Consider the following 57,671-nt stretch of genomic DNA (forward strand, 5'->3'; position numbering starts at 1 on the left):
TTTTTAAGGCATCACCACGGGTATTTCGTAGTGGTAAAGCATTGATAATGCCTGAATCTAAAATAGAAACTGCTTTATCATTGGGGGTCAGGAGTTTATCCAGCGGTGCTTCATGGGCTCGTCCCAACCAAACAACCAAACCTGCATCCTGAATGATTTTACGATGCATTGGGGTCAAACTTACATCATGTCCAGATTGATCGGCCAACAATAAGGTTGGTTTTTCAATGCCTTTCGTCACTTCCTGTGCAATCAAGTAAATCGGCTGTGTAGAGACAATCAAGTCTTGCGTCCAAGCAACACTACTAAACAGCGCAAACGCAAAAAAAGCCAAGAAACGGGACATGGGGAGCAATCACTAGAAATACAATTAGTGTTATAATATAACAAATCGACAAAAATACCTATGCCTAATCGAAACTCTCTGCGCTTCATGTTAAGATTTAATGTCGTTTTTCTTTTATAAATTTTGCACTTGAGGTTTGTTATGAGCGCTTGTTCTCACGAACACCACCATGCTTTACATGATGTGCATGGTCATCACAACGTTGAGACGCGTTTGGCTGAAGCAGAAGTCTTGTGCGCAACAACTGGTGCGCGCCTAACCCCCTTAAGAAAAGAAGTCTTGGCACTGATCCTGAATGCGACAGGCCCGATGGGTGCGTATGACTTGTTGGCTAAAATTAAAAGCAATGCCGACCGCCCTGCTGCCCCACCGACGGTGTACCGCACCTTAGACTTTTTATTAGAAAAAGGCCTCATTCACCGACTCACCTCAATTAATGCCTATATTCCGTGTTGTCATCCACGCGAAGGCCATCAAGCAGCTTTTCTCATTTGCACCGATTGCAAATCAGTGACAGAGGCCTCTGCTCAAGGATTATTACAACAACTCGATGCACTTTCCGCAGCCGATGGTTTTACGGCACAACATAGCATTATTGAAATTTCAGGAATTTGTCAGCAGTGTCGCCACAAATAAGCCTCGATCCTGTTCTGGTCGAACTCTCCCAAATTAGTGTTCGTATCGATGAACGCGACATTTTAAAGCATGTCGATTTTGTCTTACATGAACGGGAAATTGTGACCCTAATTGGTCCGAATGGTGCGGGGAAATCCACACTCATTAAAGTGCTATTGGGTATTGTTCACCCTAATGCTGGCGACATTAAAACAACAAAGCCACTCAAGTTTTCTTATGTGCCACAAAAATTTAATCCCTCACATAGCCTACCGCTTAGGGTAAAAGACCTCTTAGCTTTGGAAAAATGCGATCCTGCAATCAAGCAAGAAATTATCCACGATACGGGGATCAGCAAACTTGAAAACTCCAAAGTACAGCAGCTTTCAGGTGGAGAGCGTCAACGCGTTTTACTGGCTCGTGCGCTGTTACGTCAACCTGATATTTTGGTTCTCGATGAACCCATGCAAGGCTTAGACATTCAGTCTGAGGCTGAGTTGTACGACTATGTGCGCAGTTTACCCGCCAAATATGGTTGTGCTGTGCTCATGGTTTCACATGATTTGCAGTGGGTCATGCAAGGAACTCATCGTGTGGTGTGTTTGAATAAACACATTTGTTGTAGTGGCCTGCCTGAAAGTGTGCAACAACACCCTGAGTATCAAGCTATTTTTGGTACTAACCGCGTGTTCTATCAACATCATCATGATCACTGCGCACATGGTGATAGTGCAACGCCTTGTCAGCATGACGCTCGCCCACACATTCACCCTGAACCGGAAGCTTAACTCATGATGGAATGGTTACAACTGCTGTTGCCTGCATGGATTATGGGCACGCTTCTGGTCTTTTTAACTGCGCCACTAGGCTGTTTGATGCTATGGCGTCGCATGTCATTCTTTGCCGACACCATGGCACATGGCACGTTACTGGGTGTCGCGATTGCTGGAGCAATGGCGTTGCCCTTGTGGATGGGTGTGGCTTTTATTGCGGGCTTGTTGGTGGCGATCCTTTGGGTTTTGCATGATCCGCGTTTACCTAATGACGCATTACTCGCACTCTGTTCTGCAACCTTGCTCTGCTCGGGTCTGATGTTTATTCAACATATTCCAAGCTTAAGACCTGAATTACTCAGCTATTTATTTGGTGATTTACTCACGATCACTTGGACAGACCTGCCCGTTTTTGCGACCGTTATTGTTGTTGCACTCGCAGTGCTTTATAAAAGTTGGCAAGCTCAAATTCAGATCGCGATCGATCCTGATATGGCCGTCAGTGAAGGTGTCAGTGCGAAATGGCAACGTTTGATTTTTATGTTGCTACTGGCTTTATTTACCATTTTAGCACTTCGTGCAGTGGGTTCTTTACTGATGGGTGCCTTGCTTGTCATTCCAGCACTCACCGCTCGACTGCTTGCCCACTCTCCAAAACAAATGGTGATTTGGGCCTTTGTGATTGCGCAAATTGGGGTGACAGTTGGTTTATGGTCCAGTGCAGGGCTAAATACTTCTACAGGACTCAGCATTGTCTTAACCATGTCGATTCTGTTTGCGCTGATTTTTATCGCGCAGAAGTTTAAAAAGATCACTTAAAAAATTGGGCATGAATTAAAGCCATGAAATCGCATGGCTTTACTCGTAAACATTCAAATTATATAAAAAATGTAAACCCCAATACTGAGAAAATAATTATGTCTGATGAACAGTTAAAAAATAGTTTAAAAAATCGTTATATTTTTCAGGATAGCGATATATTTACACATGGAAGAGATTATTTTCAGATAGCTCAACTAGCATATAACTCAAAAGAATTTAAGCCGTATCCAATATTAATGCTATTAGCATTAGCTATAGAACATTTTTTTAAAAGCTTAGACACTGAAAATAAAACCCAAAGGTCTAACCACCCTAATAATGATGAACCTTTTTTAATATTACCCACCTATAGACAAATTCAAACCAATAATAAAAATGGGCATGACTTATACAGTTTATTCGATTATTTTTCAAAAAAAGATTCCGAACTATATCAATATATAAATAATCAATATTCAAATCAATTTGGTAGAGATCCAAGAACTCTTCTTGAGCGAAATCGAAAACTTTTCGAACATACTCGATATGCATATGAAAATGCAGAAAATCATAATCATCTTACCGATCTGCAAGAGTTATATAAATTAACTGAGTTTCTGTATCAAACTATAGAAGATTTATTTAAACAAAATTACTGATGCACTAAACTCAATAAACTTGCAGCACAGGCAAACAACACTGCAAAAGTACGATTTAGATATTTTTGCTGTCGCGGGGATTTTAAGAGTTTTAAAACTTTCGCTGCCAATCCCGTATATCCTGCCATCACAATCAAATCAATCGTAACCATCGTGACGGCCATCACCGCATATTGACTCCACTGCGGCTTAGACAAATCTAAAAATTGCGGTAAAACTGCCAATAAAAATACGATTGCTTTGGGATTGCTCATATTGATCAAAAAGCCATACATCACCAATTTAGAGCGTGATTTAGTCGGTTGTTCTTGTTGAATTTCAATCGATTGGATGGGTGCCATCCATTGTAAATAAGCCAAATACAATAAATAAGCCACACCAAACCACTTCACGGCCCAAAATGCCCAAGGCGTTGTGGCAAAGAGCACCCCTACCCCAGCCGCCACAATACCGATTTGTACCAACAAGGCGAGTTGTAAACCCAACGCATTCCAATAACCATGCCGAAAACCATAGTTAAGGCCACTCGACATTGACGCAATGGCCCCTGCCCCTGGAGAAATACTAATGATCCAACATGCGAGTACAAAGCCAAGCCAAATTTGAAATGACATAGTGGTATTGAGAAAAAATGACCTTTAGATTATATGATCTTTCATGCTTTTAGGGTTTATTATTCATTAATGAATTTATCACTTAAGGCTATGAAGCAGAAACTGCATAAGGCACAATAAGTACAGCCAATAGAAATAACAATTTTTTTAGGAGCCATGAATGACCGCCCAATCTGTAATTCTACCATTACCTTCAGATCATGCCCGTTTTATTGTTTTACGTTTAAAAGATTTAAGTATTGAAGAACTTAAAGAAAAATTAGAAGATTTATTTTCAACTCGTGATCGCCTTATTACCCAACATCCACATGCGCAAATTAAAACGGCTGTTGCTTTTGGCCCTGAACTTTGGGCACAACTTCATCCTACAGCGCCTGCAGGGTTTAAACAGCTAGAGCCCATTTATGGCTCTTTCAATATGCCTGTTTCACCTGCGGATGTTTTAATTCATATAGCGGCCCAACGTACCGATATTTGTTTTGCCCTTAGTCAATCGTTCTTTGAAGGTATCCAAGATAAAGTTGATGTTCTAGATGAACGAGTCTGTTTCCGCAATTTTGATGGTCGAGATTTGACTGGTTTTATTGATGGTACTGAAAACCCGCAGTTCCCCGATGATCGTGCTGCAACGACTTTATTAAGTGAAGATGCAGGAGTATTCGCAGATGGCTCTTTTATCTTTGCACAGCGCTATTGTCATGATTTGGAAAAGTGGAAAAAATTAAAAGTTGATGCTCAAGAGCAAGTCTTTGGAAGGACAAAACTTGAAAGTATTGAACTAGATGATGACGTTAAGCCTGAAAATTCTCACGTTGCACGTGTCGTGGTTGAAGATGATGAAGGCGAAGAAATGGAAATCCTACGTCACTCGCTTCCTTATGGCGATGGTAAAGGTGAGCAAGGTTTATTTTTTATTGCCTATACGAAAGATTTAAACATTATTGATGCGATGTTACTGCGAATGTTTGGCACCAGTGGTGATGGAATCCATGACCGTATGCTTCATTTTGTGACTCCTGTGGATGGTGCTTATTATTTTGCGCCGAGTGAGGAGCTGTTGGAAGAAGTTTTGGAAGGGTGATTTTTTAATGCTTAACTACAGTAATGGCCTACTGTAGTTAAGCTAATCTTTTACAATTCGGCTTTCCATACGCTATTTTTCACTAACTTCCCATCTTTAATATGTAATGCAATATTATATTGAGCAGCCCCACCACTACTTAATGAGTTGATTATGTATAAATCATTGTTTTTCTGATAAATCTGAAAATCAGCAAGTTCATTCTTACTACTGAGCCCATCTTTTGGAAAAAAATAGTTTTCCAATTGATCTGAATTAATAATGATTTTTTGCTCTTGGATCTTAACTACAATTCTGTTCAACTGAAGAAAGTTTACAGTAGGGAGGTCACCATCCGTACCATAAAAAGCCTTCCCTTTATACAAACTATATAACTCGCTCCCCTTTAGGCTTTTGGAATAATTTTTTGAATTCAAATCCGCATCCTTCGATGAGATCTCAACTGTATATAAAGAATTCCTATATAAAACAGTTTTAACATCATATTTTTTTAATTTTATTTTGTTATAACTATCAAATCTATTAATTCTATTATTATAAATATAACCATTCACACCAGACGATGAGTTAATAAAACAGAAATTATTCACAATATCATCCACACATGAAACTATTTCTCCATTCTTCTGTTTAGATATAACCTTAGAGCTCAAATCTGCCGATTCACGAACATTAACATAGCCGTCTTTATCTTGAATCAATCCAAAATCAGCATAAATACAAGTACTAATTGTCATTAAAAAAGGAAAAAAGATATAATTCATTTTATTTTTTCTCATTTAGGGTAAGTTCCTTTTTTATCGCGAATGTATTTAATTTTTATATTAGGATATTGACGCTGAAAGTTTATGATTTTTTCTGCCAAATTTTCAACATCCTTGTTCTGCGCACGAGTACAACCCATTGTAACGCGCCAGCCCTGCTTTTCAGCGTAAGGATCTTTTAAGCCAGAGCCTCCTCCATGAACCCAACGAGCCCTTGTATCAGTACTACGAATTTTTGTAGTTCCATATGCTGCCCCCAATTGACTTGTCCTAGTGCCACCGGAAATAATTGTATAAAATCCAGTGAACATCCCATCAGCGTTACTTTTAGCTTTACTAGACACTCTACTTCCTGATTTGAAGCTAAAAAGTTTGTTACCTAAATGATCATAGAAAACAGTATATCCTTCTTTGGGCTCTTCAAACGGGCCATAATCCATATCTTGAAATGTATAAATAACAGCCATCCCATCAGATATTTTCACTTTCACATCCTTTGTATTCCCATTCAATTGCGTTTTATTTTTATCAATTTTTGGAGGCTCTTTTACCTTTTGATTATTAACAGCTTCTTTTGCTACTGGAGTACTCAACTCAATCATATTATTAAATTGTTGAGCACTGTTACTAATACTACCGGTCGGCTTCGCTGTGTGATTCTTCGAAAACTCAAGAATATCTAAATTTAAATTACCTAAACCAATATTGTTAAAAATTTGGTTTAAAGCACTATTAGATGGTTTGTGCCTCAAGTATTTATTTATCTTTAGTTTCTTCCCAATTGCAATATTATTTATGTTACTTATCTTATTATCTTTTGCTATTTCCTCTATAGTAGTGCCGAATTTTTTAGCAATTCCTGCTAAGGTGTCACCCGATTTCACACTATAGCTTTCACTCACACCAAAAAATAGAATCTGACCAACCTTTATCTTGTTCTTATCTTGAATATTATTATCTTCTATAATTCTATTTACGGTTGTAGCATTAGATTTAGCAATTTTTTCTAGAGTATCCCCTTTTTTTACAACGTATCCTGCTGTAGAACTAGTCTGTATTAAATCTTTGTAATTATCAGGAAGTATAATAGTAATTATTTCATCACCAATTCTTGAGAGTATAGATTTAGTCTCTCCTTTTGAATTTGTTTTCCCAAAAATAACATTTATTTCCGTTTCATTACCCCTATCCATTGATAAATGTGAAGGCTTTTCATTACTCGAATTTTTAACAGTTGCCAAAATATAATTTTTATTCTCAACATCTGAACCATTATTATCCGTTAGTTTAATTTTGGTTTCTACCTTTTGCTTCAGTAGAGCTGTTAATACTACTAATTTCTGTTTGAAAATTCTTTCATACGCTCTAATTGCATCCTTCCTCCATTTGAAATTATATGCTCGCTGCTTACCACGATCATCATTATAATATCCTGGACCATCATGATGAAGCATATATATTAATTGCCAGTATTTCTCATCACTAGGCTTAAACCCCCAATTAATAGCCAGCTCTTTATTAAATAAAAATGCAACCAAAACACCATATGATCCGATCGTTGCATCAAAAACATTGTTTCCTCTCATATCAATGTCTACACCAATCAGCTCTTTAGCTCTTTTTCTAAATGCATTTGCTGTATCCTTTGTATATTGTGCAAGTCCTGCGGCACTGGTGGTTCCAGCCGCTGCATCTGGATTAAAACCAGATTCTGCTAAACAAATTAATAAAGTATAAGCCGTTTCCTTATAATCAAGGTTATACCTCGAACATAGCGAAATAATAATGTCGACTATATTAGATCTCTTGCGAAAGTCATTATTGCAAGTTTATCCGGTTTACGAGTGCAGCAATTAAGTTAATGCGTAAACCGAATCTTTTCCGTCTATTTCGATAGCGTTCACTTAATATTCTAAATGTTTTCAATTGACTATTAATGTGTTCGATCACAACTCGTATTTTTCCAATCATTTTATTGTACCTTTTCTCAACATCAAATAAGGGTAAATTCTTCTTTTTCTTTATTGGCATCAATAATTTAAAGCCATCTTGCTCTAATCCGTAGTACCCTAAATCGGTCATAACATATTCACAATGTTTGAATTTCTTAACCGTTTTTCTTGCCAATTTAATATCATGCTGACTGCCATTCGATATATCTAGCCCTATGATTTGTTTGCTGTTCGGATGATAGATCACTTGTGCTTTTAGCGTATGTTTCTTCTTTTTACCACTGTAGAACTTACTCTGATTTTTTTTTCGGACGTTCTATTGAACATTCTGTCGCATCAATAATGACCCAGTTAAAGTGTTCGTCTGCTGTGGTAATGCTTCGTTTTGGCAGAGTAAAACGTCTTGATTTCATCAATGCATCTTCAACCTTTTTAATGGTTCGATTCACATTACTTTCAGCGATATGGTAATTTGCCGCTAATTCCAGTTGAGTGCTGTAGTTCCGTAAGTAATTGAGAGTTAATAACAACTGATCCTCTATATCTAAAGTATGAGGACGACCTGATTTCTTTTTGAGTGATTCTGCTTTTTCTAAAACCTCTACCATTTCAGTAAAAACTTGTCGAGGTACGCCAACCAAGCGTTTGAATTCAGAATCTGAAAAACGATTTAATTTCTGATATCTCATGAAATTTATATTGAGGTGGTTTTTACTTTCGCAAGAGATCTATTCTTAAAGTTAGCCTCTTCAATATCACCATATATTCTAGAATTTCCTTTATTTTTTTTATTGGTTGGTATAGGAATGCTGATCAAAGAGTAATCTACAATTTGCTCATCTGTATAAGCATAACCTTTTTTTGGACGCAATATCTCATATATATTAGACATTATTCTTCCCCATAAACTGCATTAGCAGATATAACTTTTATTCTTTTTATTTTCATATTATCTATAATTCTTTTAGCGTCTTTTTTTGGAGTAATAACTCCATTTAAATTTAAAACAACTGGTTTTCTAAATTCATTAACCTCTTCAACAGTCATTGCATTGATGTTATTTGAGACACCTTGATTTAGGAGAAAAAAACTATTTCCTTCATGCTCTATACATGAAAAACTAATAGGGCTTAAATACCCTTCTTCTAAGATTATTTTTTCCTTATTATTCATTTTATCTATTATTGGTAAGTTAATTACAGTTTTTTCATCAATTAATAGTTTACTACTTCTACATTGTCTAACGATTCCTCCACTACCTCTATCAACAAGTCCCTCCTCAGAATCATAACAACTCGAAAGAATTTTAATTCTTTTCTTCCCACATTTTATTTCTTTTGATTCATATTTTTTATAATTTAAACTCCCCCCATCTGATAAATCAGAAGAGTTACACCCATAAACTACTATAGATATCAAGAAAATAACCAAAAAATTATTCTTCATTTATTTCACCATTATCTTCATCAATTAGCGGAGAATCTATATGATTAAGCTGTTCATACTCATACGTTGTTTGTGGTTGGAACCAAATGTCTTGGGTTACTTCTTCAATAATTTCCAAATTCAAACTTTCATCACTTGATGAGGAATATCCAGTTACTGTCATACCATTATCGTCTGTCGCTCCTAAAATTTGTTGTCCAGATGGTAAGGTTAATTTATATTTTTGTCCTTTTACTGGATTATTTTGCTGATCCCTAACAAGAAAATTTCCATAAAACATACTTGGTAATTCAGGAACCTCATAAGATACTTTTGCCCCACCCACAAAACTATGCTGACCCGCCTTACTTTCAAACTTTCCACCTGTTATCGTAAAAATCCCATCCCCATTAATTTTGAGCTGTGAACCACCAGCAGTCAGTACAATTTCCTTCGGACTGGTTATTTCTATTTTATCTTCAGTTGAAATCAGCTTAATCACCTTACGCGCAATCGCCTCTATCGCATCATCTTGCGCCTGTAATTCAACTTTTCCTTTTGCAGCAAATGCCTTTAGCCCTTTTTGTGCAGCAAATAAGCTCACCTTATCCTGCGCATGCGCAATAATATTCTTCTGGGCACTTAAGTTAATGGAACCCTGTGCACTTTCAGCGATGTCTTGAGTAGCCTGTAAAACAATATCTTCAGGCGTCGTTAAGGCAATGCCATTGGGGGAAGCCAACAGCATTAAAGCCTGACGAAAGATCTTCGCTTGAGCTTGTTGCTGGTCATCCTGAGCTTTTTCTAGGCCTTGAGTATAACCTTCCATAAAACCTTGCATGGAGCCCAATGCCTGCATGGGATTAACATTCAGTTTGCTGCCTTTATTAAAGCTTCCGCAAGCACTGGTTAGGTCAAAGTCTTTCATATCAACATTGGCAATCACTTTGCCTACATCTTTTAAAGCGGCGAATGGATCCGCATTCAATTTTTCTTTCACACCTTGCAACTGACTTTTCAAAACATCTGTGCCATGTTCTTCGAGGTTATCAATAAAGGCTTTTAAATTGTCTATTGAAGCCTCTGTATCCCTAAAATAGTCTTTAAACTCATTGATCAAATTGTCTGTGTCTTGACCAAATTTTTGAATATCCTCAATAAAACCACCACACGTTTTTAATGCCGAAATCGGATCCTGACTGACTGCAGTTTTAAATAAACCAACAGTTGCTTGGAGGGCTTGATTGGCCCCTTTTAGCTCTACAGACTGAATCAATTTAGGCAGACGATTGATCACATTCAGTGCATCAGTCTGTTGTTTAACAGCCAAAGTACTCAGCATGTGCATACTGTCATGACCTTGCTGCAAGATGGACTGGGCTTCGGATGCAGCCAAATGATCTGCGACCGCTTGATCCTGTGCATAGGTACTAATCAAGAGGCCTTTGCCTGCACGCATGGCTCCCCATTGATCCGTTCTTAGCTCAAACCCCTCACCACGCCCATCACTGTTCTCAGTTTCTTTTGGATGACTGAGGTTACCGAGATTAAGCTGACTCGCTCCATGACTGCTGTGTAGCTGCACACTAATTTGTCCTGTCGTATCATCAAAACGCAGTTGGTTAAAGCCTTGCCCTGCAACCTCTTGCGAACGGATCCCGCTGAGTTTCTTCGTCGCAGGCAATGTCCCCTTCACATCAAACATGGTTTGATGGCGCTCCGCTTCATGAATACGCCCTACGACAAAAGGTCGATCGACATCCCCCTCAAAGAAGTCGATGACCACAATTTCTCCGATACGCGGATGAAAACGTGCGCCATACCCCTCACCCGCCCATGGGGTCAATACATCGACCCATGCCGAGTCCGTGTCATTATCATTTGCACCCGCACCACCATCATGAGCATGGTCATCACTACGCGTAAACATGAAGCGAACTTTAATCCGCCCCCATGCATCCACATAAATTTCTTCCCCTTCAGGCCCGACGACTTTGGCGCGTAAAGGATAGGCTACTGGACGGTGTATCCACGCTTGATATTTAGGAACAATTTTGACCTCACGGCGTACGACAAAGAGTTCATTGGCTTGACGTTCCTCACTCAAACCTTGCCAGCGACTTTCTTTTAGTAATAAATTGATTTGCTGTAATAACTCTTTGGGTAAATTATTTTGGTTATAAAAGACTTTGCCTAAAATGAGAAATTCACGCTCTGCGGACACATGCTGGTCTATTTCAGGATGATCAATCATTTCAAACCAATAGCCGACTTGCGCATCTCGAACGCTACTTTTTGCTGTGAAATATTTGGCCTGAAGTTCGTGATATTGGTTCAGTTGTTGGTTGAGACGATCTAGTTGACTGCTATTGGCAAGCGTGACCTGATCTTGACCTTGTAAATCAGCCGTCCATGCTGGACTGACACACCAGACTTGTTCCAGACCCAAACTTTCATTGTCCTGTTGATCACTGTGCTGATGCGCACTCAATACAGCCTGACTCTGATCTTGAGCTAAATGTTGCGCTTGCCAACGCTGCGTCTGTACTGTGGTGGACTGTAAGTGACGTTCAGCAATAAAACTGGTGATGCTATCAAAAGGCTCGGTAGCATGGCTGCGGTGGAAACGAATCGTACGACGACCCAGTGCTGTAAAAGCTTGATTATCATCCATCAAACGAAGTTGCTGTGCCTGAATCGGTTCCGACGAACTGAGCACCATCGGAGCTTGTTCATCAATCAACCAATTAATCCCTTCACTCCGCCATAGTCGAGTGAGAAATTCAGCGTCGGTTTCATTAGACTGCATGACAAAGGGTCGTACATCATAATCACGGCTCAAACCCTCTAAGTTCAGGCTTAAGCTGGCTGCAAATAACGTGCTGTGACTTTGCCATTCGCTAAACAGAGTTTCAGTAATTTCACGAACACTTTTGCTCATAAACACACGACTGTTTCTGCGCTTATGCCACAGCGCTGTTGCATCTTCAATCGTCAGTTTATAAACAGTTAATGCGCCATCACTTTGCCCCTGACCGGCACTGGTAATCACCCCCGTCAGACGAGAAAGCTGTCCCACATCCGTGACCTGATCAACCGCGACTCGCCCACCAATGAACTGTTTTAAAGGCAAATAAGCGTTGGTCGATAGACATAGGATTTCAGCTTTTAGGCCCTGATTAATGCGATGTTCACCCTCAATCCGCTGAATAAACACCTGTGTGTTCAAAGCTGGATTAGAAAAATGAATATGCAAAGCACGTTTTTGTGAGCCGAATCCAAAGGATTCCAGCATTTTATAAATAGAATTGAACATGATCATTGTTAAGTTATTGGTTTTTATACTTGTGCGCGGAGTGTACAAAATGTCTTTTTTTTAATCTAGTAAAATAATGTTAATGAAGACGCAGCTCTCAAAAAATAAAAAGGAGCATCATGCTCCTTTTTATTCGATCTCATTTTAAGCTTTAGAAGGCGACACGTTTATAGTGACGATACTCTGGCTTCCAAAAGTTCTTCTCAATCGCGTGTTGCAATTGTTCATCACTAATAATCGGGGCTACACCTGCATCCATTGCTGCTTTGGCCACTTTGAAGGCTATCAGCTTAGAGACCTTCTGAATTTCATCAATCTCAGGCAATAAATCTGCTGTAGGATTCACGAGCATCGGTGAGCAATCTGCCAAAGCATTACTCGATGCAATTAACATGGAGTCAGTCACACGGGTTGCATTGGCCGCAATCACGCCCAGCCCAATGCCTGGGAAGATATACGAGTTGTTGCACTGCGAAATATTATAAATTTTGCCTTGATAGTTGACAGGAGCAAAAGGACTGCCCGTCGCAATCAAAGCCTTGCCGTCTGTCCAGTGAATAATATCTGCTGGCACTGCTTCAACACGCGACGTTGGATTAGACAGTGGCAGCACAATCGGACGATCACAGTTCGAAGCCAAAGTGCGAATCACTTCTTCAGTGAATAAACCCGGCTGACCCGATACGCCAATCAACACAGTAGGTTTGGCATTTTTCACAACATCGAGCAGTGAAATCACTTCTTCAGCATTGCCCCATTGCGCTATCACATTTGGCTTTTGCGCCAATTTACGTTGGAAATCGAGTAGATTCGGCTGATTTTCAGTGATTAAACCAAAACGATCGACCATATACACGCGTGCACGCGCTTCGGCATCAGTTAAACCTTCAACCTTCATCTGCGCAACAATTTGCTCAGCAATCCCACAGCCTGCTGAACCCGCACCTAAGAAGGCAACGGTTTGATCTTTGAGCTGTTTACCTGCTGCACGTGATGCAGCGATCAAACTACCCACAGAAACGGCTGCGGTACCTTGAATATCATCATTAAAACAACAGATTTCATCACGGTACTTATTCAATAACGGCATGGCATTATTTTGCGCAAAATCTTCAAATTGAATTAAGGCTTTCGGCCAACGACGCTTGATTGCAGCAATCACTTCATCAACAAAAGCATAGTACTCATCACCACTGATGCGTGGTTGATTCCAACCCATATAAATCGGGTCATTCAGTAACTGCTGATTATTGGTCCCGACATCGAGGGTAATTGGTAACGTATAAGCTGGGCTAATACCACCACACGCGGTATATAGCGACAACTTTCCAATGGGAATACCCATCCCGCCAATGCCTTGGTCTCCCAAGCCTAAAATACGCTCGCCGTCGGTAATCACAATGACTTTGACATTTTTCTTGTTAATGTTATGCAAGATGTCATCAATATGCGCACGGTCTGGATAAGAAATAAATGTGCCACGATGGCGGCGATAAATATCCGAGAAACGCTGACAAGCCTCACCCACCGTTGGGGTATAGATAATTGGCATCATCTCACTTAAATGGTTTTCAATGAGGTGATAGAACAAGGTTTCGTTGGTGTCTTGAATGTTACGCAAGTAAATGTGCTTATTGATCACATCATTAAAAGCACAGTACTGTTGATAAGAACGCTGACTTTGTTCTTCAATACTTTCTTCAACATGCGGAATTAAACCATGCAAGTTGAAGCGAGTGCGCTCTTCTTCCGTAAACGCCGATCCTTTATTTAACAGCGGCAACTCAAGTAAGGTATTGCCCGCATAAGGGATGTATAAGGGTTGTTTTGTCTTTAAATATTCTGTCGTCATTACCTATCTCGTTCTACATAGATTTAGATGAACCTATGGGGAGAATCTATGCATCTAATTCGGCTACTAGCTTAGCGCCATTTGCGCATCTTTTGATATTTATAAGCGTGATGCAATTATCAAAGCGATTTAGTCTGAAAATAAAAATCAGACCGACACAACGTAAAAATGACGTTTACGGCAGTCTTTCAATCAAATAGCGCATGGATAAAATTTGAACTTGAATAAAGCTCAAGCTAAGCTAACGCTTTTATTTCTTCTTTATATTAAAAATGATCATCAAAAAATTGATGTTGTTGAGCCTTACATGTCTTTACCTCACACAAATGACAGCATGCCAATCCATTTCTACGGCGCAAAATAAGGTGAGTGATAAAATTACAGGACTATTTGGTCATAACGAAAAACTGCCTGAAATCGATCCCAAAGGCATTGTCGATATCAGTAAAGCCACCATCGAGCAATATGAGCAACTCAGTGCAAATTTACCCTTGAACCAATGGGTCTATTTGGAGAATGAAAAACAAGGGATTTATCAGCTACAAAACAAATCGACCGAAGGCTTTGTGCTATCACTACGTCTGAATTGTAAAATCAGCAGTTATCCGCCTACGTTTGAGCTTCAAGATGCACAAGGCAAACGTATTTTATATGGCTATGATAAAGAAGCAGGACAGATTCAGTTTTTACTCGACAACAAAAACTACGGCAATCCCTTTGATCCATTTCAACGCCAAACCCTGAGTCGTTTTCAACAACAGCTTGCCAGTGCCAAAGTGATTAAGCTCTTTCATGCCAGCAAACTGTATCGTTTTCAAAACCAAAATGCGGAACTCCTAAGCAAACCTGTTTCATGCCGTGAAAATAACTAAAATGGAGGTTATTTGGGTGGGTTCAAATGTGACATATCGACAAATACACCAGTCAAACGGCGCACAATCGGCAGTACAATGAGCACTACAGGATAGGCCACCACCCAAGACATCATCCATGCGGACAGCCAAACCTGTAGGAAATTGTCCACCCAACCCAAATTGCGCCAAAGATTGATCATCGAAATAATGCCACTCATAAAAAATGAGATAAAAAACGGTAAAATAAACATTGCATATTTTGCTGGTAACTTGGGAATATTGCCAATGATCATCGGCCGCTGTTCAGACACGTTTTATCCTTAAAAGTATGCGTTTTGGTTCTCATCATACTGCGCTTTTCATGTTTATTGCAGCGCAATCGTTAGCAGTTTTTGAACATTTTTTATTCTAAAAAAATGGATTCACCTAAAGACGTGGAAATTTGCTATATTTAGCGTTTTTCTGCGACATTAAATTTTCGACTGAATATGAACACGGCAATCCAAGCAGCTCTCGAGCACGCAGTGCAAAACCTTCAAGCTGAAGGCGTCCTTCCAGCAGACTGGAATAACAGCAGTACTTTGACGCGTACCAAAGACCGAAGCCACGGGGATTTCGCGTCCAATATCGCGATGATTGCCTCTAAAGCTGCGGGGATGAAGCCACGTGATTTAGCCGAAAAAATTCTTGCTGCACTGCCTGAAGTAGCGGATATCAGCAAAGCAGAAATCGCAGGTCCTGGCTTTATTAACTTCTTCTTAAATGCCGACCAACGTTTTGCCGTGCTCGATCAAATTCAAGCGCAAGGCAAGCAATTTGGTCGCACTCAAGCCAATGCTGCGAAAAAAATCCAAGTAGAATTCGTTTCTGCCAACCCGACGTCGAGCTTACACGTTGGTCATGGTCGTGGCGCAGCGTACGGGATGACCGTTGCAACCCTGCTTGAAGCAACAGGTGCAACGGTAGACCGTGAATATTATGTGAATGATGCAGGCCGTCAAATGGACATCCTTGCAACATCCACCTATTTACGCTACCTCGAATTAACAGGTCAGGAACTGGTTTTCCCAAAAAATGCCTATCAAGGCGATTATGTTAAAGAAATCGCGCAAAGCATTATTGATGCTGATGGCGATGCCTACGTTCGCCCTGTAGCCGACGTCTATAAGGATGTCCCTGAAGATGTACAATATGCAGAAGAGCTCGATGCTGAAGGCAATAAAGTTGTCCTTTCAGGCGACAAAGAAAAACACATTGATGGTTTAATTGCCAATTCACAGCAACTCATTGGTGCTGGCTACCGTGTATTCCACCAAGCAGCACTCCATGCCATCTTAGATGACATTAAAGATGATTTAGGCGAGTTTGGCGTAACCTTTAACCAATGGTTCAGCGAAGCATCACTCACTGATAAAATTGATGAAGCGTTAGCCACTTTAGAACAACGTGGTTTCTTATACAAAAAAGACGGCAATATTTGGTTCAAATCAACTGAATTTGGCGATGAAAAAGACCGTGTTGTGAAGCGTCGTAATGGACAAACCACTTACTTTGCTTCTGACATTGCTTATCACCTGAACAAATTACAACGTGGCTATACCGATATTATTGATATCTGGGGCTCAGACCACCATGGCTATATTTCACGGGTTAAAGCCGCGATTGATGCCTTAGGGTATGACTCGAAAAAACTCACCGTTCTATTGGTTCAGTTCGTCAGCCTATGGCGTGGTGGCGAGATGGTACAAATGTCATCTCGTTCTGGTCAGTTCGTGACTTTACGTGACCTGCGTAAAGAAGTGGGCAACGATGCTGCGCGTTTCTACTACGTGATGCGTAAGTCTGAGCAACACATTGACTTTGACTTAGACCTTGCAGTTTCACAAAGCAAAGACAATGCGGTGTATTACATCCAATATGCACATGCACGTGTTAATCGTATGGTCGATGTGAAAGCACCTGAAAAAGGCATTCCTTTTGATCGGAACCAAGCAGCTGATTACGATGCGACCTTATTAACTCTTGATGCTGAAACTGAAATTCTTGCCAAACTTGCGGCCTATCCTGAAATTGTGCTTCGTGCAGCAAATAGCTATGAACCACACCAAGTGGGTAACTATTTGAAAGAACTCGCAGCATTATTCCATGGTTGGTATAACTTGGATAATACAAGAATTATCGACGAACAGAATATTGCCCTTTCGCAAGCCCGTTTATTACTTTCAATAAACGTACAACAAGTTTTGCGTAATGGTTTAGAGTTACTAGGTGTGTCTGCACCTGAGACGATGTAATCTGCAAAGCAAAGCTTCACACATGGCTGCAAGACCGAAAGCTATGCTTGAGGTAACGATGTAAAAAGCAACGCTTTGCACATCGTCACAAGATGAAGGGCTTTGCCCGAAGTAGCCATATAAACCCTAATGTATCGCTCGCTTTGTGAAACTTGAATTTTGCAAAGCGATTCTTTATTTTACGATGACGCCTCTTTTAATTCCTTGAGGCCAAGTACTAAAATAAAGAAAAGAATGGGCCAGTCCCTCATATTGATTAAAAGAAAAGAGGTTTCCACGTGTTTGGAAAAACGCAGCGCGGTGTATCTGAAAGACCGAACAAACCCAAAAAGCCACTGATTCCAGCTTGGCTCGGTACACTTGTGGTCATTTTAATCGTGCTCTGTTTTGCTGTAGCACTGTTACTGTGGAAACCTTGGGCACCAGTGAAGCCGAAAGGGCAAATCACTTCGGAACATTATCAAGAAGAAACCAATAAAGACTACCGTTTCTATGACCTACTGCCACAGCAGCAAGTGACGCCGATTCCTGATCAAGCCATTCCTGAAACTAAAGATAATCCAAGCACCGTGGTGATTGTTGAAGCACCTGCTGCCGAAGAAAGTACCCCTACTGAACCGGGTTTAACCGAAACAGCGCCAGTACCACAAGCACCAAGTTTTATATTGCAAGTCCGCAGTTACCCTGACCCAGACAGTGCCGATGCACGTCGTGCAGAAATTATCTTAAATGGTCTCTCTGCCGATGTAGTCAAAACCGTTGAAGGCGGCCAAACATGGTATCGCGTGATTTCAGGGCCATACGACTCGCAAGAAGCCGCAGTGATTGCGCAACAAACCCTACAACATAGTGGCATTGACTCAATTGTGGTCAAACGCTAAAACAAAAAAAGGATGCCTCGGCATCCTTTTTTATACTCTGAGTTTGACGAGAAAATTTTGAATCAATTGCGCAACATGCTCTGCATGTACATAAGCCAAATCATGTTGCCCCTGTGATACGATGTGCAATTCTGCATGTGATATTTGACGGTGTAAGGCCTGCCCCACCGCAACAGGGCTAATCGGATCTGCATCGCCCCAAATCAGCAGAACAGGACAACGGATATGCTCCAAACTGTCCGTCAAATCAGACTGATGCTGAACAAACCAATCAGGAACCATAAAGCTCTGTTGATAATCCTCTCTCCAATCCTTCACCTGAAAAGGACTTAAATCAATACCGCCTGAGGTTGCCACGAGCACCAAGGCCTGCACCTGCTCAGCTTTTTTTAAGGCAGCTTCCACTGCAAAAATGCCGCCCATCGATTGTGCAACGACCACAGAAGGCTGTTGGATTTGATTCAATACATCGTCTTGTAAGCCCTCAAAACTCTGTATATCCACATCATCAGGATAGCCACCAAAGCTCGGATAAGCGACGACCATGGTTGAATCGTCCTGAGGAAGGTGCTGTATGACCGGTTGCCAAAATGCCGTATTGCCCGATGCACCGGGTAAGAAAATCAAGTTCAAACCATTACCACCCACTAGAACCCACTGAGCTCTTTGGCTTTTTTAAAGGCTGGCCGCTGCTGAATGCGCTGTGCATAAGCAACCATTTGAGGGTTATGGGCTTTTACCCGCTCTTGCATCGCCACCACAGGGAAGCTCATTTGGATATCGGCAAAGGAAAAATCCCCTGCAAAATAATCATGTTGAGATAAATAATTTTCCAAATATGCACTGTGCTCTTTCAAGCGTGGATTAATAAAACCGCCTTTCACCCCATCACAAATTTTATTGGCAAGCGGTTTAATTAGAAATGGAACATGCTTGGGTACATTACTCATCACCAAAGTCATAACCAAATATGGCATCAACGAGCCTTCGGCATAATGCATCCAGTAGTTGTATTGCATTAAATCCTTTGGATTTTGCGGTTTAAACTTGTGCTCCGTATCGTAGGTGGTTTGCAAGTATTCTAAAATCACCGCAGATTCTGCTATGACCAAATCACCATCGGTCAAAACAGGGGCTTTGCCTAAGGGATGAATGTTTTTTAACTCAGGTGGCGCAACATAGGTCGGTAGGCGTTTATAAAACTTCACCTCATACTCCAACCCTAACTCTTCCAAAGCCCATAAAATGCGTAAAGAGCGTGAATGTTCCAAATGGTGCAGGGTGATCATTGTTTTACCTTTTTTAATTGAAATCTAGCACCCACTTTACTCTAAAATTTGGATTTTGCACCTCTCGATACACATGAATATCCAGTCGCACAAAATCCTTTACCGCCTATAAAAAACCGTCAAGCGAGTTAGACAATTGAGGTTTCAATCTCGACGGAACGTAATAAAGTTTTAGTGACTGGTGTTTTTTGACAGATGTCTAAGATTTTTTGGCGTGCTTCTTCTGTCAATGTTTGCTCAAACGACAAACGACGGCTGATCCATTCTCGGCCTTCTTTATTGGCATTAAAATCTGCTTCGACACTAAAAGCCCCCCCACTCAATACCTTTGTGCTGCGCATACATACGTAGGGTAATCATGGTGCAGGAAATCAAACCTGTACAAATAAAGTCATAAGGTGCAGGGCCTTTATCTTGACCGCCAAAAGACGCTGGTTTATCGGTAATAAATTGGTGTTGTCCACTGCTTACTTCACCAGACCATGCTTCGACGCATGTTTTGACTTCTGCATTCGCAATTATTGCCATTTTTTTATTATCCTATTTTTCATTGATATTTTTTTGAATAGGTTTCAAGTATTGAAACTGTCCACCTATTCTGTTGTTGAACGATTTTTCGCAGTATTCCCTTTATTTTGAAGCGCGCATTTGGTCTGGAAATGCTGGTGCTTCCAAGCGCGGACCTTCATAGTCAGGAATGGAACCAAAACGTTCATCTTGTGCAATCCACTGATCACGCGCAATTTTCAATTCTTCTTGAGTACGGCCAACAAAGTTCCACCACAGTAGAATTGGACTTTCAAATGGCTCACCACCTAACAGTAACAAGCGGCTGCCAGCATGAATTTCAATTTCAATCGCACTAACACCCTGCTCAAGCACCACCATATTGTCTTCTGTCAGTTCATGCCCATTAACCGTGGCCGTTCCTTCTAAAGCCATAAAGCCATATTCAAAGTTAGGATTGAGCGTTAAACGGGTTTTGGTACTTTCTGCTGCGCTTAAGTCCACCCCTAATAGCTCGGTATAAACACTCACAGGTGAAGTGGTATTTAAAAACTCTCCGACCAAAACGGTAAATTCCACCCCATCTTTTTCCACCACTGGCAGTTCTGGATAGTGATCGAAACGGGGTTCAACAGCAATTTGTGCATCGGGCAATGCTATCCATAATTGCGCCGCATGCATTTTGGTTTCTGTATCTGGCGCAACTTCCGTATGGGAAATTCCATGTCCTGCGGTCATGAGGTTGACCTGTTTTGGACGAATCAGCTGTTTGCTACCCAAACTATCGGTATGCATCATGGTGCCTTCAATCATCCATGTAAAGGTTTGCAAACCGATATGTGGATGCGGGCCAACATCTAAACCATCCCCTTGTGGGAAAGTTACAGGACCTGCGTGATCTAAGAAACACCATGCGCCAATCATTCGTTTATGACGACTTGGTAGTGCACGCTTGATGACCGTCCCTTGGCCTATTTCAGCACTTCTCAGTGGAAACTCTTGAATGAATTGATTTACGTATTTTTCACAGTCATCCGAATGTGAAAGTTCAGTATAGTTATTATTCGTCATGTGCTTACTCATTACAGATCCATATGTCCTAGATCATAACAAGCAGATTCCCAACTGCACATCCCTAAAAATAGAATGCTGATTCTTAAAATTGGGACAATATCTTGTGTTTTCAAAACTTAACTACAAGGCAATGAGTGAATGTAAAAATGTTGTTACATCTTTATTTTTTAAAGATTACGACCACCTGAAAATAAGAAAAATATTATTGTGTAAGCCCTTTTGATAAATGAAATATACAGATTTCTCAATTTTCATGCCTACCCCATATAAATTTCATTCTGATGATAGTGTAGATAAGGCAGGTGTTTTACATCCAAGTGCAATTTTAAATGTGTTGGAATAGAAAAGAACTCTTTATCAATCTTATTGAGCTTTTTCGAAATCTGAACTATCCCCGTGTCAAGAAAAGTAATAAATCCTTGATCAAATAGACGGTCAAAATTTGGAGACAATAAGAATCCATTATAAACATCTACTTTTTCATTTCCATCACACTTTGCCCAAGGCTTAATATGGGATGCAATTAACAATCTACTATGACTAAAGCCTGTGACTGCACAATAGGGATAAAAATCAAAAAGCTTTTTCCTGAACTTATTTTGAATCAGTCTGACTTTAACTAAACGCTCAGCATCTGTTGTAAATATTTGTTTTTCCGTAAATATTGACTCATCATTAACATCAATTTCTTTTAAAAAGTCACCATAATGCTTCAATGCAGAAGAATACATATTATTCCCCACTCGGTTTCTATCTTGATAGATATCTAAAGTAAAAATTGTCTGCTTTAATGCTTCAAACTCAATGCTGTTTTGAGGTAACTCATAACTAGGTAACCACTCATTAATTCTATTTTTTATAACTAAATCATATTTTAAAGCTGTAGCCTTTGAAAGATTCTTATTCTGTATTAACCAATGATAAAAATTCATCCCTCTCTCCCTACCTCGTTATATAAAAAAGGACGCCTAAGCGTCCTTTTCAAAGAGTAATTTCTCATTCACTGCCGCGAGCATAGCTCTTGGCGTAATTTAGGTAAGAAGCTTCGCTTCTTGAAAGCCTTTCTGCCGCAGACGTAGCCTTTGGCGTAAAACTGGCATGAAGCGTTGCTTCATGAAAGCCCAGTTTTACTCCCATTCAATCGTTGCTGGTGGCTTAGACGATACGTCATAAACAACACGAGAAACATCTTTAATTTCGTTCATGATACGAGTCGAAATTTTATCTACAAGATCATAAGGAAGATGTGCGAAACGTGCTGTCATGAAGTCAACGGTTTCAACGGCACGAAGTGCAATCACCCATGCATAACGACGGCCATCACCGACGACGCCAACAGATTTCACAGGTTGGAATACAGCAAAGGCTTGTGCAGTTTTATCATACCAACCGCTAGCACGAAGCTCTTGCATAAAAATGTCATCTGCAAGACGTAAAATGTCTGCATATTCTTTCTTCACTTCACCCAAAATACGCACGCCCAAACCTGGACCTGGGAATGGATGACGATATAGCATTTCAAACGGTAAACCTAAAGTTGTGCCTAAACGACGCACTTCATCTTTAAACAAATCACGGATTGGCTCAACCAATTCAAAAGCTAAGTCATCTGGTAAACCGCCCACATTGTGGTGAGATTTAATCACATGAGCTTTACCATTTTTGGTTGCAGCAGATTCGATCACGTCTGGGTAAATTGTCCCTTGAGCAAGGAAGTTTACGCCATCAAGTTTACGCGCTTCTTCAGCAAAAACTTCAATGAACTCACGACCAATGATTTTACGTTTCTTCTCAGGATCAACTTCACCAGCAAGTGCAGTCAAGAAACGCTCTTCCGCATCGGCACGAATCACACGGATACCCATGTTTTTCGCAAACATGTCCATCACTTGTTCGCCTTCGTTCAAACGAAGCAAGCCGTTGTCAACGAATACACAAGTCAATTGATCGCCAATCGCACGGTGTAAAAGCGCAGCAACCACTGATGAATCAACACCACCCGACAGACCTAAAAGAACTTTTTGATCGCCAATTTGTTGACGTAATTGTTCAACGCGTAAGTCAATGATGTTTTCAGAGTTCCACAGGCTACGACAGCCACAAATGCTGTGTACAAAGTTAGATAATAACTCTGCACCTTTTGCAGTGTGCGTTACTTCTGGGTGGAACTGAATCCCGTAAAAACGACGCGTTTCATCAGAAACCATCGCCACTGGACAGCTTGGTGTGCTTGCAGTGATTTGGAAACCTTCAGGAATCGCTGTCACTTTGTCACCATGACTCATCCAGACTTTAAGTTGGTCTTTGGTGTCTTCAAGATCACCAATCAACTTGTCACGAACTTGAATGTTTACTTCGGCATAACCGAACTCATGTACAGTACCCGGCTCAACTTTACCGCCAAGCTGTGCAGACATGGTTTGTAAGCCATAGCAAATACCCAAAACTGGTACACCTAAGTTGAACACAACTTCTGGCGCACGTGGGCTGCCTTCTTCGTGTACGCTCTCAGGACCACCTGATAAGATGATACCGTTTGGATTAAATGCACGAATGTCTTCTTCAGACATGTCATAGGCATACATTTCAGAATATACACCAGCTTCACGTACGCGGCGTGCAATAAGCTGGCTATATTGAGAACCGAAATCCAAAATAAGGATACGATCTTCAGTAATTTGAGTATTGGTAGTCATGACAAACAACTATGAAAGGCAAACGAATATAAGCGCCGTATTCTAGCATTTTTCCGCGCATAACGCACATAATTCGGACAAGCTTTATACAACGCTTAAAACCCAATGGTTTTTATATCAAAAAGCACGCTTTCGCGTGCCTGATGTTTATTTCAAAACTTTTTCTATTTTAACGACTTCAATATCAGTCGGTTTATAACGATGTGTATCCACCTCACCGACCACCTGTACTTTATCGCCTGCTTTAATATTGGATGCTTTCCATAAATGGTCATCAATATCCAGCAAAATAACCCCTGTACCATCGCTGAACTCGTAGTGGTCTTCATTGAGATGTTTCAGCAGCGTGCCTTTTAAGGTGACCGCAGTTTCATCTTTGAGCTTTGCAATGGCTGACACAGAGACATGGTTCTTTGCAGCTTCTTGTAAAATGATATGATCATCTTTGGCCCATGCGCCAGCGGCAAGACTTAAACTTGTAATACATAACCCTATTTTAAAAAGATTTTTTCATCTTATTTTCCTCATGTTTTATTGATCTTGATCAAAAAAAATAACGTCCACACCGTACTTTTTTGTAAATAAAAAAGCAGCATCCTGCATGCTGCTTTTCATTTTGAATTATTTTTCAATCAAATGATCTAGACTCATTTTTCCTGCACCATGCAGGATTAGAAACAATAGACCACCTGCCATGGCAAAATTTTTCATAAAATTAATGCTGGCTTGTGCGCCATCGTGAAAAATAAACGCGGTAATAACACTAAATAGGTCTAAGCCAAACGCAGGAAAGTGGGCTTGAAAACCAAATAACAGCGCTAAGCCACCACCAAACTCAACTAAAATGGTTAAAGGTAATAGCGCTCCAAGCCCCCATATACCCTAAAGTTACGCTATAAGCTGAAATTTTTCCCTAGCTTGCAACAAGAGAATATAAGCCATCAGTACACGGGGAATTAAAGCTAAAACTACATCTGTATTGGGTTGATTGATAATATTTTTGGCCACAACATTTCGATTAAATATTTTTACACCTTTAAATACGTTTTATTTGAAGTTGTAGCTATCTTAATGTTCTCTATTTTTAGAATAAATATCCATTTTCATCACACATACTTTTAAGATAAGAACACTGATAGCTAAATTTATTTACGTTTTAATACTGACTTCTGATAACGAGACTGCTAGGATTTCCGCACTCTTTTGCTTATTTGTGCCCCATGGAACTGATTGATTTTATATTACATGTCGATGACCATCTGCTTGAGTTTATCACCAACTATGGGGTTTGGATTTATGCAATTTTGTTTCTCATCATCTTTGTGGAAACAGGTTTGGTGGTCATGCCGTTCCTACCCGGCGACAGTTTATTATTTGCCGCAGGTGCATTAGCTGCATCCACAGGTGCAATGAACCCATGGACTCTTGGTGTTTTACTTTTTATCGCGGCTGTACTGGGCGATACGCTGAATTATCACATTGGCCGTTATATTGGACCGCGTGTTTTTGAAATCGAGTCCCGTTTCATCAATAAACAACACCTGATTAATACACAAAAATTCTTTGAAAAACATGGTGGTAAAACCATTATTTTTGCGCGTTTTATCCCTTTTGCGCGGACTTTTGCACCTTTTGTAGCAGGTGCAGGAAAAATGGATTACAAATTTTTCCTGTCTTATAACCTAATTGGCGCATTCTGCTGGATTGGTTCATTCATTACTTTAGGCTATATTTTTGGTAATGTGCCTGTGGTCAAAGACAATTTCACGCATCTGATTTTCGGCATTATTATTATTAGTGTCTTGCCGGGGATCATTGGTTTTATTCGTGCCAAATTAAAGAAAAAATCAACCACTGAAGCTTAAGCAAAAAAACGTAGAATCACGGGAAACATACACACCACCAACAACATGGCCGATCCTTTATATAAGAGATCGGCTTTTATTTGTTTGGACTCACCCGATAAAATGGCACGGCCAAAAGACATCCAGAACAGTGCCGTTGGCAATAACACCAGACTAAACACCGCAAACACCAAAAAGAAATTGGTGGGATTATCCCAGGCTTCATAGGGAAAAATACCCGCAGCAAATAAGACTGCTTTCGGATTTTTCAAAGTAGAAAAAAATAATTGTTTAGGTCGAATCGAGGTAAAACGTTGATTATGTTTTTCTAAGTGCGAGCTTTTCCATAAATGAAAAGCCAACCAAAATACATAAACTGCACTGAGTGCATGTAAAAGATCTATCAGATAAGGCCAAGTCGGGGTGCTGAGATGAATCAGGAGTGCCCATAAATTGATGGCATAGAAATACCCAAACAGTTCTGCGGGTACAAGTAAGCTGGTCTTCGCCAGACCTTGCTGATGTGCAGAGCTTGCGAGTAAAGCATTGGTTGGTCCCGGAATCATCAAGACAGCAATCATTGCCAATACAAACAGCCAACTCTCAATCATAGACATCCAACAACAGCATTAAAGATGTGCAATTTAGCCGAAAAAGAGCTGTTTCCTCAAGTCAAAGCCGAAAAAAACACAGAACCCATGAGGTAGAAAAGCGCGTGTTAAAACGATAGTCCATTGTTTTATTGAAATTATTTTCGAAACATTTTGCTAAGATTTTAATGACTGCTGAAAGGGTGAACCCTTCAGCAGGATGAATAAATGCGGCATTAATTCGTCTTATTTTGCACGGTAATCGCACAGCCTTTGAATTTTGCAGCCTGTACAATCGCCTCTTGCTGACCCAAAAGTCGTGAAATTTCAGTTTTTTTGGTATTCGATGATTGTCCCATATTCACTGAAACGCTTGGACCAAAGCCCCAACCGCCACCATGACTCCATCCACCACCCAGACCTAGCCCCACGCCAACACCCGTGCGTTTCGCAGTAGGTACACCTTCATCTAAATGTTGCTGAATCCGATTATATTCTGCTTGTAACTGTTGGCAGTTCAAAGCTTGATACTGTGTAGGAGAGACATAAGTCGGTTTAACCGTTGTGGCACAGGCGCTCAATAACAGCGTACTGCCCACTAAAAAAGCAATTGTGATCTTTTTCATGCTGAATCTCGCAATTTATTATTCTCAATCTCATTGAACAATGATTGATAGGCCTGCGTCAATTTATGATCGTGTGCCAAATGAATCAAAGGTAAATTTTTGTGGTGCGATTCTTTCATCAGCACCGATGGGGGCAACATACTTTCTAGTACAGGAAGACCTTCATCCTTCAGCTGTTGCACCACTTCACGTGGAAGTTTGGCCTGCGCTTGGAACTGATTCACCACAATGCCTTCAATTTCCAAATGATCATTATGATCGTCTTGAGTTTCGAGCACATTTTCGATCAAAGTTTGCAGTGCACGTTTAGAAAAGACATCACAATCAAACGGAATCAGGACTTTATTGGCTGCAATCAGTGCCGACAAAGTAAAGAAGTTAAAGGCTGGTGGTGTATCGATATAGACACGATCATATTTTCCGGCAAGCTGTTGTAACGCATCACGCAGTTTATAAATTTTATGTTTTGACTCTAAAGCATAAGCCAATGCCCCGAGGCTTGGGCTGGCTGGAATCACATCCAAATTTTTAAAAGGGGATTGGTGCACATAACTTTCTAAGCCTTTAGCACGCCCTTTGAGGATCGAACCAATGGCACTGCCCAATAGACTTTTATTTTGAGTCGTTCCAAGTACTTCTTCAAAATAGTTTTCAATATTGGGTTCTAAGGCTGGCTTGTCTGCCGAATACGTTGCGTCATCGCCCAATACATACTGGCTCGAATTCGCTTGCGGATCGAGATCAATCAGTAAGGTTTTTAAGCCTTGATGTGCACTAATTGCCGCTAAATTCACTGCAATACTGGATTTGCCGACACCACCTTTTTGATTAAATACCACACGTGTATGCATAAAATCCCCTCCATCTTGTTATTTTTCCGCTATAGATAGCAGTGTAGCGCAGAACAATCGCTGTGCCGATGATTATGTCTAACAATTAGCCAAAGTTTGGTTTAATCATGACTAAACCTAAAATGGATATCATCGCTACCACCGCCAAGAATAACCCCACTCGGCGCTGTGTAAGTAAAATGCTGTCTTCTTTTTTATAAGCTTTCGACAAAGAAGATAACATCACTAAAAATAAAACCACTTTGGCATAAAACCATGTTTGCACATCAAAGTTTTTCATCACTAAAAGTGCAACCCCAGTCAGTACAATCACCAGCATGCTTAAGTGCTGAAGAGCAACAAAAACTGTTCGACCTGCTGGATTGGGTTGATTGCCTTGAACGCCTTTAAATAATGTCAGGGCACGCGCCAAAATCACGACACATGCCAAGCTGACCGCACACATATGCACGATCTTAATCAATAATTGTGTTTCCATAACTGAATCTCTGCTTAGCTTTTCGGGGCATGTACGCAATTTGGACTAGAAGTGTCTTGTCCTTGCCATTCTTCAGGTAGAAAGGCATGAATAGCTAAAGCATGAATTTTACCTGGACTGAGTAAGTCTCCTGCTACCGCATAAATTTTTTGATGGCGCTGAACTAAACGTAATCCCTCAAAAATATCACTCACCACGATTACTTTAAAATGTGACTCTTTCCCTGGAAAATAACCGCCATGACCAGAAGATTCATTCACAACTTCTAAATATGATGAGGAAAGCTGTTGTAAGCGTTCAATCAATTGCTGCTCCAAGCTCATACCTGTCTCCAAAAATAATGATTCGTTCAGAGTATACCTGTTCCTTCGAGATGTTGAATGCGTAAAACTCTTTTCACTAACATGAGGCACAACGTTTCGTGAACAAAAGTTAAAAAAGCTCAATACGCAGTCTAAAACTGGCTTTATTTTATGCAATTAAACTCAGCTTTTTCATAAAGCTATTGACCCTGAACTTGCTTGCTGTATCATACAGCGCTATGCGGGAATAGCTCAGTTGGTAGAGCACAACCTTGCCAAGGTTGGGGTCGCGAGTTCGAGTCTCGTTTCCCGCTCCAAATTTTTTTCAGTGTAAGTTTTAGCAAAAACTGCTCAATACGCGGGAATAGCTCAGTTGGTAGAGCACAACCTTGCCAAGGTTGGGGTCGCGAGTTCGAGTCTCGTTTCCCGCTCCATTTTTTAGTGTAAGTTTTTATAAAAACTGCTCAATACGCGGGAATAGCTCAGTTGGTAGAGCACAACCTTGCCAAGGTTGGGGTCGCGAGTTCGAGTCTCGTTTCCCGCTCCAAATTCAAAAAAGCCCTCATCGAAAGATGGGGGTTTTTTATTGTTGATTTTATTAGGTTTTTAAGAAAATTACTCTACTCACAACTGCCACAGCACCTACCTACCACTCTCCAATAAACTAGACCTTGTGACCAAGATGTGACCATTACGTGTCCTTAGGCATCAAAATAACACTAAATGACGTCAAATAAGCTTAATTTACGATCTAATTTAGCCTTCATTTTCTTGGTATAAAGCTTCTAATTCTCGGTTCATGTTTTTATTTTTTTACCAATGAGTAAATTATCAATGTCCATAGAATTTTAGATGTGACCATTTGTGACCAAAAATCACGACATAAAAAAACTGAATTAGCTCAATTTTGACGAAAAAAACCACTCTTTTATATCAAAGAGTAAAAAATGAAATTCCTTAGAGACTCATGATAAGGTTTGAGGCCACATACTTTTCAATGTGACCATTTGTGACCAAAAGATTTTTATATAATTAATTTTAAATATCTTTTTCAAAAACAAATAAGTCCCCTACTTGTATATCTAAGTAGTCGCAAATGCGATTAATTGTATCCAAATCAATCCTTGTTAAATCTCCATTATAAAGTTTGTGCAATGTTGTTTTATTAATTCCAGTACCACGGATTAGATCTGCAACACGCATTTTGCGCTCCGCCAACAAAATAGGCAGCTTACAAACAACCATTAAAATTTCCTCTAATACCATGAAAATTTAATTGCATTTAATTAAATTTAAGGTTATTTTAGCTATAAGGATGAAAAATTACTTCCATCCAATGAATTATGACAGGAATACAATTATGACATATACCTACTTAACAGCCCAACAATTGGCTGAAAAAATTCAGTACGACGCACGTACTATCCGCAACCAACTCAAAGATAGCGTTTTCATTGAAGGTGTTCACTACATTCGCCCATTTGGTGGACGCAAAATTCTTTTTGTTTGGGAACGCATTGAAACTGAAATGCTGAAGTTCACAGGCCTAAGCATGGATGCACTGCAATAATTTTAAAGTGAGGTTAACCAATGGCGAGTATACAAGCCCGCAGTGGAAAGTTGGTTGTTGACTTCCGTTATTTGGGCATTCGTTGTCGTGAAACAACAACACTTGTTGATAACCCTTATAACCGTCGTATTTTAAAAAAACGACTCGACCAACTTGAAGCTGAAATCACTCTAGGTACGTTTGAATACGGAAAATATTTTCCAAAAAGTAAGCGCATCGAAGAGTTCACAGCAAAGCGTAGTTTGCAAATTGCTGTACAAAGTAATGTTCCACTTTTTCATGATTATGTTGAAGTGTGGTTTACACAGAAAGAAATTGAATGGCGCATGTCTTACCGACAGAAGGTTTTAATAGTGATTGAGAACTACTTAAAGCCAGCTTTTGGAAAACAAGTTCTTTCGAAAATTAAGAAGTCAGACTTGATTGACTTCCGTGCCTCCCTCGCCAAAGTGACACACGGAAAAAATCAAACAAGTCTGAAAGCATCGAGGATCAATCAAATCATGACGCCTTTACGTATGATACTCAATGACGCAGCTGAACGATATGGTTTTGAATCACCATATAAAAATATAAACAACTTAAAAGAGAGTCGAATTGAGGTCACCCCTTTCTCTCTTGAAGAAGTTCAGCAAATCATTACAACGGTTCGTGATGACTTTAAACCGTATTACACCATCCGTTTTTTTACGGGTATGCGTACCAGTGAAATTGATGGTCTTCAATGGAAAAACATTGACTTACAGCGTCGTGAAATCCATATCCGTGAAGCACTTGTGAATGGTGTTTTAGGTGGAACCAAAACGTATGGTTCTGACCGCACGATCCAGATGAATGACCGAGTGTACCAAGCCTTTCTGCAACAGAAAAGCCTCAACAACGGAAAATCGGACTTCGTCTTCTGCAACCGTGATGGCGGTCCTCTAGACTACCGTTTAGTTAATAAGCGTGTATGGCACCCTATCCTGCGCTTTTTAGGATTAACGCCTCGTCGTGCTTATCAGACACGTCACACAGCTGCCACACTTTGGTTATCTGCGGGTGAAAATCCTGAATGGATTGCACGTCAGCTAGGTCATTCGACCACTGAAATGCTGTTCCGTGTTTACAGCCGCTACATTCCAAACGTCACACGTCGTGATGGCAGTGCTTTTGAAGCCATGCTGGAAAGACTAAATACAGAGGAGCCTGCTCATGAACAGTAAAGCTTTCTTTGGCGGTGTAGTCGTTAGCCCAGAAGCAGATATGGTCGCGCGTGAACTCATTCATGAGTTACACATTCCCAAACTGCACAATCTGGCCTTTTTGCTGGAAATCAATAAATGCTTCGATGACCACCAAGCATTGAGACTTTGGCTACAGCGAATGCTGGATGATGGACAAGCCCATTACGACGACCTGGCCCAACAGGCTCGCCTTCGGTTAATGAGCTTAGCTCACTCATAAAACAAACATATAAGGTCATCTAATTGATGACCTTAGCCCCTTTATACCTATAAAAAGGTAAACCCATGCATAAAGATATTTCAATTTGGATGCCACTTTATATTGGCGATTTACAGGCAAAATTCGCACGAATGACTGTAGAACAAATCGGTGCAACACTGCTGCTAATGATGGATTTCTGGAAAAATGGTGCCATTCCTCATGACCTAGCGACTGTATGTAGCATCACAAAATTATCGCAACAGACCAAAGCTAAAACTTTATTGAATACGCTGTTGGCCCTTGAATTGTTTGAAGTCGAATCTGAGCAGATTCATTCAAATTTTTTAACCAGTTTAAAAAGCCAGGCATTGCAAAATCAGCAAATGAAATCTGATAAAGCTAAAAATGCAGCTCAAGCACGTTGGGGGAAATCCGCAAGTAATGCTCAAGCATCAACTAAGCAACAAAAAGTAAATGCTCAAGCAGGTCCTGAGAAGAGCTCGAGTATTACTCAAGTTATACTTGAATCATGCCCTTCATCTTCATCTTCATCTTCATCTTCATCTTCATCTTCATCTTCATCTTCAAATTTTGAAGAAAAAAATGAGAGTTTTTTAGAAAATTCAAAATGGATTTAGGAGATCAGCCATGAATACCATCCTTAAAACACTCCAGTTTCGCGCAGAAACAACGGAAACACTTTGCCCTGCCCATCATATACCCATGATAGAAATTGCAGGTCACAGGCTCTGTAAATTGTGTGCCAAAGAAACCGTCCATCAATCACATGCAGCCTATGAGAATGAACTGCAACAGCGATTGCTAAAACAGAAAATTAAAAATTCAGGGCTCAATAAACGCTACCTGGATCGGGGCTTCAAGAATTATGTAGTTGCATGCCCTGCACAAGACAATACCATCAAACTATGTCAGGCCTTTGCACAGCAGATTATTTCTGACCACAACCCAAATATGTTGATGATTGGTACACCGGGTACAGGTAAAACCCATCTGAGTGCATCAATTATTCGCAACATTCTGCATAACAGTACAAAATCTGCGCGTTACTATACCAGTGCAGAAATTGCTCAAAAAATGATGGACACCTGGTCAGATGCTTCACGCTCTGAGAAAGAAGTTATCGACCATTTCTCCAGTTTTGATTTATTAGTGATTGATGAATATGGCCTGCATGACCGGCATGAAAAACGCCTGGAGATGGTACATAAGGTTTTGTATAGTCGTTATGACAACATGAAATCTACCCTTCTGATTTCCAATTTCACAGTCCAAAATATGCAGCGAGATTTAGGTATCCGATTATGGTCACGATTACATGAAAACAATTTGATTGTAGTACCGTGTTATTGGGATGATCAGCGGATAACCAAATAATACGACTCTTTACTTAAGCCAATTATCTCGCTGAAATAATTGGCTTTTATAATTAGATTTTTCAAAATTGCATTAATTGCATATTCTTATTAAATGGACAGATATTCTTATTTGAAGCTAAACACCCGTTCTTATTTGGTGGTGTTTCAAAAAGTATGCTGAAAAAAACAATATGGCTTTTGATAAAATAGAGGTATGAAAATAACGCTACAAATCAAATGTCCTACCTGTCTAAGTAACAATATAAAGAGAAATGGCATCAAAGTAGATGGGAAACAAAACCATCAATGCAAAGATTGCAAACGTCAGTTTATTGGTGCTCATGCATTAAGCTATCAAGGGTGTAACTCAGGTATTACCGGCAAGATATTACATTTAATGATCAGAGGAAGCGGTGTAAGAGATATTGCTGAAGTCGAGCGTATCAGCATTGGCAAGGTATTACGAACCTTAAGTGAATCGATCTATCAGATTCAGCCTAAACAAAGCCACTACGAATGTCTTGAAGTCGATGAACTTTGGACTTTTGTAGGGAATAAGAAAAATAAACAATGGCTTATTTATGCCTACCATCGAGAATCTGGAGAAATTGTTGCTTATGTTTGGGGTAAGCGGGATTTAGCAACGGTTCAACGTCTTAAAGCTAGACTTAAAAAGCTTGGGGTTCAATATGCTCGAATTGCGAGTGATCATTGGGATAGTTTTATTACAGCATTTCAATGTTGCAAGCAAGTGATCGGTAAGTTTTTTACCGTCGGTATTGAAGGTAACAACTGTAGAATTCGTCATCGAATCAGGCGTGGATTTAGGAGAAGTTGCAACTTTTCTAAAAAGCTCGAAAATCATTTTAAAGCCTTTGATTTGACTTTCTTTTACCTTAATAATGGATTTGTTTAACGCCAGCATACTTTTTGAAACACCACCTAGTGATTTATTTCGTCATCTTCAAGTTGGTCAAACTGAATGTCGTAAACGACGTATTTGGGTTGGTCGAGTGAAACTGTATATTAGTGCGCTACGATTAGAAGATGGAGAACTTTTACTTGTTGTTTCTCCTATGTTGAATGCTTCAGCTATTCGTGATTATGCATTACGCTGGGAAATCGAAACCTTATTTAGTTGTCTCAAAGGACGTGGATTCAATCTTGAAAATACTCGTTTAACAGACCCTAGACGAGTCAAGAAATTGATAGCAGTGCTAGCTATCGGTTTCTGTTGGTGCTATTTAACAGGTGAATGGCAACATGATCGAAAAAAAGCGATAAAAATAAAGAAGCATGGACGACTTTCAGTAAGTTTATTTCGCTACGGTTTGGACCATGTTCAAATGGCTATTCTACGTTTGATTGGTTTTGGGAAAAAAGAAGAATTTAAGAAAGTGCTAGCAATTTTAAGAAAGAAAAAGCCTGATAGGACAAGGGCCCTATGAAATTTGTCGTGTACAGAGTTAAAATTGTTACAAAGCCGCATTTTATATACATTTTTAAATTATCAACTTTATTTAAAATATGAGTGCAGTTATTTTGATCAATAAAATTAGTTTGGGGGTTAGTCGTTATGTTGAGTCGCTTTTTAGTTATTTGCCTGAGTAGTATGTATATTTTTTCGACTTATACTCTTGCAGCTGAACCACAAAAATCACTTCCTCCTACCACCAACAATCTAAACAATTTAGCACTGTTAAACCAAGCCGACACATGGTCTTTAGATAATCTAAATAAAGCGGAGTGGTCGGACAATCTTGAAAAAGGCTATCTTCCTGTTTACGCAAAGTTACAAGTGCTGTTGAGTCGCCATTACTCATCCTCAGGTGCAATTGATGGCATATTGGGCCTAAATACTGTGAAAGCCATTTCAGCTTTTCAGATTATGAAGGGTTTAAGTGGTGACGGAGTGTTAGATGCAAATACTTGGCGGCTTTTAAATGAAGTTACGACTCAACCGACGTTTATTGAGTACACCATTACCACACAAGACTTGAAAGGTCCTTATGCTCAATCGATCCCTGTGGATTATGCCGAACAGTCAAAAATGAAGGGCTTGTATTACACCCGTGTGACCGAAATGCTCGGTGAAAAATTCCATATGGATGAATTGTTTTTAAAAAAAATTAATTCAGGCGCAAATTTTAATAAAGTCGGTGAAAAGATTATTGTCGCAAATGTAATAAATGTTTTGCCAAATAATGTGCAAAGCATTATTGCACACAAAGGTTCTAAACAATTATATTTGCTTAATCGACAAAATAAGATCATTGCATCTTTTCCTGCAACGATCGGGAGCGAAGATAATCCCTCACCCACTGGCACGCATGCCATCGGCAGTATCGTGTTCAATCCACATTATAGTTATAACCCTAAGAATTTTATTCAAGGCAAAAATCTTAAGCCCTTAAGCCTCCCCCCAGGACCCAACAACCCTGTAGGAAATATTTGGATTGGTTTATCTCGACCTTCTTTTGGGATTCATGGCACGCCAAATCCCGCCTTAATTTCTAAAACAGCATCGCATGGTTGTATCCGATTGACTAATTGGGATGCTAATAACTTAGCTAAAGTCCTCCATAAGGGGTTAACTGTAATTTTCTTGGAATGAAAAAATTTACCTCGCTATTTGAAAAATCAAAATTTAGCAATCAAGCGCTTGCGTTCTCAAGCTCAATTCCTCTTGTCTCTTCCCACAAAGCCAAGATTTCGCTAGGCGTATACTTTTCCCACTTTTCATAGTTGCCAATAATTGGGCACTAACAAACAGCTCAATCTCGGAATACGTCCAATTTCCAGGAAGATTCCTCGGATACTTAGGTTTTTCATCTTTATGGTCTAAATAATCTGAATAAGTCGATATTTTCTTAGCAAAAACAGTATCTTTAATAAACCTAGCGTCTTCATCACCCGATAGCTCTAAGGTGCGTAACCGATCACCTACAAATTTCGACTGATACGGTAATCCTCCCATAAATAACCGAAGTTAAAAGTAGAGGTTAAGCAGCCATTAGAGGTGGCTTTCCTTTGTTAGCTTGATGTGGTCTTTCATGGTTGTAATGCCACAACCAGTTTGTTGCATAATCTTGTACTTCATCCAAAGTATCAAATAAATGCTTGCTCAGCCAACTATAACGTATGGTCCGATTATAGCGTTCAATATACGCATTCTGCTGTGGCTTACCCGGTTGAATATATTCAATACGAATACCGTGCTCAGTAGCCCAGCGCACAAATTCGTGACTGATAAATTCGGGACCATTATCGCATCGGATCACTAACGGTTTTTCTCTCCACTCCAGCAATTGATTCAACGTACGAATAACCCTGATTGTGGGCAATGAGAACCCTGCTTCAATGGCTAGGCCTTCGCGGCGGTAATCATCAATCACATTCAATAATCGAAACTTGCGACCATCGGAAAGCTGATCATGCATAAAATCTAATGACCAAACCTGATTTTCTCGGATTGGTTCTTTCAATGGTTCAGGCGCATGCCGTTTTAGTCTTCTTCTCGGTTTAATACGCAGATTCAGTGCCAACTCACAGTAAATGCGGTAAACCCGCTTGTGATTCCAGCAGCAACTCTCAACATGCCGTAAATACGAGAAGCACAAACCAAAGCCCCAATCGGAATTTTCCTCAGTGAGTTCAATGAGCTGTTCAGCAATGAGTGCATTGTCATCGCTGAGTTTGGCTTGATAGCGGTAGCAGGTTTCACTAATGCCAAATGCTTTACAAGCCAAACGAATACTAATGGCATGCTGGGCAACTGCCTGTTGTGCCATCTTACGCCGGCAAGATGGCTTTACCCTTGCGCAGCAGTGCTGCTCATTGCCATCGCTTCCTGGATGATTTCGGCCTTTAATCGCTCTTCCGCATACATCTTTTTAAGTCTGGTATTTTCGGCTTCTAGCTCTTTCAGTCGAGCCATTAATGATGTATCCATACCACCATATTTGGCACGCCATTTATAAAAGGTAGCATTACTCATGCCGTGTTCACGGCAAAGGGTCGCTACAGGTGTGCCAGATTCTGCCTGTTTCAAGATGGACATGATCTGACTGTCAGTAAATTTAGATGTTTTCATGCAGAATCTCCTGCTCGTATCTTAAGAGAAAATTCTACTTTTAGATCCTATTATTTTTAGGGGGGATTACCACTTTAGCTGCGAGTGCTTTCAAACGCTTCTTAAAGTTCTCTAAATCATAACGTAACCAAATAGAGCGAACACCGCTACCTGAAACAAATACACCCTTCTTGCGTAATTCGTTACTAGTACGATGCTGCCCATAAGCTGGATACTGAGTTGCGAAATCAATGACTGCTAGTTCTGTAGCATCATCTACACGATTTTTTAGATTAGGTACTCGACGGGATTTATTGATCAATGCATCCATGTCACCAGACTGTACTAGCTCCTGATAGCGATGAAAAGTATCTCTAGAGACACCCATCACTTTACACGCTCTAGATACATTCTGAAGCACTTCAGCTAAATTGAGCAGACCTACTTTGTGTTTAATGATTTGATTGTTAGTATGCAACATAAGAAAGTTACCTTTGTTTGATTAAGATTTCGACACCTTTATCAAAATGGGTAACTTTATCTTTTTCAAGAGTTATGTCCGATCAAGTCTGAACTAATACATCTGATGAATAAAAAAATTTGCTAGAGGTGCACTATGAAAAATATTGCTTATCATTCTTTTATATGCAGTCTATACTTTTTACTACATGGATGTTCAAATTCACAACCACAACAGCCTTTGCAGCATCAATCAAATAAAACCATTGCAAAATCAACAACGATACCCACTCAAAAAAATCCTCAACAGACTTTAGCCTCTTTTGACAAAATCTCTTGTGATGACATTCAAAATCCACAGTTTCAGCAAGCAGTTTTAAATGCCATTAATGAAATTCGAAATCACTCCCAACAATGTGGAAAAATTGCCTACTCGGCAACTCATTCATTAAAATGGAATAATCAATTACAGATGAGCTCAACTGCGCATGCACAGGATATTTCACAACGTCAGATTTTAAGTCATGTCGGGCGTGGAGGTGAAAATCTTAGATTCCGTATTAAAAAAACAGGGTATAAAGGCGGTGGGGGTGAAAATCTAGCAACAGGTCAAACCAACCTTAAACAAGTTCTTGAAAATTGGCTGGCATTAAGCCCAGGACATTGCGATAACTTAATGAAACCGCAATTTAAAGATTATGCGATCGCATGTAGCCGAAATCCTACAACCCATCGAACATACTGGGTGCAACACTTTGGTAGCGGGAAAAACTAAAACCGAGTACAAGATCTTTATTTGATCGGGTAAAAACTGAAATTAACACTTATAAAATCTGCTTTATAAATTAAAAATCCCTCTTTTTAAAAGAAGGATTTTTAGTAGATTGATGACGTTTATTCGACTTAACGCTCGGTTAAGGCATTGTTTTTCGCTTTTAAAATTGGTTTAAGTAAATAAGAAAGAATTGTTTTCTTACCTGTCATAATATCCAATTGAACCGTCATCCCTGGAATCACAGACAATCCTTTACCGAAAGTTGGTTTGTCTGTCACTGCACGGACGATATAAAACATATTGCCTTTTTCATCGGTAAATGTGTCTGGGCTAATGTGTTTCACCTTCGCATCCATTCCGCCATAAATCGAAAAATCATAGGCGGTAAATTTAATTACCGCAGGCAAGTCTGGTCGTACAAAGGCAATATCTTTCGGCGATACTTTTGCCTCAACGATCAATTGACCATCTAAAGGTACGATTTCCGCGACTTGATCACTCGGTTTCACCACCCCACCGATGGTATTAAAGAAAATTTTCTGCACGATACCATTGGTCGGTGAACGAATATCTGTGGTTTTTACTCGATCTGCCACGCCTGAAATACTTTCTTTTAAACTCACCAACTGCGCTTGCGCTTCTGCTAATTCATTGCGCCATTGGTTTTTCAAACTGACCGCAGCTTCAGAGGTTCTTGATTGCGCTTCGCCGATTGAGGCTTGCGAACCACGTAAGTTTGCTGCTGCCTGCTTACGCTCACCATCGGCATTGGAGACATCACGCTCTAAACGCAAAATATCCATTTCCGACACCGCACCAGTCTTTAACAAAGGTCGTGTGGTATTGAGTTCACGCACTGCAAGTTGATAGGCTCTTTCAGCTTGTCCGAGCGCAGCTTGCGCCCGTTGCGATTCCTGTTGACGGGTCGAAACCGTGCCTTGATTGGTCATCGTTCTTTGACTCAGTTCACGCAGACTTTCTGCATAATATTGGCTTTCTTGCGCCATAATCATTGCCGCTGCATCAGGTGAAACACCGGCTGGGACACTGCCTGAGGTATAGCCCGAGCCATTTAATTGTGCACTTAAACGTCTAACTTTGGTTTGCAAGGCAAAAATCTTGGCATTAACTTCATTCAAATTTGAGGTGAACCGTGTCGGGTCAATACGAATCAATAGATCGCCTTTTTTGACGTGCTCACCTTCCTGCACATACACCTTTTCAACCACGCCACCATCAACCGATTGAATCACTTGCATCTGTTGAGATGGAATAACTTTGCCTTCACCACGAGTAATTTCATCGACTTTGGCAAAACCTGCCCAAAGCAACAGGCAGACAAAAGTCACCGCAATAATATAAAGGGTCATTCGTGTCTTGAGTGGTTTTTGTGATTGTGTGACTTCCTTAACCTGTCGCTGCCAATCATTTGCATCGGCAGGCTGATATTGTTTAAACAAACGCAAACGCCCGAAAATAGGATTCATCACCTTTTCAGAGTTTTCTATGCTTTTGCCTACGCCTTGAAACAGCTTCTCGCGATGGGTCTTTTTTTGTTCTTCGCTCACGACATTACTCCTGCAGCTTTTTCTTGTTGAGGAAACATCGCTTTCAAGACCGTTTCTTTCTCGCCATTTGCAATGACTTTGCCATCTTCAAGAATGATAATTCGATCGACCAAAGCCAATAACGCAGGTTTATGCGTGACCAAGATCAAGGTGTGTTGGGCTGTCATGTATTGTTTTAAATGATGAATCACATGATTTTCCAATGGCGTATCCATGGCACTGGTCGGCTCATCGAAAATCAAAATTTTCGCATTTTGAGCAATTGCACGTGCAACTGCGATTGCTTGACGTTGCCCACCCGACAGTTTGTGCCCTCGCTCACCGACTTGCAAAGACAAACCATCTTCATGTGCTTTTAGAATCTGCCCTAAACCCGAAATGACTAAACTTTGTTCCAAAACCGTTCGGCTGACATGTGGATTGCCCAACACAATATTCGACAACACCGTACCATTCAATAAGTCGATGTCTTGTGGAATATAACCAATTTGGTTGCGTAATTCCGCAGGATCAATCTGTGCAATATTGGTTTGATCAATAAATACCGTACCCTCTGTAGGTCGATAAAGTGACAATAATATTTTTTCAATCGAGCTTTTACCAGAACCGACTTTACCCAATATCGCCACTTTTTCACCTGCGCGAATCGATAATGTAATATCTTCCAAAGCTGAACGTGACTCATTCGGATAGCGCAAACTGACATTTTTAAATTCAATATTACCAATAAGATTGGTATGACTGACCCAACCTTTTAGATTTTCTCGCTCTTGTTCCGCTTCAACTGTTTTGTTCAATAAATTTAATGCACTTGACGCTTGATAATATTGAGTAAGTAAGCCTGCAACCTGTGCAATTGGGGCCAACGCACGAGTCGAAATCATATAACAGGCAATGAGTGCGCCTTGCGTGAGCTTGCCTTCAACAATCAAGTAAACCCCGATGATGATAATGACCACGCCAACGGTTTGTTGAACCCATGACGCAAAGTTTCCAACCGTTCCACCCAAAAAACGTAACTTTGCAGAATAATGCACGGTAAAACGGGTGGCTTTTTCCCACAAAGCTTGCATACGACCGTTAGCATTAAAACTCTTAATGGTTTCTTCATTGTTTAAAGTTTCAATTAACAAGGCTTGACGTTGTTGTGAAGCTTCTGCCATCGCATCAGATAATTTTTTCAAATTGACATGCACTGACAACGCGTGCAATAAAATGATAAATGCTGCAATGAGCAGCGGAATCACAAACACCCATGAAATGATACAAATGACCGCAAGGAACAATACAAAAAACGGCAGATCGACTAAGGAAACAACAGTCAATGAACTGGTAAATGAACGAATCGATTCATAGGATTGAATATTTGATGCCGTCATACCCACCGACATATTATTCTGCTCCATGCGACGACCAAGCACTTTTTCCATGATATAAGCAGATAGTTTATTGTCTGCACGCGTCGCAGCTAAATCGACAAAATAACTGCGTCCTAACTTTAAAACAAAATCCGCGCTAATAATAATCATGATGCCGAGTGCCAAAACCCATAACGTATCTAAGGCATGGTTCGGTACCACTCGGTCATAAACGTTCATGACAAAAAATGGAGAACATAAGGCGAAAATATTGATGAATAATGCACCGAGCAAAATATCTTTATAAATTGAACGATGTTCACGAATTACACGCCAAAACCAGTGCTGCTGATTTTTTTCCATTTTCAATTTGTTATCGACAATAAATTGACGTTGTTGCAGATAAATCACTGAACCGACATACTGCTCTTGCAATTCTGCAATAGGTATTTGCTTCACTGTATCGGCTGATTCAGGAAAATAAACGGTTGCTAGTTGCTGTTCATGATCAATTCGATACAACACACACGCAGTATTATTTTTTAACAATAAAATTGCAGGAAACACAAAGTGATTTAACTGTGCTAAACCTTGCTGCACTATATTACTGCTTAAACTCACACGATCTGCAGCACGCGAAACAAAGCTCGGAATTAGTAAACCATTGGGCAAAGGCAAGCCAGAAAGTAGCCCTTCTTGGGTAATACTTACCTCATAATCTTTAGCCACCCGAATCAGGCATAACGCTAAAGGGTCAAATATTTGTGTTGTCACTTATTCACCATGGGTCAAAATGCATTTTGATTTTTTGAACTAAAACTTGCTATTAATAGACCTCTCTCATAAGTTTTTAAACCCCACTTGCGGAATATATTCCTCATCCCACTTCTCAAGGGGGAAAACAAAGGGGTTATGAAAGAGGTCTAATTAATGTATTGCTTCCAACGAATCAATAACAAAAACTTCTCTTATATAAAATGTATATTTTACGAACAAAAATAGGGCACACGTTGCACCCTATTTTTCATTTCATACTTTCATTATTCAGCAACTTGTGCTTGCACGTTCGCAGAACACATATTCGCTGCATTAATTTCACGCTGACTCACTTCTGATACAGCAGGTAAATTATCACGTTGAATACCTAGCGCAGGTAACAATTGTCCTGTGCTATAAAGTGTTTGGAATTGTGCAATTTTCAAATCATATTGCGCACTGACATAAGCACGATTGGCCTGAAAGGCTTCATTTTCTGAATCAAGTACATCAAGCAAAGTACGACGACCAATATCAAACTGATCATTATACGCTTTCACAACTGAAGCAGATTCATCACGATGACGCTGTAACCATTGCAACTGGCTGCTATAGTTATTGACATTGTTATAAGCCACGGCTGAAGTTTGGCGAATATCGACACATGCTTTGTTTTTCAAATCATCGGATTGTAAAACACGTGCATTGGCAGCATTCATGGCTGCTCTATCAGCAAAACCATTAAATAGATTGTAGTTGAGTCTTAACTCAACTGCGCTATCTTGCCCGTATTTATCGTTATCGGGATTGGTGCGTTCATCAAAACTATTACGGTTTTGATATAAACCTGTACGCGCCACAAACGACAGTTTCGGGTACATATTGGCTTTGAATTCTTGCGCACTTGCACGTGCATATTGCATTTCACTTAACGCAGCTTTTAAACTGTTGTTATTGTTGTACGCAGCAGTAACGACTTCTTGTGTGCTATTCGGAAGAGCCACATTGATTGTAACGGGTGCAAGATTACTACTTGGCTCAACACCTACAATTCGCGCAAAACGTGCTGATACATCATTTAAATTCGCTTGTTCCGTCATTAAATTGGTTTGTGCCAAAGATAAACGACCTGATATTTGTGCTAAATCCGCACCATTGCCCACACCCTGCTTGGTCTTTTGCTGAATTTGGTTATAAACACGTTGATGGTTATTAAAGTTGGTTTCTGCCAATTTAACCAGATCACGGTAACGTTGAACATCCAAATAAGCTTGCGCTGCTTCAAAGGCTTTTTGTTCCACACCAGCATTTAACTCATAATAGCGTTTTAGCGCTGCATAATCGCCTTGCTCAACTTTGCTTTTAATACGAAAACCATCGAACAACACTTGCGTTAATGCAATTTCTGCCTGACCTTGATTGAACCAGCCACGATCACCATCGAATTCACGGTTACCTTTGCCATAGGCTGCATTTAAATCAATTGATGGTAAATAACCTGCTCGCGCTTGTTTTTGATTCGCAGTGGCTTCAAGAAAGTTTGACCATTGCACCTGAACCTCTGGATTATTTTCAATCGCAGTTTTAGTCACTGATGTTAAATCTGCTGCTGATACAGTCATTGCCACACTTGCCCCAGCAACCATGCTTGCGATTTTTGTTAATGCTAATACTTTCACAGGTTTCCCCTTGTTTTAAGGTTTCTTAAATGTTTAACGATGTTGCCATCATATTAATAAATAAATTTGGGATAGAGGGCGAAGTGACTCCGCCCTCTACGCTAGGTTTAAGTCTGGAAGTTGGTTTTATTGATCATGTCGATGATGTCATTCTCTGTAAATGACTGGCCTGTGACCACAATATTCACATTCACGGTATTCGCTATATTATGGATATTGATGGTATTACTACCTGTGGTCAGGCTGACATAATCACTTAATGTAACCACATCCTGATCCCAACCAAGTTGTACTAATAAGGCTTTGGCATTAATCTTGTCACCCTGAGCTTTGCTAAAGTCATTGATGGTATCAGTCTGGTTCACATTATCAGTTGCACCCCAAACAAAGGTATCAGCACCCAATCCACCGTTGAGGATATCATTACCTACCCCACCGATCAGGATGTCATTCCCTGCATCGCCATACAGTATATCGTTGCCGATCCCACCTTCCAGACGATCATTACCATTGCCACCATATAGCGTATCCTGACCTGAACCACCAATGAGTACATCATTGCCTTTACCGCCGTACAATGTATCGTTGGTCGCACCACCCAGCAGAATATCATCACGCTCTGTACCATTGAGTGTAGTACCAGCGACATGATAAATATCGGCTTTTGCATTGGTTAGAACACCAAGCTCATTCAAAGTATAGTCAAAGCCACCTGAAGATGGTCCAATTGCCCCTTTAGGTGCAGCAGATGTCCCGCCACCAGCAGTCGAAGTACCATTATCAATGGTCAGAGCAAGGTTATAGCTAGTTGAAGAAGAATTTGTGTTGGAGAGTTGCACATAATACTCACCAGTAGTCGTGGCAGTAAACCAGCCATCCGTAGTCTGACTAAAGCTCGTTGCAGTACCACTGGCATCCAGTACAGCTCGTGTAGTCGTACCTGAAACATTGGTATTCGATCCAGTCGTACCATCTACATCAATATAGATACGTTCACCTGCATAAAGATACACTTTTACCAAATCACGATCTGCACTCGAATAGAACGTACCATTAAAGACCTGAGTGTAACCATTAATACCACTATCGACAGCCCAGCCCGAGATGGTTTGACCTGTCTGATAAGCAGTAATGGTTGCTGCCGTTCCCGTCGTACCAAACAGGCTACGGTCACTAAAGTCCACAGCGAGTTCTTTAATGTTATTTTTTGGCAAGCCCGAAGTATCATTATTGTCCCACGCACTGTTATACCAATCTGCACTTTCTTTAATCACTCGAATTGTCTGTGCTGGAATACCTGTTACATTTGGAGTAAAGGTAATCGTATTTGTACCCGATACCGTACCATTCACGGCATTGCTACTGCTAGACAAGAACGTATTATTACTCACCAGATCATTGTGCATTAATGCAGCATCCGAGATAGATATCGCTGTACCATTTTGTACATTGGTAATAATCGTATCCCGATTAGCATCAACCTGTGCCTGATAGTTCAAGGTGATGTTTAAATTCATCGAAATAGCATCACCATCGCCATCCACTGCACCAATCTGGAAGCTTTCCATTTCACCCAGAATAGTCTTATTGACAATAATTTCATAGCGATATTCACCTGTGGTGAAATCAACCGTTAATGCACCACCTTTTTCGGTATGAATGACTTGAGTGTTCCCACCAGCAAGAGTATAAACCACGCCATCTACAGTAACACTTTCCAGATATCCACCATCTGCACCCAGTATCATCCCGCCAGTACTACCACTACCTGAAAGAATAGACACATTCCCCTGAACAATACCATCATCAATGCTGCTGAGTAGTGTATTGAGCAATTCTGTCGGACTGGAGATTGCAACTGCCTCATCATTCGTACCCGTACGTATCAATGGATCAATGGCACTGGTATCACTACCACCGATTCTTACCGCATACATTGCATCAACACTGTTGTTATTCAGGAAATTACGCCAGTTTGTACCAATAGTTTCATTAATATCCTGATCACTATCAGGAGCACCATCGGTAATAAAATACACAAAGTTTTTATCTGCTGCTGGTGGTGTACCCCACTCAGTCATAGTCTTATTAATTGCTGAACGATAAGCAGTTCCACCATCGGCCTGCTGTGTATTGACAAAGTTAATCGCACCCGTCGCAGAATCCACATACCACTGTGAAACCTCTTCCGAACCACTGCTACTAAAGCTAATCAGCTTGACATTGACATTGCCCAAAGTATCAACTTTGTCAATTAATTGTGCAATCGCCTGTTTTGCCAGCATCAAACGAATAGTATTCGGATCAAAACCAGCAGTCGCTGAGCCTATACCATTTCCATCCCACGCCATACTACCCGATACATCGAGGATAATGGTCAGATTATAGGTCTGCGGTGTTGCTGCCATACTCAAGGTCTGATTAAGATCCGTTGCAACGGGTGCATCATCTATAACATTGATGGTTAAATTTGTCGCAGCACTGCTCTGACCTGTTACTTGATCTTTGGCAATATAGCTGAATACCTTGATATCATCGGTACCCTGTGTTGTTGCCGCAGTCAGGGTATAGGTATAAGCACCTGTCAGCTTATTGACCACCAATGTGCCATCAGCATCAGTAATGGTAATCGTAGTGCCCGAAATAACTTTGTTTGGCGTACCACTTGCACCACTACTAAAGCTGATGTCATCAATCTGTGTTGTGTTGGTCACAGTATCGTTGCTAAACAGATTACCCGTCGTCGTATATTGGGTCTTGGTGCCCTGGAACGTGCCATTTGGCAGATGTGATTCGCGTACTGCCGCGGCATCAGGTAATACATTCAATCCTGTGGTGCCAATGGTCAGTTTTGCAGTTGCCAGACTACCATCACTATCTGATAGAGTATAAGTAAACTCATCAGTTGCATTCCCTGTAACCGCAGCCTCTGCACGCAGACCATTGACACGGAAATGGGCATTATTATTAGTCGAAGTAAAAGCAATATATTGATAATTGATATCCGTTGGCAAGCTGAACTCCAGTACACTACTTAATGGCGTACCCGAAACTGTACCTGTACCCACACGAGTACCACTGGCATCAAAGGCATACCATGTAATACGACCAGCTTCCGTTGCATTTGAAACATCAGTTAAAGTCACTACAGCATTCTTCGACAATGCACCTAAATCAAAAACGATATATTCACCATTTTCGACACGACTGATATTCTGCTGATTGGATGTAGTACCCGACAGTGTTGTTTCAACACCTAAACCATCATTGTTATTACCAGTAGTAGCATCAACCAAACGTACAATATTGGCAGTTGAGTTCGTTAAAGCATTAAGGTTGAGAGTTGTACCCGATATAGGTGAAGAACCATCAAAACCATACACATTTTTTACACCAGTCGTTGCATAGTCTTTCCATGCAGTGAGTGTTGGTGCGGTATCAGAACCATTTCTATCGACATATACATTTCTATACCCTGAAGTATAGGTGTATTCGCCATTACTCTGGATTTCAAGTTTACCGTCATCTGTTGTAATGGTGGTAATGCCTGATTGTGCTACCGTATAGTTCGTTCCACCAAAATTCACCGAAGTAATTCTATTTGGTGTATCCAGACTTGGTGTATCTACACTTGCAGAAGTGACAATACCATTTACTGTACCTGTAATCACATTACCTGTAACTGTGTCACCTATCGCAACACTTGCCGAATCATTCTGGGCAACTGGTGCAGTATCCGTAATCGTGATCTGCACCTGCGTCCAGCCAGATTCCAGCGTACCATCTGATGCCTTGTAGTAAAAACTATCCACATCCGCACCATCAGTATCCGTTACACCGTTGTTACCATGATTACGTATTGGGGCAACATAGCTAAATGTGCCATTACTATTCATGGTCACTGTACCACCTAAAACAGTCGTAATGGTATTGCTGCCATTTGCTGTTTGTGCACCTGTACCACTGGCATTGGTTGCAAACTGAGCAACAATTAAAGTATCACCATCAACATCACTATCATTGGTCAATACAGAAATATGAGACCCTGTTGTGCCCTCTACACCAGTGTAGTTGTCAGGTTGGGTGATTGGCGCATCATTCACTGGTGTCACAGTCAACGTTAAAGTACTAGTCACCGTAGCTGTACCATCAGAAACAGTATAAGTTGCTACGGGTACTGAGCCGTTGTAATTTGCCACTGGTACAAAACTATAGCTACCATCCGCATTGAGTTGTAGCGTACCTACACCTGCAATCGTCGCGGTTTGTCCTGCACTATAGACTGTGGCATCACCTGCAACTGTGAATTGGGTCACGCTCAATGGATCACCATCAACATCACTGTCGTTCGCCAACACACCATTGGCGGCATTCACCGTTAAGGTGCTGTCTTCTGCGGTGCTGTTGCTATCAGACTGTGCCACTGGTGCATCATTGGCTGGGGTGACACTTAAAGTCAAGGTGCTGGTGCTGGTGGTCGTGCCATCACTCACCGTATAGGTGGCGACTGGCACGTTGCCGTTGTAATTGGCCGCTGGGCTAAACACATAGCTACCATCCGCATTGAGTTGTAGCGTACCTACACCTGCAATCGTCGCGGTTTGTCCTGCACTATAGACTGTGGCATCACCTGCAACTGTGAATTGGGTCACGCTCAATGGATCACCATCAACATCACTGTCGTTCGCCAACACACCATTGGCGGCATTCACCGTTAAGGTGCTGTCTTCTGCGGTGCTGTTGCTATCAGACTGTGCCACTGGTGCATCATTGGCTGGGGTGACACTTAAAGTCAAGGTGCTGGTGCTGGTGGTCGTGCCATCACTCACCGTATAGGTGGCGACTGGCACGTTGCCGTTGTAATTGGCCGCTGGGCTAAACACATAGCTACCATCCGCATTGAGTTGTAGCGTACCTACACCTGCAATCGTCGCGGTTTGTCCTGCACTATAGACTGTGGCATCACCTGCAACTGTGAATTGGGTCACGCTCAATGGATCACCATCAACATCACTGTCGTTCGCCAACACACCATTGGCGGCATTCACCGTTAAGGTGCTGTCTTCTGCGGTGCTGTTGCTATCAGACTGTGCCACTGGTGCATCATTGGCTGGGGTGACACTTAAAGTCAAGGTGCTGGTGCTGGTGGTCGTGCCATCACTCACCGTATAGGTGGCGACTGGCACGTTGCCGTTGTAATTGGCCGCTGGGCTAAACACATAGCTACCATCCGCATTGAGTTGTAGCGTACCTACACCTGCAATCGTCGCGGTTTGTCCTGCACTATAGACTGTGGCATCACCTGCAACTGTGAATTGGGTCACGCTCAATGGATCACCATCAACATCACTGTCGTTCGCCAACACACCATTGGCGGCATTCACCGTTAAGGTGCTGTCTTCTGCGGTGCTGTTGCTATCAGACTGTGCCACTGGTGCATCATTGGCTGGGGTGACACTTAAAGTCAAGGTGCTGGTGCTGGTGGTCGTGCCATCACTCACCGTATAGGTGGCGACTGGCACGTTGCCGTTGTAATTGGCCGCTGGGCTAAACACATAGCTACCATCCGCATTGAGTTGTAGCGTACCTACACCTGCAATCGTCGCGGTTTGTCCTGCACTATAGACTGTGGCATCACCTGCAACTGTGAATTGGGTCACGCTCAATGGATCACCATCAACATCACTGTCGTTCGCCAACACACCATTGGCGGCATTCACCGTTAAGGTGCTGTCTTCTGCGGTGCTGTTGCTATCAGACTGTGCCACTGGTGCATCATTGGCTGGGGTGACACTTAAAGTCAAGGTGCTGGTGCTGGTGGTCGTGCCATCACTCACCGTATAGGTGGCGACTGGCACGTTGCCGTTGTAATTGGCCGCTGGGCTAAACACATAGCTACCATCCGCATTGAGTTGTAGCGTACCTACACCTGCAATCGTCGCGGTTTGTCCTGCACTATAGACTGTGGCATCACCTGCAACTGTGAATTGGGTCACGCTCAATGGATCACCATCAACATCACTGTCGTTCGCCAACACACCATTGGCGGCATTCACCGTTAAGGTGCTGTCTTCTGCGGTGCTGTTGCTATCAGACTGTGCCACTGGTGCATCATTGGCTGGGGTGACACTTAAAGTCAAGGTGCTGGTGCTGGTGGTCGTGCCATCACTCACCGTATAGGTGGCGACTGGCACGTTGCCGTTGTAATTGGCCGCTGGGCTAAACACATAGCTACCATCCGCATTGAGTTGTAGCGTACCTACACCTGCAATCGTCGCGGTTTGTCCTGCACTATAGACTGTGGCATCACCTGCAACTGTGAATTGGGTCACGCTCAATGGATCACCATCAACATCACTGTCGTTCGCCAACACACCATTGGCGGCATTCACCGTTAAGGTGCTGTCTTCTGCGGTGCTGTTGCTATCAGACTGTGCCACTGGTGCATCATTGGCTGGGGTGACACTTAAAGTCAAGGTGCTGGTGCTGGTGGTCGTGCCATCACTCACCGTATAGGTGGCGACTGGCACGTTGCCGTTGTAATTGGCCGCTGGGCTAAACACATAGCTACCATCCGCATTGAGTTGTAGCGTACCTACACCTGCAATCGTCGCGGTTTGTCCTGCACTATAGACTGTGGCATCACCTGCAACTGTGAATTGGGTCACGCTCAATGGATCACCATCAACATCACTGTCGTTCGCCAACACACCATTGGCGGCATTCACCGTTAAGGTGCTGTCTTCTGCGGTGCTGTTGCTATCAGACTGTGCCACTGGTGCATCATTGGCTGGGGTGACACTTAAAGTCAAGGTGCTGGTGCTGGTGGTCGTGCCATCACTCACCGTATAGGTGGCGACTGGCACGTTGCCGTTGTAATTGGCCGCTGGGCTAAACACATAGCTACCATCCGCATTGAGTTGTAGCGTACCTACACCTGCAATCGTCGCGGTTTGTCCTGCACTATAGACTGTGGCATCACCTGCAACTGTGAATTGGGTCACGCTCAATGGATCACCATCAACATCACTGTCGTTCGCCAACACACCATTGGCGGCATTCACCGTTAAGGTGCTGTCTTCTGCGGTGCTGTTGCTATCAGACTGTGCCACTGGTGCATCATTGGCTGGGGTGACACTTAAAGTCAAGGTGCTGGTGCTGGTGGTCGTGCCATCACTCACCGTATAGGTGGCGACTGGCACGTTGCCGTTGTAATTGGCCGCTGGGCTAAACACATAGCTACCATCCGCATTGAGTTGTAGCGTACCTACACCTGCAATCGTCGCGGTTTGTCCTGCACTATAGACTGTGGCATCACCTGCAACTGTGAATTGGGTCACGCTCAATGGATCACCATCAACATCACTGTCGTTCGCCAACACACCATTGGCGGCATTCACCGTTAAGGTGCTGTCTTCTGCGGTGCTGTTGCTATCAGACTGTGCCACTGGTGCATCATTGGCTGGGGTGACACTTAAAGTCAAGGTGCTGGTGCTGGTGGTCGTGCCATCACTCACCGTATAGGTGGCGACTGGCACGTTGCCGTTGTAATTGGCCGCTGGGCTAAACACATAGCTACCATCCGCATTGAGTTGTAGCGTACCTACACCTGCAATCGTCGCGGTTTGTCCTGCACTATAGACTGTGGCATCACCTGCAACTGTGAATTGGGTCACGCTCAATGGATCACCATCAACATCACTGTCGTTCGCCAACACACCATTGGCGGCATTCACCGTTAAGGTGCTGTCTTCTGCGGTGCTGTTGCTATCAGACTGTGCCACTGGTGCATCATTGGCTGGGGTGACACTTAAAGTCAAGGTGCTGGTGCTGGTGGTCGTGCCATCACTCACCGTATAGGTGGCGACTGGCACGTTGCCGTTGTAATTGGCCGCTGGGCTAAACACATAGCTACCATCCGCATTGAGTTGTAGCGTACCTACACCTGCAATCGTCGCGGTTTGTCCTGCACTATAGACTGTGGCATCACCTGCAACTGTGAATTGGGTCACGCTCAATGGATCACCATCAACATCACTGTCGTTCGCCAACACACCATTGGCGGCATTCACCGTTAAGGTGCTGTCTTCTGCGGTGCTGTTGCTATCAGACTGTGCCACTGGTGCATCATTGGCTGGGGTGACACTTAAAGTCAAGGTGCTGGTGCTGGTGGTCGTGCCATCACTCACCGTATAGGTGGCGACTGGCACGTTGCCGTTGTAATTGGCCGCTGGGCTAAACACATAGCTACCATCCGCATTGAGTTGTAGCGTACCTACACCTGCAATCGTCGCGGTTTGTCCTGCACTATAGACTGTGGCATCACCTGCAACTGTGAATTGGGTCACGCTCAATGGATCACCATCAACATCACTGTCGTTCGCCAACACACCATTGGCGGCATTCACCGTTAAGGTGCTGTCTTCTGCGGTGCTGTTGCTATCAGACTGTGCCACTGGTGCATCATTGGCTGGGGTGACACTTAAAGTCAAGGTGCTGGTGCTGGTGGTCGTGCCATCACTCACCGTATAGGTGGCGACTGGCACGTTGCCGTTGTAATTGGCCGCTGGGCTAAACACATAGCTACCATCCGCATTGAGTTGTAGCGTACCTACACCTGCAATCGTCGCGGTTTGTCCTGCACTATAGACTGTGGCATCACCTGCAACTGTGAATTGGGTCACGCTCAATGGATCACCATCAACATCACTGTCGTTCGCCAACACACCATTGGCGGCATTCACCGTTAAGGTGCTGTCTTCTGCGGTGCTGTTGCTATCAGACTGTGCCACTGGTGCATCATTGGCTGGGGTGACACTTAAAGTCAAGGTGCTGGTGCTGGTGGTCGTGCCATCACTCACCGTATAGGTGGCGACTGGCACGTTGCCGTTGTAATTGGCCGCTGGGCTAAACACATAGCTACCATCCGCATTGAGTTGTAGCGTACCTACACCTGCAATCGTCGCGGTTTGTCCTGCACTATAGACTGTGGCATCACCTGCAACTGTGAATTGGGTCACGCTCAATGGATCACCATCAACATCACTGTCGTTCGCCAACACACCATTGGCGGCATTCACCGTTAAGGTGCTGTCTTCTGCGGTGCTGTTGCTATCAGACTGTGCCACTGGTGCATCATTGGCTGGGGTGACACTTAAAGTCAAGGTGCTGGTGCTGGTGGTCGTGCCATCACTCACCGTATAGGTGGCGACTGGCACGTTGCCGTTGTAATTGGCCGCTGGGCTAAACACATAGCTACCATCCGCATTGAGTTGTAGCGTACCTACACCTGCAATCGTCGCGGTTTGTCCTGCACTATAGACTGTGGCATCACCTGCAACTGTGAATTGGGTCACGCTCAATGGATCACCATCAACATCACTGTCGTTCGCCAACACACCATTGGCGGCATTCACCGTTAAGGTGCTGTCTTCTGCGGTGCTGTTGCTATCAGACTGTGCCACTGGTGCATCATTGGCTGGGGTGACACTTAAAGTCAAGGTGCTGGTGCTGGTGGTCGTGCCATCACTCACCGTATAGGTGGCGACTGGCACGTTGCCGTTGTAATTGGCCGCTGGGCTAAACACATAGCTACCATCCGCATTGAGTTGTAGCGTACCTACACCTGCAATCGTCGCGGTTTGTCCTGCACTATAGACTGTGGCATCACCTGCAACTGTGAATTGGGTCACGCTCAATGGATCACCATCAACATCACTGTCGTTCGCCAACACACCATTGGCGGCATTCACCGTTAAGGTGCTGTCTTCTGCGGTGCTGTTGCTATCAGACTGTGCCACTGGTGCATCATTGGCTGGGGTGACACTTAAAGTCAAGGTGCTGGTGCTGGTGGTCGTGCCATCACTCACCGTATAGGTGGCGACTGGCACGTTGCCGTTGTAATTGGCCGCTGGGCTAAACACATAGCTACCATCCGCATTGAGTTGTAGCGTACCTACACCTGCAATCGTCGCGGTTTGTCCTGCACTATAGACTGTGGCATCACCTGCAACTGTGAATTGGGTCACGCTCAATGGATCACCATCAACATCACTGTCGTTCGCCAACACACCATTGGCGGCATTCACCGTTAAGGTGCTGTCTTCTGCGGTGCTGTTGCTATCAGACTGTGCCACTGGTGCATCATTGGCTGGGGTGACACTTAAAGTCAAGGTGCTGGTGCTGGTGGTCGTGCCATCACTCACCGTATAGGTGGCGACTGGCACGTTGCCGTTGTAATTGGCCGCTGGGCTAAACACATAGCTACCATCCGCATTGAGTTGTAGCGTACCTACACCTGCAATCGTCGCGGTTTGTCCTGCACTATAGACTGTGGCATCACCTGCAACTGTGAATTGGGTCACGCTCAATGGATCACCATCAACATCACTGTCGTTCGCCAACACACCATTGGCGGCATTCACCGTTAAGGTGCTGTCTTCTGCGGTGCTGTTGCTATCAGACTGTGCCACTGGTGCATCATTGGCTGGGGTGACACTTAAAGTCAAGGTGCTGGTGCTGGTGGTCGTGCCATCACTCACCGTATAGGTGGCGACTGGCACGTTGCCGTTGTAATTGGCCGCTGGGCTAAACACATAGCTACCATCCGCATTGAGTTGTAGCGTACCTACACCTGCAATCGTCGCGGTTTGTCCTGCACTATAGACTGTGGCATCACCTGCAACTGTGAATTGGGTCACGCTCAATGGATCACCATCAACATCACTGTCGTTCGCCAACACACCATTGGCGGCATTCACCGTTAAGGTGCTGTCTTCTGCGGTGCTGTTGCTATCAGACTGTGCCACTGGTGCATCATTGGCTGGGGTGACACTTAAAGTCAAGGTGCTGGTGCTGGTGGTCGTGCCATCACTCACCGTATAGGTGGCGACTGGCACGTTGCCGTTGTAATTGGCCGCTGGGCTAAACACATAGCTACCATCCGCATTGAGTTGTAGCGTACCTACACCTGCAATCGTCGCGGTTTGTCCTGCACTATAGACTGTGGCATCACCTGCAACTGTGAATTGGGTCACGCTCAATGGATCACCATCAACATCACTGTCGTTCGCCAACACACCATTGGCGGCATTCACCGTTAAGGTGCTGTCTTCTGCGGTGCTGTTGCTATCAGACTGTGCCACTGGTGCATCATTGGCTGGGGTGACACTTAAAGTCAAGGTGCTGGTGCTGGTGGTCGTGCCATCACTCACCGTATAGGTGGCGACTGGCACGTTGCCGTTGTAATTGGCCGCTGGGCTAAACACATAGCTACCATCCGCATTGAGTTGTAGCGTACCTACACCTGCAATCGTCGCGGTTTGTCCTGCACTATAGACTGTGGCATCACCTGCAACTGTGAATTGGGTCACGCTCAATGGATCACCATCAACATCACTGTCGTTCGCCAACACACCATTGGCGGCATTCACCGTTAAGGTGCTGTCTTCTGCGGTGCTGTTGCTATCAGACTGTGCCACTGGTGCATCATTGGCTGGGGTGACACTTAAAGTCAAGGTGCTGGTGCTGGTGGTCGTGCCATCACTCACCGTATAGGTGGCGACTGGCACGTTGCCGTTGTAATTGGCCGCTGGGCTAAACACATAGCTACCATCCGCATTGAGTTGTAGCGTACCTACACCTGCAATCGTCGCGGTTTGTCCTGCACTATAGACTGTGGCATCACCTGCAACTGTGAATTGGGTCACGCTCAATGGATCACCATCAACATCACTGTCGTTCGCCAACACACCATTGGCGGCATTCACCGTTAAGGTGCTGTCTTCTGCGGTGCTGTTGCTATCAGACTGTGCCACTGGTGCATCATTGGCTGGGGTGACACTTAAAGTCAAGGTGCTGGTGCTGGTGGTCGTGCCATCACTCACCGTATAGGTGGCGACTGGCACGTTGCCGTTGTAATTGGCCGCTGGGCTAAACACATAGCTACCATCCGCATTGAGTTGTAGCGTACCTACACCTGCAATCGTCGCGGTTTGTCCTGCACTATAGACTGTGGCATCACCTGCAACTGTGAATTGGGTCACGCTCAATGGATCACCATCAACATCACTGTCGTTCGCCAACACACCATTGGCGGCATTCACCGTTAAGGTGCTGTCTTCTGCGGTGCTGTTGCTATCAGACTGTGCCACTGGTGCATCATTGGCTGGGGTGACACTTAAAGTCAAGGTGCTGGTGCTGGTGGTCGTGCCATCACTCACCGTATAGGTGGCGACTGGCACGTTGCCGTTGTAATTGGCCGCTGGGCTAAACACATAGCTACCATCCGCATTGAGTTGTAGCGTACCTACACCTGCAATCGTCGCGGTTTGTCCTGCACTATAGACTGTGGCATCACCTGCAACTGTGAATTGGGTCACGCTCAATGGATCACCATCAACATCACTGTCGTTCGCCAACACACCATTGGCGGCATTCACCGTTAAGGTGCTGTCTTCTGCGGTGCTGTTGCTATCAGACTGTGCCACTGGTGCATCATTGGCTGGGGTGACACTTAAAGTCAAGGTGCTGGTGCTGGTGGTCGTGCCATCACTCACCGTATAGGTGGCGACTGGCACGTTGCCGTTGTAATTGGCCGCTGGGCTAAACACATAGCTACCATCCGCATTGAGTTGTAGCGTACCTACACCTGCAATCGTCGCGGTTTGTCCTGCACTATAGACTGTGGCATCACCTGCAACTGTGAATTGGGTCACGCTCAATGGATCACCATCAACATCACTGTCGTTCGCCAACACACCATTGGCGGCATTCACCGTTAAGGTGCTGTCTTCTGCGGTGCTGTTGCTATCAGACTGTGCCACTGGTGCATCATTGGCTGGGGTGACACTTAAAGTCAAGGTGCTGGTGCTGGTGGTCGTGCCATCACTCACCGTATAGGTGGCGACTGGCACGTTGCCGTTGTAATTGGCCGCTGGGCTAAACACATAGCTACCATCCGCATTGAGTTGTAGCGTACCTACACCTGCAATCGTCGCGGTTTGTCCTGCACTATAGACTGTGGCATCACCTGCAACTGTGAATTGGGTCACGCTCAATGGATCACCATCAACATCACTGTCGTTCGCCAACACACCATTGGCGGCATTCACCGTTAAGGTGCTGTCTTCTGCGGTGCTGTTGCTATCAGACTGTGCCACTGGTGCATCATTGGCTGGGGTGACACTTAAAGTCAAGGTGCTGGTGCTGGTGGTCGTGCCATCACTCACCGTATAGGTGGCGACTGGCACGTTGCCGTTGTAATTGGCCGCTGGGCTAAACACATAGCTACCATCCGCATTGAGTTGTAGCGTACCTACACCTGCAATCGTCGCGGTTTGTCCTGCACTATAGACTGTGGCATCACCTGCAACTGTGAATTGGGTCACGCTCAATGGATCACCATCAACATCACTGTCGTTCGCCAACACACCATTGGCGGCATTCACCGTTAAGGTGCTGTCTTCTGCGGTGCTGTTGCTATCAGACTGTGCCACTGGTGCATCATTGGCTGGGGTGACACTTAAAGTCAAGGTGCTGGTGCTGGTGGTCGTGCCATCACTCACCGTATAGGTGGCGACTGGCACGTTGCCGTTGTAATTGGCCGCTGGGCTAAACACATAGCTACCATCCGCATTGAGTTGTAGCGTACCTACACCTGCAATCGTCGCGGTTTGTCCTGCACTATAGACTGTGGCATCACCTGCAACTGTGAATTGGGTCACGCTCAATGGATCACCATCAACATCACTGTCGTTCGCCAACACACCATTGGCGGCATTCACCGTTAAGGTGCTGTCTTCTGCGGTGCTGTTGCTATCAGACTGTGCCACTGGTGCATCATTGGCTGGGGTGACACTTAAAGTCAAGGTGCTGGTGCTGGTGGTCGTGCCATCACTCACCGTATAGGTGGCGACTGGCACGTTGCCGTTGTAATTGGCCGCTGGGCTAAACACATAGCTACCATCCGCATTGAGTTGTAGCGTACCTACACCTGCAATCGTCGCGGTTTGTCCTGCACTATAGACTGTGGCATCACCTGCAACTGTGAATTGGGTCACGCTCAATGGATCACCATCAACATCACTGTCGTTCGCCAACACACCATTGGCGGCATTCACCGTTAAGGTGCTGTCTTCTGCGGTGC

At 42.6% G+C, this 57,671-nt stretch carries 45 protein-coding genes, 3 tRNA genes and 5 pseudogenes (2 of these 53 running past the window's edge); 22 read left to right on the top strand and 31 right to left on the bottom strand.

What is annotated here, in order from left to right:
- Positions 1 to 346, bottom strand: partial view of a metal ABC transporter solute-binding protein, Zn/Mn family gene (locus AC4MC0_RS16490; protein ID WP_201702150.1) — the start only. The gene continues 494 nt to the left of window position 1, outside the view; the window shows 346 of its 840 coding nt (coding positions 1-346); its start codon is at positions 344 to 346; the stop codon falls past the left edge of the window.
- Between the two features lie 141 nt (positions 347 to 487).
- Between AC4MC0_RS16490 and AC4MC0_RS16495 the strand changes: the two genes are divergently transcribed.
- From AC4MC0_RS16495 to AC4MC0_RS16510, 4 genes are read left to right on the top strand one after another with little or no spacing between them, the layout of a single operon-like run.
- Positions 488 to 982, top strand: a complete 495-nt coding sequence (locus AC4MC0_RS16495) for a transcriptional repressor (protein ID WP_004984035.1) — start codon at positions 488 to 490, stop codon at positions 980 to 982.
- Positions 967 to 1,749: a zinc ABC transporter ATP-binding protein ZnuC gene (gene znuC / locus AC4MC0_RS16500; protein ID WP_078426299.1), complete on the top strand. Its 783-nt coding sequence runs from the start codon at positions 967 to 969 to the stop codon at positions 1,747 to 1,749. Before AC4MC0_RS16495 ends, znuC begins: the two co-directional genes overlap by 16 nt.
- Before the next feature lie 3 nt (positions 1,750 to 1,752).
- Positions 1,753 to 2,553 carry a zinc ABC transporter permease subunit ZnuB gene (gene znuB, locus AC4MC0_RS16505; RefSeq protein ID WP_279679261.1) on the top strand — a complete coding sequence of 267 codons (801 nt, stop codon included), beginning with the start codon at positions 1,753 to 1,755 and terminating at the stop codon, positions 2,551 to 2,553.
- Between the two features lie 23 nt (positions 2,554 to 2,576).
- Positions 2,577 to 3,194, top strand: coding sequence for a hypothetical protein (locus tag AC4MC0_RS16510; protein ID WP_491887153.1), 618 nt, complete (start codon positions 2,577 to 2,579; stop codon positions 3,192 to 3,194).
- On the opposite strand, the gene AC4MC0_RS16515 is transcribed toward AC4MC0_RS16510, so the two are convergent.
- Positions 3,188 to 3,808: a LysE family transporter gene (locus AC4MC0_RS16515; RefSeq protein ID WP_279679263.1), complete on the bottom strand. Its 621-nt coding sequence runs from the start codon at positions 3,806 to 3,808 to the stop codon at positions 3,188 to 3,190. The genes AC4MC0_RS16510 and AC4MC0_RS16515 overlap by 7 nt on opposite strands.
- 160 nt (positions 3,809 to 3,968) lie before the next feature.
- Here AC4MC0_RS16515 and AC4MC0_RS16520 point away from each other — a divergent pair, with 160 nt between their 5' ends.
- Positions 3,969 to 4,889, top strand: coding sequence for a Dyp-type peroxidase (locus tag AC4MC0_RS16520; protein ID WP_335999856.1), 921 nt, complete (start codon positions 3,969 to 3,971; stop codon positions 4,887 to 4,889).
- A 50-nt stretch (positions 4,890 to 4,939) separates the two neighbouring features.
- Here AC4MC0_RS16520 and AC4MC0_RS16525 read toward each other — a convergent pair whose 3' ends face one another.
- Both AC4MC0_RS16525 and AC4MC0_RS16530 read right to left on the bottom strand, forming a co-directional pair.
- Positions 4,940 to 5,668: an SH3 domain-containing protein gene (locus AC4MC0_RS16525; RefSeq protein WP_234304211.1), complete on the bottom strand. Its 729-nt coding sequence runs from the start codon at positions 5,666 to 5,668 to the stop codon at positions 4,940 to 4,942.
- Positions 5,665 to 7,239, bottom strand: coding sequence for a LysM peptidoglycan-binding domain-containing protein (locus AC4MC0_RS16530; RefSeq protein ID WP_491887154.1), 1,575 nt, complete (start codon positions 7,237 to 7,239; stop codon positions 5,665 to 5,667). The genes AC4MC0_RS16525 and AC4MC0_RS16530 overlap by 4 nt, the downstream gene beginning before the upstream one ends.
- A gap of 4 nt (positions 7,240 to 7,243) precedes the next feature.
- Between AC4MC0_RS16530 and AC4MC0_RS16535 the strand changes: the two genes are divergently transcribed.
- Complete coding sequence (locus AC4MC0_RS16535; RefSeq protein ID WP_491887155.1) at positions 7,244 to 7,390, top strand: hypothetical protein; 147 nt, start codon at positions 7,244 to 7,246, stop codon at positions 7,388 to 7,390.
- Positions 7,391 to 7,471: 81 nt separating this feature from the next.
- Here AC4MC0_RS16535 and AC4MC0_RS16540 read toward each other — a convergent pair.
- The 5 genes from AC4MC0_RS16540 to AC4MC0_RS16560 all read right to left on the bottom strand — a co-directional run bounded on the left by AC4MC0_RS16540 (position 7,472) and on the right by AC4MC0_RS16560 (position 14,198).
- A protein-coding gene (locus tag AC4MC0_RS16540; RefSeq protein WP_087554504.1) for an IS5 family transposase occupies positions 7,472 to 8,294 on the bottom strand; the annotation gives its coding sequence in 2 pieces (ribosomal slippage) (positions 7,472 to 7,912 and positions 7,914 to 8,294; 822 coding nt in all).
- 5 nt (positions 8,295 to 8,299) lie between these two features.
- The gene (locus tag AC4MC0_RS16545) at positions 8,300 to 8,497 is read right to left on the bottom strand and encodes a hypothetical protein (protein ID WP_491887156.1); all 198 of its coding nucleotides are present in this window, start codon (positions 8,495 to 8,497) and stop codon (positions 8,300 to 8,302) included.
- Positions 8,497 to 9,051 (bottom strand): hypothetical protein, encoded by a 555-nt coding sequence (locus AC4MC0_RS16550; RefSeq protein WP_335999852.1) that lies wholly within the window; start codon positions 9,049 to 9,051, stop codon positions 8,497 to 8,499. The genes AC4MC0_RS16545 and AC4MC0_RS16550 overlap by 1 nt, the downstream gene beginning before the upstream one ends.
- Positions 9,041 to 12,346, bottom strand: a complete 3,306-nt coding sequence (locus AC4MC0_RS16555) for a type VI secretion system Vgr family protein (RefSeq protein ID WP_491887157.1) — start codon at positions 12,344 to 12,346, stop codon at positions 9,041 to 9,043. The genes AC4MC0_RS16550 and AC4MC0_RS16555 overlap by 11 nt, the downstream gene beginning before the upstream one ends.
- A gap of 151 nt (positions 12,347 to 12,497) precedes the next feature.
- Positions 12,498 to 14,198 carry an NAD-dependent malic enzyme gene (locus AC4MC0_RS16560; protein WP_491887158.1) on the bottom strand — a complete coding sequence of 567 codons (1,701 nt, stop codon included), beginning with the start codon at positions 14,196 to 14,198 and terminating at the stop codon, positions 12,498 to 12,500.
- 272 nt (positions 14,199 to 14,470) lie between these two features.
- On the opposite strand from AC4MC0_RS16560, the gene AC4MC0_RS16565 reads away from it, so the two are divergent.
- Positions 14,471 to 15,070, top strand: a complete 600-nt coding sequence (locus tag AC4MC0_RS16565) for a YfjT/YkfB family phage-associated protein (RefSeq protein WP_205667345.1) — start codon at positions 14,471 to 14,473, stop codon at positions 15,068 to 15,070.
- Positions 15,071 to 15,078: 8 nt separating this feature from the next.
- Here AC4MC0_RS16565 and AC4MC0_RS16570 read toward each other — a convergent pair whose 3' ends face one another.
- A complete protein-coding gene (locus tag AC4MC0_RS16570; RefSeq protein ID WP_004684392.1) occupies positions 15,079 to 15,363 on the bottom strand; it encodes a DUF2798 domain-containing protein in 285 nt (94 codons plus the stop codon).
- 177 nt (positions 15,364 to 15,540) lie between these two features.
- Here AC4MC0_RS16570 and argS point away from each other — a divergent pair, with 177 nt between their 5' ends.
- Complete coding sequence (argS, locus tag AC4MC0_RS16575) at positions 15,541 to 17,346, top strand: arginine--tRNA ligase (protein WP_491887159.1); 1,806 nt, start codon at positions 15,541 to 15,543, stop codon at positions 17,344 to 17,346.
- A 278-nt stretch (positions 17,347 to 17,624) separates the two neighbouring features.
- The gene (locus tag AC4MC0_RS16580) at positions 17,625 to 18,227 is read left to right on the top strand and encodes an SPOR domain-containing protein (RefSeq protein ID WP_125274328.1); all 603 of its coding nucleotides are present in this window, start codon (positions 17,625 to 17,627) and stop codon (positions 18,225 to 18,227) included.
- 30 nt (positions 18,228 to 18,257) lie between these two features.
- Here the strand turns inward: AC4MC0_RS16580 and AC4MC0_RS16585 are convergent, their stop codons facing one another.
- The 8 genes and pseudogenes from AC4MC0_RS16585 to AC4MC0_RS16620 all read right to left on the bottom strand — a co-directional run bounded on the left by AC4MC0_RS16585 (position 18,258) and on the right by AC4MC0_RS16620 (position 24,819).
- Positions 18,258 to 18,860: an alpha/beta fold hydrolase gene (locus AC4MC0_RS16585; RefSeq protein ID WP_491887160.1), complete on the bottom strand. Its 603-nt coding sequence runs from the start codon at positions 18,858 to 18,860 to the stop codon at positions 18,258 to 18,260.
- 14 nt (positions 18,861 to 18,874) lie between these two features.
- Positions 18,875 to 19,516, bottom strand: a complete 642-nt coding sequence (locus tag AC4MC0_RS16590) for a glutathione S-transferase family protein (protein ID WP_491887161.1) — start codon at positions 19,514 to 19,516, stop codon at positions 18,875 to 18,877.
- A gap of 128 nt (positions 19,517 to 19,644) precedes the next feature.
- A pseudogene (locus AC4MC0_RS16595) lies at positions 19,645 to 20,044 on the bottom strand (OsmC family protein).
- 102 nt (positions 20,045 to 20,146) lie between these two features.
- Complete coding sequence (locus tag AC4MC0_RS16600) at positions 20,147 to 21,094, bottom strand: pirin family protein (protein WP_218289132.1); 948 nt, start codon at positions 21,092 to 21,094, stop codon at positions 20,147 to 20,149.
- Positions 21,095 to 21,354: 260 nt separating this feature from the next.
- A complete protein-coding gene (locus AC4MC0_RS16605; RefSeq protein WP_058952393.1) occupies positions 21,355 to 22,029 on the bottom strand; it encodes an HNH endonuclease in 675 nt (224 codons plus the stop codon).
- A gap of 195 nt (positions 22,030 to 22,224) precedes the next feature.
- Positions 22,225 to 23,793: a glutamine-hydrolyzing GMP synthase gene (gene guaA / locus AC4MC0_RS16610; protein ID WP_004684379.1), complete on the bottom strand. Its 1,569-nt coding sequence runs from the start codon at positions 23,791 to 23,793 to the stop codon at positions 22,225 to 22,227.
- Between the two features lie 147 nt (positions 23,794 to 23,940).
- Positions 23,941 to 24,288 carry a NirD/YgiW/YdeI family stress tolerance protein gene (locus tag AC4MC0_RS16615; RefSeq protein ID WP_078426284.1) on the bottom strand — a complete coding sequence of 116 codons (348 nt, stop codon included), beginning with the start codon at positions 24,286 to 24,288 and terminating at the stop codon, positions 23,941 to 23,943.
- Positions 24,289 to 24,414: 126 nt separating this feature from the next.
- Positions 24,415 to 24,819: pseudogene (locus AC4MC0_RS16620) on the bottom strand (DoxX family protein).
- A 194-nt stretch (positions 24,820 to 25,013) separates the two neighbouring features.
- Here AC4MC0_RS16620 and AC4MC0_RS16625 point away from each other — a divergent pair.
- Complete coding sequence (locus tag AC4MC0_RS16625) at positions 25,014 to 25,658, top strand: DedA family protein (RefSeq protein WP_004684377.1); 645 nt, start codon at positions 25,014 to 25,016, stop codon at positions 25,656 to 25,658.
- Here the strand turns inward: AC4MC0_RS16625 and AC4MC0_RS16630 are convergent.
- From AC4MC0_RS16630 to AC4MC0_RS16650, 5 genes are all read right to left on the bottom strand, one after another.
- Positions 25,655 to 26,248, bottom strand: a complete 594-nt coding sequence (locus AC4MC0_RS16630; RefSeq protein ID WP_005401909.1) for a LysE family translocator — start codon at positions 26,246 to 26,248, stop codon at positions 25,655 to 25,657. The two genes, AC4MC0_RS16625 and AC4MC0_RS16630, sit on opposite strands and share 4 nt — an antisense overlap.
- 215 nt (positions 26,249 to 26,463) lie before the next feature.
- Entirely contained in the window at positions 26,464 to 26,853 is a 390-nt protein-coding gene (locus AC4MC0_RS16635; protein WP_004684374.1) for a YqhG/Tai3 family protein, read from the bottom strand.
- Complete coding sequence (locus tag AC4MC0_RS16640; RefSeq protein ID WP_004684373.1) at positions 26,850 to 27,704, bottom strand: ParA family protein; 855 nt, start codon at positions 27,702 to 27,704, stop codon at positions 26,850 to 26,852. Before AC4MC0_RS16640 ends, AC4MC0_RS16635 begins: the two co-directional genes overlap by 4 nt.
- A gap of 85 nt (positions 27,705 to 27,789) precedes the next feature.
- A complete protein-coding gene (locus AC4MC0_RS16645; RefSeq protein WP_004684372.1) occupies positions 27,790 to 28,182 on the bottom strand; it encodes a SirB2 family protein in 393 nt (130 codons plus the stop codon).
- 14 nt (positions 28,183 to 28,196) lie between these two features.
- A complete protein-coding gene (locus AC4MC0_RS16650; RefSeq protein WP_004684371.1) occupies positions 28,197 to 28,505 on the bottom strand; it encodes a BolA family protein in 309 nt (102 codons plus the stop codon).
- Between the two features lie 220 nt (positions 28,506 to 28,725).
- Here AC4MC0_RS16650 and AC4MC0_RS16655 point away from each other — a divergent pair.
- From AC4MC0_RS16655 to AC4MC0_RS16665, 3 genes are all read left to right on the top strand, one after another.
- Positions 28,726 to 28,801: transfer RNA gene (locus AC4MC0_RS16655), tRNA-Gly, on the top strand.
- A 41-nt stretch (positions 28,802 to 28,842) separates the two neighbouring features.
- Positions 28,843 to 28,918: transfer RNA gene (locus AC4MC0_RS16660), tRNA-Gly, on the top strand.
- Between the two features lie 37 nt (positions 28,919 to 28,955).
- Positions 28,956 to 29,031 (top strand) — tRNA-Gly (locus tag AC4MC0_RS16665).
- Positions 29,032 to 29,522: 491 nt separating this feature from the next.
- Here AC4MC0_RS16665 and AC4MC0_RS16670 read toward each other — a convergent pair.
- Entirely contained in the window at positions 29,523 to 29,729 is a 207-nt protein-coding gene (locus AC4MC0_RS16670) for a helix-turn-helix domain-containing protein (protein ID WP_039909129.1), read from the bottom strand.
- A gap of 115 nt (positions 29,730 to 29,844) precedes the next feature.
- On the opposite strand from AC4MC0_RS16670, the gene AC4MC0_RS16675 reads away from it, so the two are divergent.
- The 8 genes and pseudogenes from AC4MC0_RS16675 (at position 29,845) to AC4MC0_RS16710 (ending at position 35,472) form a co-directional block, all read left to right on the top strand.
- Complete coding sequence (locus AC4MC0_RS16675; protein WP_005403933.1) at positions 29,845 to 30,054, top strand: hypothetical protein; 210 nt, start codon at positions 29,845 to 29,847, stop codon at positions 30,052 to 30,054.
- A gap of 20 nt (positions 30,055 to 30,074) precedes the next feature.
- Positions 30,075 to 31,259, top strand: a complete 1,185-nt coding sequence (locus AC4MC0_RS16680) for a site-specific integrase (RefSeq protein ID WP_005403932.1) — start codon at positions 30,075 to 30,077, stop codon at positions 31,257 to 31,259.
- Positions 31,249 to 31,500, top strand: coding sequence for a hypothetical protein (locus AC4MC0_RS16685; RefSeq protein WP_005249585.1), 252 nt, complete (start codon positions 31,249 to 31,251; stop codon positions 31,498 to 31,500). Before AC4MC0_RS16680 ends, AC4MC0_RS16685 begins: the two co-directional genes overlap by 11 nt.
- Before the next feature lie 65 nt (positions 31,501 to 31,565).
- Positions 31,566 to 32,120, top strand: coding sequence for a DUF1376 domain-containing protein (locus AC4MC0_RS16690; RefSeq protein ID WP_325087452.1), 555 nt, complete (start codon positions 31,566 to 31,568; stop codon positions 32,118 to 32,120).
- A gap of 10 nt (positions 32,121 to 32,130) precedes the next feature.
- Positions 32,131 to 32,877 (top strand): ATP-binding protein, encoded by a 747-nt coding sequence (locus AC4MC0_RS16695; RefSeq protein WP_005401919.1) that lies wholly within the window; start codon positions 32,131 to 32,133, stop codon positions 32,875 to 32,877.
- A 195-nt stretch (positions 32,878 to 33,072) separates the two neighbouring features.
- Entirely contained in the window at positions 33,073 to 33,774 is a 702-nt protein-coding gene (locus AC4MC0_RS16700; protein ID WP_005401920.1) for an IS1 family transposase, read from the top strand.
- 28 nt (positions 33,775 to 33,802) lie between these two features.
- A pseudogene (locus AC4MC0_RS16705) lies at positions 33,803 to 34,306 on the top strand (IS4-like element ISAba33 family transposase); the annotation flags it as partial.
- A 128-nt stretch (positions 34,307 to 34,434) separates the two neighbouring features.
- Positions 34,435 to 35,472, top strand: a complete 1,038-nt coding sequence (locus AC4MC0_RS16710) for a L,D-transpeptidase family protein (protein ID WP_005401921.1) — start codon at positions 34,435 to 34,437, stop codon at positions 35,470 to 35,472.
- Between the two features lie 33 nt (positions 35,473 to 35,505).
- Here the strand turns inward: AC4MC0_RS16710 and AC4MC0_RS16715 are convergent, their stop codons facing one another.
- From AC4MC0_RS16715 to AC4MC0_RS16725, 3 genes and pseudogenes are all read right to left on the bottom strand, one after another.
- The gene (locus AC4MC0_RS16715) at positions 35,506 to 35,835 is read right to left on the bottom strand and encodes a hypothetical protein (protein WP_050764505.1); all 330 of its coding nucleotides are present in this window, start codon (positions 35,833 to 35,835) and stop codon (positions 35,506 to 35,508) included.
- 25 nt (positions 35,836 to 35,860) lie between these two features.
- Positions 35,861 to 36,951, bottom strand: a pseudogene (locus AC4MC0_RS16720) (IS3 family transposase).
- A 70-nt stretch (positions 36,952 to 37,021) separates the two neighbouring features.
- A pseudogene (locus AC4MC0_RS16725) lies at positions 37,022 to 37,411 on the bottom strand (helix-turn-helix domain-containing protein); the annotation flags it as partial.
- A gap of 135 nt (positions 37,412 to 37,546) precedes the next feature.
- On the opposite strand from AC4MC0_RS16725, the gene AC4MC0_RS16730 reads away from it, so the two are divergent.
- On the top strand, positions 37,547 to 38,164 hold the full coding sequence (locus tag AC4MC0_RS16730; protein ID WP_078390486.1) for a CAP domain-containing protein: 618 nt from the start codon (positions 37,547 to 37,549) through the stop codon (positions 38,162 to 38,164).
- Between the two features lie 128 nt (positions 38,165 to 38,292).
- Here AC4MC0_RS16730 and AC4MC0_RS16735 read toward each other — a convergent pair whose 3' ends face one another.
- The 4 genes from AC4MC0_RS16735 to AC4MC0_RS16750 form a co-directional block, all read right to left on the bottom strand.
- The gene (locus AC4MC0_RS16735; RefSeq protein ID WP_005401926.1) at positions 38,293 to 39,732 is read right to left on the bottom strand and encodes an HlyD family type I secretion periplasmic adaptor subunit; all 1,440 of its coding nucleotides are present in this window, start codon (positions 39,730 to 39,732) and stop codon (positions 38,293 to 38,295) included.
- Positions 39,729 to 41,864: a type I secretion system permease/ATPase gene (locus AC4MC0_RS16740; RefSeq protein ID WP_308469635.1), complete on the bottom strand. Its 2,136-nt coding sequence runs from the start codon at positions 41,862 to 41,864 to the stop codon at positions 39,729 to 39,731. Before AC4MC0_RS16740 ends, AC4MC0_RS16735 begins: the two co-directional genes overlap by 4 nt.
- A gap of 266 nt (positions 41,865 to 42,130) precedes the next feature.
- Positions 42,131 to 43,525, bottom strand: coding sequence for a TolC family outer membrane protein (locus AC4MC0_RS16745; protein WP_308469634.1), 1,395 nt, complete (start codon positions 43,523 to 43,525; stop codon positions 42,131 to 42,133).
- A 107-nt stretch (positions 43,526 to 43,632) separates the two neighbouring features.
- On the bottom strand, positions 43,633 to 57,671 hold the final stretch of the coding sequence (locus AC4MC0_RS16750) for a cadherin-like domain-containing protein (protein WP_491887162.1). 19,489 nt of this gene lie beyond the right edge of the window; 14,039 of the gene's 33,528 nt are visible here — the last part of the coding sequence; its start codon lies off the right edge, out of view — the gene reads right to left on this strand; the stop codon is at positions 43,633 to 43,635.

The sequence above is a fragment of the Acinetobacter sp. CAU_H_S139_7 genome (assembly GCF_058599305.1).

What these genes read in the sequence shown, in the direction of transcription:
- AC4MC0_RS16495 (WP_004984035.1), top strand. Translation starts at nt 488, where the DNA reads ATGAGCGCTTGTTCTCACGAACACCACCATGCTTTACATGATGTGCAT.
- znuB (WP_279679261.1), top strand. Translation starts at nt 1,753, where the DNA reads ATGATGGAATGGTTACAACTGCTGTTGCCTGCATGGATTATGGGCACG.
- AC4MC0_RS16510 (WP_491887153.1), top strand. Translation starts at nt 2,577, where the DNA reads ATGAAATCGCATGGCTTTACTCGTAAACATTCAAATTATATAAAAAAT.
- AC4MC0_RS16515 (WP_279679263.1), bottom strand. Translation starts at nt 3,808, where the DNA reads ATGTCATTTCAAATTTGGCTTGGCTTTGTACTCGCATGTTGGATCATT.
- AC4MC0_RS16520 (WP_335999856.1), top strand. Translation starts at nt 3,969, where the DNA reads ATGACCGCCCAATCTGTAATTCTACCATTACCTTCAGATCATGCCCGT.
- AC4MC0_RS16525 (WP_234304211.1), bottom strand. Translation starts at nt 5,668, where the DNA reads ATGAGAAAAAATAAAATGAATTATATCTTTTTTCCTTTTTTAATGACA.
- AC4MC0_RS16530 (WP_491887154.1), bottom strand. Translation starts at nt 7,239, where the DNA reads ATGAGAGGAAACAATGTTTTTGATGCAACGATCGGATCATATGGTGTT.
- AC4MC0_RS16535 (WP_491887155.1), top strand. Translation starts at nt 7,244, where the DNA reads ATGTCTACACCAATCAGCTCTTTAGCTCTTTTTCTAAATGCATTTGCT.
- AC4MC0_RS16545 (WP_491887156.1), bottom strand. Translation starts at nt 8,497, where the DNA reads ATGTCTAATATATATGAGATATTGCGTCCAAAAAAAGGTTATGCTTAT.
- AC4MC0_RS16550 (WP_335999852.1), bottom strand. Translation starts at nt 9,051, where the DNA reads ATGAAGAATAATTTTTTGGTTATTTTCTTGATATCTATAGTAGTTTAT.
- AC4MC0_RS16555 (WP_491887157.1), bottom strand. Translation starts at nt 12,346, where the DNA reads ATGTTCAATTCTATTTATAAAATGCTGGAATCCTTTGGATTCGGCTCA.
- AC4MC0_RS16560 (WP_491887158.1), bottom strand. Translation starts at nt 14,198, where the DNA reads ATGACGACAGAATATTTAAAGACAAAACAACCCTTATACATCCCTTAT.
- AC4MC0_RS16565 (WP_205667345.1), top strand. Translation starts at nt 14,471, where the DNA reads ATGATCATCAAAAAATTGATGTTGTTGAGCCTTACATGTCTTTACCTC.
- argS (WP_491887159.1), top strand. Translation starts at nt 15,541, where the DNA reads ATGAACACGGCAATCCAAGCAGCTCTCGAGCACGCAGTGCAAAACCTT.
- AC4MC0_RS16590 (WP_491887161.1), bottom strand. Translation starts at nt 19,516, where the DNA reads ATGATCACCCTGCACCATTTGGAACATTCACGCTCTTTACGCATTTTA.
- AC4MC0_RS16600 (WP_218289132.1), bottom strand. Translation starts at nt 21,094, where the DNA reads ATGACGAATAATAACTATACTGAACTTTCACATTCGGATGACTGTGAA.
- AC4MC0_RS16605 (WP_058952393.1), bottom strand. Translation starts at nt 22,029, where the DNA reads ATGAATTTTTATCATTGGTTAATACAGAATAAGAATCTTTCAAAGGCT.
- guaA (WP_004684379.1), bottom strand. Translation starts at nt 23,793, where the DNA reads ATGACTACCAATACTCAAATTACTGAAGATCGTATCCTTATTTTGGAT.
- AC4MC0_RS16625 (WP_004684377.1), top strand. Translation starts at nt 25,014, where the DNA reads ATGGAACTGATTGATTTTATATTACATGTCGATGACCATCTGCTTGAG.
- AC4MC0_RS16630 (WP_005401909.1), bottom strand. Translation starts at nt 26,248, where the DNA reads ATGATTGAGAGTTGGCTGTTTGTATTGGCAATGATTGCTGTCTTGATG.
- AC4MC0_RS16635 (WP_004684374.1), bottom strand. Translation starts at nt 26,853, where the DNA reads ATGAAAAAGATCACAATTGCTTTTTTAGTGGGCAGTACGCTGTTATTG.
- AC4MC0_RS16640 (WP_004684373.1), bottom strand. Translation starts at nt 27,704, where the DNA reads ATGCATACACGTGTGGTATTTAATCAAAAAGGTGGTGTCGGCAAATCC.
- AC4MC0_RS16645 (WP_004684372.1), bottom strand. Translation starts at nt 28,182, where the DNA reads ATGGAAACACAATTATTGATTAAGATCGTGCATATGTGTGCGGTCAGC.
- AC4MC0_RS16650 (WP_004684371.1), bottom strand. Translation starts at nt 28,505, where the DNA reads ATGAGCTTGGAGCAGCAATTGATTGAACGCTTACAACAGCTTTCCTCA.
- AC4MC0_RS16670 (WP_039909129.1), bottom strand. Translation starts at nt 29,729, where the DNA reads ATGGTTGTTTGTAAGCTGCCTATTTTGTTGGCGGAGCGCAAAATGCGT.
- AC4MC0_RS16675 (WP_005403933.1), top strand. Translation starts at nt 29,845, where the DNA reads ATGACATATACCTACTTAACAGCCCAACAATTGGCTGAAAAAATTCAG.
- AC4MC0_RS16680 (WP_005403932.1), top strand. Translation starts at nt 30,075, where the DNA reads ATGGCGAGTATACAAGCCCGCAGTGGAAAGTTGGTTGTTGACTTCCGT.
- AC4MC0_RS16685 (WP_005249585.1), top strand. Translation starts at nt 31,249, where the DNA reads ATGAACAGTAAAGCTTTCTTTGGCGGTGTAGTCGTTAGCCCAGAAGCA.
- AC4MC0_RS16690 (WP_325087452.1), top strand. Translation starts at nt 31,566, where the DNA reads ATGCATAAAGATATTTCAATTTGGATGCCACTTTATATTGGCGATTTA.
- AC4MC0_RS16695 (WP_005401919.1), top strand. Translation starts at nt 32,131, where the DNA reads ATGAATACCATCCTTAAAACACTCCAGTTTCGCGCAGAAACAACGGAA.
- AC4MC0_RS16700 (WP_005401920.1), top strand. Translation starts at nt 33,073, where the DNA reads ATGAAAATAACGCTACAAATCAAATGTCCTACCTGTCTAAGTAACAAT.
- AC4MC0_RS16710 (WP_005401921.1), top strand. Translation starts at nt 34,435, where the DNA reads ATGTTGAGTCGCTTTTTAGTTATTTGCCTGAGTAGTATGTATATTTTT.
- AC4MC0_RS16715 (WP_050764505.1), bottom strand. Translation starts at nt 35,835, where the DNA reads ATGGGAGGATTACCGTATCAGTCGAAATTTGTAGGTGATCGGTTACGC.
- AC4MC0_RS16730 (WP_078390486.1), top strand. Translation starts at nt 37,547, where the DNA reads ATGAAAAATATTGCTTATCATTCTTTTATATGCAGTCTATACTTTTTA.